Raw genomic sequence first — 46,289 nt, 5'->3', positions numbered from 1 at the left:
GGCGGCGGGGGTGTTCGCGGGTCGCGGCGGGACGGGCGAGGGCCCGGCGGGTGTTCGCGGGTCCGCGGGGCCGGGAGGGGGTCCGGGCGGCGGGGAGGTTCGCGGGGCGCGGCCGGACGGGCGAGGGCCCGGCGGGGAGGCGCAGGCGGGTTGGTCGGGCAGGGCGGGGCCAGGGGCGAGAATCGGCCGCGCCGCGCCGGGCAGGGGGCGGGGGGCAGAGGCGTACGCGGGTCGGCCGAACCCGGTCGGGGTGCTCTCAACGCCGTGAGCGGCCCGCTGGACCGCTACGGCAGGGTCCCGGCCTCGTCCGCGTCCAGCAGGGGAGCCAGTAGGTCGCCGTAGTCCTGGATCCTCGGGGCGATGTCCACCGCGTGGAAGTCCAGCCGGCCCGGTGTGCGGCACTCCTCGATCTCCTCCCAGGTCACCGGCGCCGAGACGGTCGGTTCCGGGCGGGCTCGGAGGGTGTAGGGGGTGGCCGTGGTCTTGCGGGCGGCGTTCTGGCTCCAGTCGACGAAGACCTTCCCCGGGCGCAGGCTCCTGGTCATCCGGTGGAGCGCGAGCCGCGGCATGGTCTTCTCGGCCTCCACGGCGAGCGCCTTGGCGTACTCGGACACCCGCTCGGAAGACGCCCCGCGCACGGCGGCGAGCAGATGCAGCCCCTTGGAGCCGGAGGTCTTGGCGTAGGCCTCGAAGCCGTCCTCCGCGAGCCGTTCACGCAGCCACAGCGCGACCTCGCAGCACTGGACGATGCTCGCCGGAGCCCCCGGATCGAGGTCGAACACGATCCGGTCCGCCTCGTCGGGCGTATCGACGAGCCACTGATGGGTGTGGAACTCGGTCACGAGGTTCGCCGACCACATCAGGCTCGGCAGATCCTGCACCAGCACCATCCGCGAAGGCCCCTCGACCCGGGGCACCTCGGCGGTGGTGACCCACTCGGGCGTACCCGGCGGCACGTTCTTCGTGAAGAACACCTGTCCGTCCGGCCCGTCCGGATACCGCAGGAAGGACACCGCCCTGTCCCGCAGATGGGGCAGCAGAACCTCGGCGACGGTCGCGTAGTAGTGCAGCACCTCGCCCTTGGTGAAGCCGGTGGCGGGATACAGCACCTTCTCCAGATTGCTGAGAGCGAGCCGTCGCCCCTCCACCTGCGTGATAGGCGCCATACGATAAGAATCCCACGCAAACCATGACGAACACTCCCGAGCGTGACCGGAAGGGTGCTGCACGTGAGATCCATCTGGAACGGCGCCATCTCGTTCGGCCTGGTCAGCATTCCGATCAAGCTGGTGAACGCCACCGAGAGCCACTCGATCTCCTTCCGCCAGATCCACACGGAGGACGGCGGCCGCATCCGGTACCGCAAATTCTGCGAACTGGAGGACCGCGAGGTCACCCAGGGGGAGATCGGCAAGGGTTACGAGGACGCGGACGGCACGATCATCCCGATCACCGAGGAGGACCTGTCGAGCCTGCCCCTCCCGACGGCCAAGACGATCGAGATCGTCGCCTTCGTCCCGGCCGACCGGATCGACCCGCTCCAGATGGACGCCGCGTACTACCTCCAGGCCGGCGGCGCCCCGGCGGCGAAGCCGTACACCCTGCTGCGCGAGGCGCTCAAGCGCAGCAACAAGGTGGCCATCGCGAAGTTCGCCCTGCGGGGACGGGAGCGCCTGGGCATGCTCAGGGTCGTCGGCGAGGCCATCGCCATGCACGGCCTGCTGTGGCCGGACGAGGTCCGCGCCCCCGAGGGCCTGGCCCCGGACTCCCCCGTCTCCGTCCGTGAACAGGAACTGGACCTCGCGGACGCGCTGATGGACACCCTGGGCGAGGTCGACCTGGAGGACCTGCACGACGAGTACCGGGAGGCCGTGGAGGAGGTCATCGCCGCGAAGGCCGCCGGCGAGGCCCCGCCCCAGGCCCCGGAACCGGCCGCGGGCGGCAAGGTCCTGGACCTCATGGCGGCACTGGAGAGCAGCGTCCGCGCGGCCCGCGAGTCCCGCGGCGAGGAGGCCGAGCACGCCGAGGTGAAGTCGCTCCCGCAGCGCAAGACGGCCCGGGCGGCCCCCAAGCAGACCGGCGGCAAGAAGTCGACGTCCACCGCGAAGAAGACGGCGGCCAAGAAGACCACGGCGGCGAAGAAGTCGACGGCCAAGTCGGGCCAGGGCCAGGGGCAGGGCACGACGAAGAAGGCGGCGTCGAAGAGCACCGCGAAGAAGACGACGGCGAAGAAGTCGGCGTCCCGCAAGCGCACGGCCTGACGCGCCGCGCGCGCTCGGTACTGGTCGGCGTCCGCCCGGGTACTCCACGTCCGGGCGAGACCGGAGGGTCGGGGGAAATCCGGAGGGGCGAGGGGCCGGGGAAAACCGGAGGGACGGGGGCCGGGAAAACCGGAGGATCGGGGGCCCGGGGGAAAACCGGAGGGTCGGGGGAGAGAGACCGGAGGCAGCATGCCGCAGTCCACGGACCACCACACCGGCGACGCGCTCGACATCCACTTCATCGGCAACGCGACGGTGCTGCTTTCGTACGGCCCGCTGACCCTGCTCACCGACCCGAACTTCCTGCACCGGGGGCAGTACGCCTACCTCGGCTACGGCCTGCTGAGCCGCCGCCTGACGGAACCGGCTCTGGACGTCCACGACCTGCCCCGCCTCGACGCGGTCGTGCTGTCGCATCTGCACGGCGACCACTGGGACCGCCGAACCCGCAGGCACCTGGACCACACCGTGCCGATCCTGACCACACCGCACGCCGCCCGCCGCCTGAGGGCCGTACACGGATTCCACCGCACGGCGGGGCTGCGCACCTGGAAGGCGCTCACCCTCCAGCGCGACGGCGTCCAGGTCACGGTCACCGCCCTGCCCGGCCGGCACGCGGGCCGCGCGATGCTGCGCAGGCTGCTGCCGCCGGTGATGGGAAGCATGCTGGAGTTCGGCCCCGCCGGGGGAGAGACCCGCATGCGGCTCTACATCTCGGGCGACACGCTCGTGTACGACGGCCTGCAGGAGATCGCCGACCGCTTCCCGGCCGCGGACCTCGCCGTCCTCCACCTGGGAGGCACCCGCCTTCCCGGCGGCTTCGTCGTCACGATGGACGGCACCCAGGGTGCCGAACTCGCCCGTCGCCTCGACCCCCGGCTCGTGCTGCCCGTGCACTACGGGGACTACACGGTGATGCGCTCGCCGCTGTCCGCGTTCGTCGCCGAGGCCGACGCCATCGGCCTCGGCGACCGTATCGTCCACTGCGGCCACGGGGAGCACGCCCGCGTGCCGTGCGGTCCGGGGGCGGTCCCGGAGATCTACTGAGACTGAGGCGGTCCCGGCGGGTCAGGCCACCCGCCTGCCCTCCTGCTGCTCGGACTCGTCCTCCTCCTCGTCCGGCAGATGGACGTCGCCGACGGCGATGTTGACCTCCACGACCTCCAGGCCGGTCATCCGCTCCACCGCGTTGACGACGTTGGTCCGTACGTCCGCGGCGGTGTCGGCGATGGCGGCGCCGTACTCGACGACCACATCGAGATCGACGGCGGCCTGACGCTCGCCCACCTCGACCTTCACCCCCTGGGTGACCCCGCCGCCCCCGCCCGGCACCCGCTGACGTACGGCTCCGAAGGCCCTGGTCATGCCTCCGCCGAGGTTGTGCACCTCGGGGATCTCCCGGGCCGCCATGCCCGCGATCTTCGCGACGACCGTGTCCGCGATGGCGGTGTTCCCGCGGGTGCCGGGAGCACCCTTGCCGCCCTGCGATGTCGCCCCGTCCTGCCTGCCCGCTGTGGTACTGCGCTGAGTGGTCTCCGTCATGACCGTCACCTCGATGATCGGTGAGGGGATGAGCAGCGTCGTTCCTCTCCACGGTAGAACAATGGTGCGTATGGGGCGAAAGTGGGCCATCAGGCTGCTCTGAACCTCACCCTTACCGGGTGAAGCCGTCCTGTCTTGCCGTGGGCACGCTGAGAACGGCATGCGTCACCGGCCGGGGTCACCCCGTGCCGGTCGCGCACGGGATGGAGGACGGAAATGACCGCGCAGACGTACCTGGCCTACGACTTTCCGCTGCTGAGCGCCTTCTGGACCGTGTTCTGGGTCTTCCTGTGGATCATGTGGTTCGTCCTGCTCTTCCGGATCGTCGTCGACGTCTTCCGCGACGACTCCATGAGCGGCTGGGCCAAGGCAGGCTGGCTGGTGTTCGTCTGCGTCCTGCCGTTCCTCGGGGTGTTCATCTACGTGATCGCCCGCGGCAAGAATATGGGCCGCCGCGAAGCCGCCCAGGCACGCGCCCAGCAGGAGGCGTTCGAGAGTTACGTGCGGGAGACCGCGAAGAGCGGCGAGAGCCGGTCCGGCAGCGTCGACGAGCTCGCCAGGCTGTCCGAGATCCGCGCCCGCGGCGACATCACGGACGAGGAGTTCCGCAGGGCGAAGGAACTGGTCCTGGCGGGTGGCCACCCCGCACCCGGCGGCTCGAGCCCGAGGTAGCGGCATGACCGCCGCGCACCCGGGGAGCTCCGGCCCGTCCCTGCGGGAATGGGCCACCGGCGTGACCGTGTTCGCGGCCATCATGCTGATGATGGCCGGCATCCTCGACATCATGCGCGGCATCGCGGAGATCGCCGACGACGACATCTTCGTCACGACACGGAACTACGTCTTCGCGTTCGACCTGACCGCCTGGGGCTGGATCCACCTGGCCCTGGGCGTGCTCGCCTTCGTCGTCAGCTTCGGCCTGTTCGTGGCGGCGACCTGGGCCCGCGTCACCGGCGTCTGCATCGCCGGCCTGGTCATCCTCGCCAACTTCCTCTCCCTGCCGTACTACCCGGCGGGGTCGATCGTGATGATCGCCGCAGCGGGGTTCATCGTCTGGGCGCTGTGCGTGATGAGGAAGGACGACGCGGCTGTCCCGGCCGGGAGTTCGGCGGGCGGGTGAAGCAATGGGATCCAAGCGATACCCTGGCCTACAGAGTGCGCCCGACAGACCAGGCTGCGCCTTGCCACTTCTCTTCGAATTGCTCTCGGTCGATGACGAGAGCTGAGAATTCTGGCTGGCCGGCAACATCCTCGATGGATCCGACCGGGATCTCGCTCAGGCCAATCTCGCCGGATTCATGGAGTGCATCGGCCTTCAGTTTGCGTCCGTCCCTGTACTCCTGCACTTTCCGGACCTCATAACCGTCCTCGCCGATCTCGCTGTAAAACCTGATCGGCTCGGACTTGAAGTCGTGCAGCCAGTCCACCTTCCAGTACTCCATGTGATCAGCTCTCGGCTCCTCGCGCTTCCGCCGACCGTCGCGGCCTCGCCGCTCGCGAGTCGGCCGTACGACCTCCGGCGCTCGGCGCCGTCGACGTGTTCATCCAGGGGCCTCGTCGGGGCTCTGTGCCTGTCTCAGCTCGTCGCATAGCCGATCTCGGCAATGTCCTCTGCGAGATCCGCCAGGACGATTTCCGGGTTCAACGCGCGGACGACTGCTTCGGTCAACGGGCTGGAGGAGAAGACGTGACGCACCGCGTCCAGGTCAACCGGGACCTCGTAGTAGTCCTCGGCCCATCGCTGAAACGCTTCGGGCGAGCGATCCACCAATAGTTGGAAGAGGTATCCGGCGCCGTCCGGGTCCTCCGTTGCCGATTCGGGAAAATCGATCGTCCCCGCTTTCCAGCCGTCGTCGCCCGCCTCTTGCCACACACAGGCGGTGACAAGAGGCATCCCGTCCTCGTCGCAGAACGCAGGCTCCTCGACGTACCTCCGGAAGACCTCAGGAACCTCGTCCAGCACTCCGGGCCATGGTCCGTCCTCTGCATAGGGACTCATGGGCGATTCGTGATCGAAGCCCCGCACGTAGACGCCGGCGGGTGAGAAAACAATGGAGTACTCGTCGCCCGATCCGCTCCGCATCGAGGCCATCGACTCCGTCTCGGACCAGTGGTCGTCGAAGGAGTGGCGGCGGCTCTCCCACTCAGGTCTCAGGACTGCCTCAAGCAGGGCCATGGAGCGGCAGTGCTCACGAAGGACTGCTGTCCCAGGCAGGTGTCGAGCAACGTCATGAACGGTCACCCGCTCATCCAACCGCATGCCTCTGACAGTGCAGGTTCCTGCCGACGGGTCCCGTCGCCCCCGACCGGGACGCTGCGGACAGGGCGACTCACCACCTGCACACACACGAAGACCCCGTCCCAGCGAAAGCGCTGATGGCGGGGTCTTTGGGCACCTCATGCAAGGTGCCCCCGGCAGGATTCGAACCTGCGCACACGGCTCCGGAGGCCGTTGCTCTATCCCCTGAGCTACGGGGGCGTGTTCGTCGCGTTGCTCGCGGCGACGGGTAGAACACTACCAGCTCCCTCGGGGTGGTCATGAACGGGTTTTCGCTGCCGGGGGCCCGGATGCGGGTCGCTCGTGCGGGGTGGAAGTGGGGAAAACCCGGACGCGATGGCCGGGGCCGACCTACTCTCGAGTTGTGCCAGGCGCGTCGGGTCGGGTGCTTGTTGTGGACGACAACAAGGTCATCCGGCAGTTGATCAGGGTCAACCTCGAGCTTGAGGGGCTGGAGGTCGTGACCGCGGCCGATGGTGCCGAGTGTCTCGATGTCGTGCATCAGGTGCGGCCCGATGTCGTGACCCTCGACGTCGTCATGCCCCGGCTGGACGGGCTGCGGACCGCCGCTCGCCTCCGTGCCGACCCGCGGACCCGGGACATGCCCCTCGCCATCGTCAGCGCCTGCGGCCACCACGAGATCGAGGCCGGACTCGAAGTGGGCGTCGACGCCTTCCTCGCCAAACCCTTCGAGCCCGCCGAACTGGTCCGCATGGTGCGCCAGTTGATGGAGCGAGCCCGGGGCGGGGGCCGGCAGCGCGGCGGTGGCCCCGACACCGACGGCGGTGGTGCCCTAGGGAAGGAACCGGTGAGGGGCCAGGAGAAGGAAGTGGATCTTCCCGCCGTACCGTAGGCGGGTGGCACCGGCGCAGGCCCCCAAACGCCGGGCAGCGGCCACCGGCGCAGGTTCCGACACAGAGCAGCGTCCACTCCTGAACACAGGGCAGCGTCCACATCCCGGACCGTAGGGAAACCGGCTCGCATACCCACCCCCTTCCTCCCATACGCTTGTCCCGTGACCCCCGCCGAGCTCTCCCGCACCGTGCTGCACGCCGTGCGTCGCGCCGTCGATGCAGGTGAGCTCAGCGTGCCCGTTCCGGAGCGGGTCGTGGTCACTTCGCCGGGGCCCGGCGGGTGTGGCGACTACGCCAGCAACATCGCCCTCCAGCTGGCCCGCGCGGCGGGGCAGCCGCCGCAGCATGTCGCCGAGGTCCTGCGGGCACGGCTCCTCGACGAGCAGCGGTTCACCGACGTCGTCGTCACCGGGCCCGGCTTCCTCAACCTCACCCTGCCCGGCACCGCCTCGGCCGACCTCGTCGAGGAGATCCTGCGCCGCGGACTGCGCTACGGGCACGCCACGGCCGGGTTCAGCGGGACCGCCATCCGGCTCTCGTGCAGGGCGGAGGTTCGTGCCGTGGTGGTCGCGGACGCCGTGATCCGTGTGTTGCGCAGCCAAGGGGACTTCGTCCGGGTCGAGTGCGAGGGGCGGCCCGCCCCGGAGTGGGAGTCCGTCCTCGGGGCCGACGTCACCACCCGGGGGCCGCGCATCGCCGACCGGTACGTCCGTATCGACCCCGTCCCCGCCCCCGCCGACCCCCTGCCCCTCGGCCGGGACGCCGGCCGCTGGGCGCTGCTGCACCCCGCCGCCCACGACCGGCCCAAGATCCCCGGCGACCACCTCGTCCAGCGGGAGAGCAACCCCCTCTTCCGCGTCCGGTACGCCCACGCCCGCACCCGGGCCCTCCTGCGCAACGCCGCCGACCTCGGCTTCCACCCCGAGCCCGGTCCCGTGAGCGAAGCGGAAGCGCTGCTCGCCGCACTCGGCGATCACCCCCGCGTCCTCGCCGCCACCGCCACGCAGCACACCCCCGACCGCCTGGCCCGGCACCTCGTCACCGTCGCCGATGCCGCGATGCCCCTGCTCCCCGCCGTGCTGCCCCGCGGTGAGGAGAAACCCTCGGCCGCCCACCGTGCCCGGCTCGCGCTCGCCGAAGCCGCCGGGACGGTGCTGGCCGGCGGCCTGTCCCTGCTCGGCATCGACGCACCCGACCATCTCTGAGAGACACGAACAGATCATGAGCCGTTCCGCACACCCCGCCGGGCCCCGTCACGCAGATGTCCTCCCCGAGGGGCACTACTCCGCCCCGCCCGCCGACCTCAACGCGCTGGACCCCAAGGTGTGGGCCCAGACGGTGACCCGTGACGCGGACGGGGTCGTGACCGTCGGCGGCATCCCCGTCACCCGGCTCGCCGAGGAGTTCGGCACCCCCGCCTACGTCCTCGACGAGACCGACTTCCGGGCCCGCGCGCGTGCCTGGCGCACCGCCTTCGGGGCCGACGCCGACGTCTTCTACGCCGGCAAGGCGTTCCTCTCCCGTGCCGTCGTGCGCTGGCTGAACGAGGAGGGGCTGAACGTCGACGTCTGCTCCGGCGGCGAGCTGGCCACCGCCCTGTCCGCCGGCATGCCCGCCGAGCGCATCGCCTTCCACGGCAACAACAAGTCCGTCGACGAGATCACCCGGGCGATCGAGGCCGGTGTCGGGCACATCGTCCTCGACTCCTTCCAGGAGATCGTCCGCGTCGCGCACATCGCGCAGAGCCTCGGAAAGCGGCAGAAGGTCCTCATCCGCATCACCGTCGGCGTCGAGGCCCACACCCACGAGTTCATCGCCACGGCCCACGAGGACCAGAAGTTCGGCATCCCGCTGGCCGGCGGGCAGGCCGCCGAGGCCGTACGCCGGGCCCTGCAGCTCGACGGGCTCGAGCTCGTCGGCATCCACAGCCACATCGGGTCGCAGATCTTCGACATGTCCGGGTTCGAGGTCGCCGCCCACCGGGTCGTCTCGCTCCTGAAGTCCGTCCGCGACGAGCACGGCGTCGAGCTGCCGGAGATCGACCTCGGTGGCGGTCTCGGCATCGCGTACACCAGCGACGACGACCCCCGCGAGCCGCACGAGATCGCCAAGGCGCTCACCGAGATCGTCACCAGGGAGTGCGAGGCCGCGAAGCTGCGCACGCCGCGGATCTCCGTCGAGCCGGGGCGCGCCATCGTCGGCCCGACCGCCTTCACGCTCTACGAGGTCGGCACCATCAAGCCCCTCGACGGACTGCGGACCTACGTCTCCGTCGACGGCGGCATGTCGGACAACATCCGCACGGCGCTGTACGACGCCGAGTACAGCGTCGCCCTGGTCTCGCGCACCTCCGAAGCCGAGCCGATGCTCGCCCGCGTCGTCGGCAAGCACTGCGAGAGCGGGGACATCGTGGTCAAGGACGCGTTCCTGCCGTCCGACGTGGCACCGGGTGACCTGCTCGCCGTACCGGCCACCGGCGCGTACTGCCGCTCCATGGCCAGCAACTACAACCACGTGCTCCGCCCGCCGGTCGTCGCCGTCGACGGTGGTGAGGCCCGGGTGATCGTCCGCCGCGAGACCGAGGAGGACCTGCTGCGTCTCGATGTCGGCTGACCGGCACAGGCCGGCATCGGCAGGCGGCGGAAGATCTCCTGTCTTCCGCCTCCGCGAAAATGAAATAGACATCTCACGATCCGGACCGGGGGCAGAAACTCCCGTCCGGTGAGTGAGACTGGTTCCACCGTAGACGGTAAAGAGGAAACGAGGTCGGATGATGCGTACGCGTCCGCTGAAGGTGGCGCTGCTGGGCTGTGGAGTGGTCGGCTCAGAGGTGGCGCGCATCATGACGACGCACGCCGACGACCTCGCGGCCCGCATCGGGGCCCCGGTGGAGCTCGCGGGCGTGGCCGTGCGGCGGCCCGACCGGGTGCGCGAGGGCATCGCCCCCGAGCTCGTCACCACCGACGCCACCGCCCTCGTCAAACGCGGCGACATCGACGTCGTGGTCGAGGTCATCGGCGGCATCGAGCCCGCCCGGACCCTCATCACCACCGCCTTCGAGCACGGCGCCTCCGTCGTTTCCGCCAACAAGGCGCTGCTCGCCCAGGACGGGGCCGCCCTGCACGCCGCCGCCGAGCAGCACGGCAAGGACCTCTACTACGAGGCCGCCGTCGCCGGTGCCATCCCGCTGGTCCGGCCGCTGCGCGAGTCCCTCGCCGGCGACAAGATCAACCGGGTGATGGGCATCGTCAATGGCACGACGAACTTCATCCTCGACAAGATGGACTCCACCGGCGCCGGCTACCAGGAGGCCCTCGACGAGGCCACCGCCCTGGGGTACGCGGAGGCCGACCCGACCGCCGACGTCGAGGGCTTCGACGCCGCAGCCAAGGCCGCGATCCTCGCCGGCATCGCCTTCCACACCCGCGTGCGCCTCGACGACGTCTACCGCGAGGGCATGACCGAGGTGACAGCGGCCGACTTCGCCTCCGCGAAGGAGATGGGCTGCACCATCAAGCTGCTCGCCATCTGCGAGCGGGCCGGCGACGGGGCGTCCGTCACCGCGCGCGTGCACCCGGCCATGATCCCCCTGAGCCACCCGCTGGCCTCGGTCCGCGGCGCCTACAACGCCGTGTTCGTCGAGTCCGACGCCGCCGGGCAGCTCATGTTCTACGGCCCCGGAGCGGGCGGTTCCCCCACCGCCTCCGCCGTGCTCGGCGACCTCGTCGCCGTCTGCCGCAACCGGATCGGCGGCGCGACCGGACCGGGCGAGTCCGCCTACGCCGCGCTGCCGGTGTCCCCGATGGGCGACGTCGTCACGCGGTACCACATCAGCCTCGACGTAGCTGACAAACCGGGTGTTCTCGCCCAGGTCGCGACCGTCTTCGCCGAGCACGGAGTCTCGATCGATACGGTTCGCCAGTCGGGGAAGGACGGCGAGGCCTCCCTCGTCGTCGTCACGCACCGTGCGTCCGACGCCGCCCTCACCGGGACCGTCGAGGCGTTGCGCAAGCTCGACACCGTGCGTGGTGTCGCCAGCATCATGCGGGTTGAAGGAGAGTAACCAGCAATGACCCACCAGTGGCGCGGAATCATCGAGGAGTACCGGGACCGGCTGCCGGTATCCGACAGCACGCCCGTCGTGACGCTCCGTGAGGGCGGCACGCCCCTCGTGCCCGCGCAGGTGCTCTCCGAGCGCACGGGCTGCGAGGTCCACCTCAAGGTCGAGGGCGCGAACCCGACCGGGTCCTTCAAGGACCGCGGCATGACCATGGCCATCACCCGGGCCAAGGAGGAGGGGGCGAAGGCCGTCATCTGCGCCTCCACCGGCAACACGTCGGCCTCCGCCGCCGCGTACGCCGTGCGGGCCGGGATGGTCTGCGCCGTCCTCGTGCCGCAGGGCAAGATCGCGCTCGGCAAGATGGGCCAGGCCCTCGTGCACGGCGCGAAGATCCTCCAGGTCGACGGCAACTTCGACGACTGCCTCACGCTCGCGCGCGGCCTGAGCGACAACTACCCCGTGGCGCTGGTCAATTCGGTCAACCCGGTCCGTATCGAGGGTCAGAAGACGGCCGCCTTCGAGATCGTGGACATGCTCGGCGACGCGCCCGACATCCACGTCCTGCCCGTCGGCAACGCGGGCAACATCACGGCCTATTGGAAGGGCTACACGGAGTACGCCGCCGACAAGGTGGCGACCCGGACCCCGCGGATGTGGGGTTTCCAGGCCTCCGGCAGCGCCCCGATCGTGCGCGGCGAGGTCGTCAAGGACCCCTCCACCATCGCCACGGCCATCCGCATCGGCAACCCGGCCTCCTGGCAGTACGCGCTTGCCGCGCGGGACGAGTCGGGCGGTTTCATCGACGAGGTGACGGACCGTGAGATCCTGCGCGCCTACCGGCTGTTGGCGTCGCAGGAGGGCGTCTTCGTCGAGCCGGCGTCCGCCGCGTCCGTCGCCGGTCTGCTGAAGGCCGCCGAGCAGGGCAAGGTCGACCCGGGGCAGCGGATCGTGTGCACCGTCACCGGCAACGGGCTGAAGGACCCCGACTGGGCCGTCGCCGGCGCCCCGCAGCCGGTCACCGTACCCGTCGACTCGGCGGCCGCGGCGGAGCGCCTCGGTCTGGCCTGACCTGCGGCGGTGCACCGAGCGCCGGTGCACCGCCGGACACGGTCCGGCGTAAGACGGCGCTTGCCCGGGGGAGTTCCCTACGGGGGGTGCATAGGGGGCTTACGACACGCATCGTGCGCCTCCTGTGCGCCCTATGTCGCCACAGAACCTTCCTTCGATAGGCTGTACCGAACCCGCCCGCCGCATATGCCTCCGCATGAGCACGGCGCCGCGCCGTCTCCGCGGCCTGGCAGCGGCCGGCCACCCCGGTCGGCAGCGGCCTCCAGGGTTCTCGTACGCCATCGAATGTCCACTGAACGTCATTCGACAATCACCGCAGCTCAAGGAGAGTCATCGAGCGATGGCCGGTCCAGCGTTCCGCGCCGCCGCCGTCCGGGTGCGCGTCCCCGCCACCAGCGCCAACCTCGGCCCGGGCTTCGACGCCCTCGGCCTCGCGCTGGGTTTGTACGACGACGTGGTCGTCCGGGTGGCCGACTCCGGGCTGCACATCGACATCGCGGGTGAGGGAAGCGAGACGCTCCCGCGGGACGAGAAGCACCTGCTCGTCCGTTCTCTGCGCACGGCCTTCGACCTGCTCGGCGGACAGCCGCGCGGTCTGGAGATCGTCTGCGCCAACCGCATCCCGCACGGCCGGGGACTCGGCTCCTCCTCGGCGGCCATCTGCGCGGGAATCGTCGCCGCCCGCGCCGTGACCATAGGGGCGGACGCGAAGCTCGACGACACCGCGCTGCTCGAACTCGCCACCGAGATCGAGGGCCACCCCGACAACGTCGCGGCGTGCCTGCTGGGCGGCTTCACGCTGTCCTGGATGGAGGGCGGCGCGGCGCGCGCGATCAGGATGGATCCCGCGGATTCCATCGTTCCGGTGGTTTTTGTCCCCGGAAAGCCGGTACTCACGGAAACGGCGCGCGGCCTGCTCCCGCGCACCGTTCCGCACGTCGACGCTGCCGCCAACGCGGGCCGGGCGGCCCTGCTCGTCGAGGCCCTGACGCGCCGTCCCGAACTGCTGCTGCCGGCCACCGAGGACCGCCTGCACCAGGAGTACCGCGCCCCCGCCATGCCCGAGAGCGCGGCACTGGTGGAGCGGCTGCGCGGCGACGGCATCCCCGCGGTCATCTCCGGCGCCGGACCCACGGTCATGGCGCTCGCCGACGCCGAGACCGCCGACAAGGTCGAGGCCCTGGCGGGCGCGGAGTGGGCCGCGAACCGGCTGCCTCTCGATCAGCAGGGCGCGAGCGTGCTGCCGCTCGCGACCTCCGGTGACATCTAAAAGCGCTCGGTTACCGGATTTCGAGAGGGGGAATGTTTGTTGGATCCGGTAGTGTTAATCTCAAGTCTGCACCCGACCCCACCATGGCGAGGTGCCTCGTGTCCCCGTCCGGGACAGACATTCTTCCGGGAGCCCCCCAAGCCGCACTGTGTTCCGTACGTCGGACCGTACGCCGTACGAGGACACTGAGCGGGGCGCAGGGCACGCTCCGGAACCGGTGCGACCACGCCGCGTGACACTGACACTGGGTGCCACGGCTCAAGGAAGTGCCATCACCAGATTCCTCCGCCGCTCAGGCGGACAACCGCCCCGGCACGGTTCACACCACACGAACCGAAGCCGGACAGCACAAACGGTCGCCGAGCCAGACAGGCCGACGTCCGCTCCAGGGAAGGACCCTTCGTGAGCGACACCACCGATCTGATGGGCGCACGTGTCGAGGAGACCGCTGCCGCGCCCGCCACGGACGCCTCCGCGCCTGCCAGCGGTGCCGGCTCCCGGCGGCGCCGCGGTACCGGCCTCGAAGGCATGGTGCTGGCCGAGCTGCAGCAGGTCGCCTCCGGCCTCGGTATCAGGGGCACCGCGCGTATGCGCAAGAGCCAGCTGATCGAGGTCATCAAGGAGGCGCAGGCGTCCGGCGGCGCCGCTCCGGCCGCGAAGGCCGACGCCCCCGCCGAGACCAAGCCCAAGCGCCGCGCCACCTCGCGGACCCGTACGGGCGACAACGCCGAGAAGGCGGACAAGAAGGCGGATGCGAAGGAGGCCTCCCAGGCCCCCGCGGACAAGGCCGACAAGGCCGTGGCCCAGCAGCAGATCGAGATTCCCGGCCAGCCGGCCGGGGGGCCCTCCCGCGACGGGTCCCGCGCGAGCGCGGGCGAGCGTGGGGGAGACGAGGCGCCCGAGCGCCGTCGCCGTCGGGCCACCGCCGAGGCCGGAGCCCCGGCGTCCGCCGCGGAGACCGTCGTCGCCGAGGCGAAGAACGACACCAAGGCCGAGACGCCGGCCCAGTCGCAGCAGCAGTCCCAGAACAATGACGCCAAGTCCGACGCCGGTGACGGCGGCGAGGGCCGTCGTCGCGACCGTCGTGACCGCGGAGAGCGTGGTGACCGCGGCGACCGTGGTGACCGCGGTGGCCGGGACCGCGACCGCCGCGGCGGCAAGGGCGACGACCAGCAGGGCGGCGGCCAGCGCGGCCAGCAGCAGAGCCAGCAGGGCGGCGGCCGTCAGGACCGGGGACAGCAGCAGGATGACGATGACTTCGACGGTGGCCGTCGTGGCCGTCGCGGACGCTACCGCGACCGCCGTGGCCGTCGCGGACGCGACGACATCGCCTCCGAGCCGCAGATCACCGAGGACGACGTCCTGATCCCGGTCGCGGGCATCCTGGACATCCTCGACAACTACGCGTTCATCCGCACGTCCGGCTACCTGCCCGGCCCGAACGACGTGTACGTCTCCCTCGCCCAGGTCCGCAAGAACGGCCTGCGCAAGGGCGATCACGTCACCGGTGCCGTGCGTCAGCCGAAGGACGGGGAGCGGCGCGAGAAGTTCAACGCGCTGGTGCGCCTGGACTCCGTCAACGGCATGGCGCCCGAATCCGGGCGTGGGCGGCCGGAGTTCAACAAGCTGACGCCGCTGTACCCGCAGGACCGCCTCCGTCTGGAGACGGACCCGGGCGTGCTCACCACCCGCATCATCGACCTCGTGTCGCCGATCGGTAAGGGCCAGCGTGGTCTGATCGTGGCCCCGCCGAAGACCGGCAAGACCATGATCATGCAGGCGATCGCCAACGCGATCACGCACAACAACCCCGAGTGCCACCTGATGGTCGTCCTCGTCGACGAGCGTCCGGAAGAGGTCACCGACATGCAGCGGTCGGTGAAGGGCGAGGTCATCTCCTCGACCTTCGACCGCCCGGCCGAGGACCACACCACCGTCGCCGAGCTCGCCATCGAGCGCGCCAAGCGCCTGGTGGAGCTGGGTCACGACGTGGTCGTGCTGCTCGACTCGATCACCCGTCTGGGCCGTGCGTACAACCTCGCCGCCCCGGCCTCCGGCCGCATCCTGTCCGGTGGTGTCGACTCGACTGCCCTGTACCCGCCGAAGCGCTTCTTCGGTGCGGCCCGCAACATCGAGGACGGCGGCTCGCTGACGATCCTCGCCACCGCCCTGGTGGACACCGGGTCCCGCATGGACGAGGTGATCTTCGAGGAGTTCAAGGGCACCGGCAACGCGGAGCTCAAGCTCGACCGGAAGCTCGCCGACAAGCGCATCTTCCCGGCGGTGGACGTCGACGCGTCCGGTACCCGCAAGGAAGAGATCCTGCTCGCGCCCGACGAGCTCGCCATCGTCTGGAAGCTGCGCCGGGTGCTGCACGCCCTCGACCAGCAGCAGGCGGTCGAGCTGCTGCTCGACAAGATGAAGCAGACGAAGTCGAACGCCGAGTTCCTGATGCAGATCCAGAAGACCACCCCGACGCCGGGCAACGGCGACTGAGGTTAGTCGACCGAGGCCAGGCGACTCGGGTAAGGACTGCACAAGAGGGCCGCTCCCCGAACGGGGGCGGCCCTCCGTGCTGTGCGTGTGCGGGTAGGATCACGCTCTCTTCGAACTTGTGATCCCGAGGGGGGACATTCGTGGGTACACCCATGCCCGGGGGCGGTCGGCACAGACGCCGGATACGCATCGGACTGCCTGTCGCCGCGGCCGGTGTCGCCGCCGCCGTGGCCGGCGCCCTGCTGACGACGTCCGCTGACGCGGCCACCCCGCTGCCGAAGCCGACGGTCAAGCCCGCCGTCAGCTCGCCGTCGCTCGCCGAGCTGGAGAAGCGCGTCGCGGGCGCCATGGCCGGTGACGACGTCGCGGGCAAGACGAGCAAGGCCTCGCTCAGCTCCGGCACCACCAGCCGCATCGACCCGAAGATCATCGGCGGCAACGAGACCACCATCAGCACGGCCCCGTGGATGGCGCAGCTCCACTACTACGACGACCGGGGCACCGCCGGCACCGCCGACGACATCGGCTTCTTCTGCGGTGGCGCCGTCGTCGCGCCGACGAAGATCCTCACCGCCGCGCACTGCGTCAAGGGCTACAACTGGAACGCCAACGGCGCCGTCGTCACCGGCACCTCCCAGCTGCCCTCGGCCGACGGCACCGACCTGCACGGCGGCACCGTCACCGGCGTCTGGCGGCAGTGGAACCACCCGTCGTACAACGCCAGCACCATCGACAACGACATCGCGGTGCTGACCCTGCCCGTCCCGGTCAAGGCCACCCCGATCCGGATGACGACCTCCGGCGACACCACGTCGTACAAGGCCGGCACCAGCGCCAAGGTCTACGGCTGGGGCCGCACCAGCTCCACCAGCGACGACATCTCCGAGACGCTGAAGACGGCCACGCTGCCCATGCAGTCCGACACGACGTGCTCCGGCGCGTACGGCGCGGACTTCGTCAAGGGCCACATGGTCTGCGCGGGCAAGCCCGCCTCCGGCAGCGACACCGGTACCGTCTCCGCCTGCAACGGCGACTCCGGCGGCCCCCTGGTCGTCAACAACCGGATCGTCGGTGTCGTGTCCTGGGGCGTGACCGACTGCGTCGCGAAGGGCGCCTACAGCGTCTTCGCCAAGGTCAGCTCCTACGTCGGCGCCGCCTACCCGCGCCTGGACGACACCAACGTCAACGGTGACCACAAGGCCGACCTGTGGGTGCGCAACGCCTCCACCACGACCGGCTACTCCAAGAACTCCAACGGCACGTCCTTCGCCGCCCGTGAGTCCTGGGGCGACTGGAACGGCGTCAACGTCGTCCTGCAGACCGACCTCGACCGTGACGGCTACCAGGACCTGGTCTACCGGGCCAGCTCCACCGGCGACGTCTTCTGGACGCACTACGTCATCTCCAGCGGCACCTGGTCCACCAAGCAGATCGCCGACAACTGGAAGACCCGCACCCGGATCATCACCCCCGGCGACGTCACCGGCGACTACCTGCCCGACCTGCTCTCGGTCGACTCCGCGGGCGTCATGTGGATCTACCCGGGCAAGGGCAACGGCACCTTCGCGCCCCGCGTGAAGGTCGGCTCCGGCTGGAACCAGTACAACTCCGTGCGCGGCAAGGGCGACTTCAACGGGGACGGCAAGACCGACCTGATCGCCCGCAGCAAGTCCGGCAGCGCCATCTACCTCTACAAGGGCACCGGCAAGGCCGGCTCGGGCGCGTTCTCGGCCCGGGTCAAGGTGCGCACCTGGGCCGACTACAACGCCTTCGACGCGCCCGGCGACGTCACCGGCGACGGCAAGGCCGACTTCCTGGCCCGCACCCCCGGCGGCACGCTCTACCTGTACGCGGGCACCGGCAAGGGGACCAGCGAGATCTTCGCCACAAGGAAGTCCGTCGGCACCGATTTCAAGCAGTACGACATCTTCGGCTGAAATTGCAGGTGAGCGGGGTTCGTCCCGCTGAGCCCAACACACACTGTGCCCACCGTCCTACGCGGTGGGCACAGTCCGTTGTGCAACCCTTTCCCGAGTTTCCCCGTCTGACCAGGTGGGGCGACGATAGTGCGGGATGGTTCCTTTTCGGCCACGCCTGGCACTGACCGCAGGGGGTAAGCGACCGTAGAAGAGCTGAGGAGTACATGTCTGCCGAGAGCACGCCGGATCCGGGCATACCGGGAAGCAACGGCATCCACGGAGCGCGTCACCGCGGCAAGGGCCGGCGACGCAAGCCCCACAGACGCCGCAAGGGCTTGATGATCACGGCCTGGACCACCGCGGGCATCGTCGTGCTGGGTGGCGCCGGAGCCGGTTACCTGTACTTCAAGCTCAACGGCAACCTCAAGAGCGTCGACATCGACCAGGCTCTCGGCACGGACCGGCCCGAGAAGGCCGACAACGGCTCGGAGAACATCCTCGTCCTCGGCTCCGACACCCGCGCCGGGGGCAACAAGAAGCTCGGCGGCGGCACCGACGACGGCAGCGCCCGCTCCGACACGGCGATGATCGTGCACATCTACAAGGGCCACAAGAAGGCCAGCGTCGTCTCCATCCCGCGCGACACCCTGATCGACCGCCCGTCGTGCACGGACACCAAGGGCAACGAGTACCCCGCCGCCCGCAGCGTGATGTTCAACTCCGCGTACTCCACCGGCGGGGCCGCATGCGCCGTGAAGACCGTCGAGTCGATCACCGACCTGCGCATGGACCACTACCTGGAGGTCGACTTCGCCGGCTTCCAGAGGCTCATCGACGACCTCGGCGGCGTCGAGATCACCACGACCAAGAGCATCGACGACCCCGACAGCCATCTGAAGCTGAAGGCGGGCACCCACACGCTCGACGGCAAGCAGGCCCTGGGCCTGGTCCGCACCAGGCACGGCGTCGGCGACGGCTCCGACCTGGGCCGCATCCAGCTCCAGCAGGCCTTCATCAAGGCCCTGGTCAACCAGATCAAGGATGTCGGCGTCTTCTCGAACCCCAAGAAGCTGCTCGACCTCGCGGAGACCGCGACCAAGACGGTGACGACCGACTCCGACCTGGGCTCGGTCAACAAGCTCGCCTCCTTCGCGAGCGGCCTCCAGGGCATCAGCCCGTCCCACATGCACATGGTCACGATGCCGGTGGCCTACGACCCGGCCGACCCCAACCGCGTCCTCCTCCGGGAGAAGAAGGCCGACGAGATCTGGAAGGCCCTGCAGAACGACAGGCCGATCCCGAAGAGCGCGACCGAGGGCAACGCCTCCGGCGAAGCCAAGGGCGTCGTCAGCGCACCTTGAGGATCGCGCCCCGTCAGGGGCGGGGGCTGTATCGATGTGCGGCTCCGCCGCGTGGGCGCGAACAACCCGAGACGGCCCGCTGGAATAGATCACCGCAACCCCCGGTTTTGGGAGTAGGCCCCAGTCCTGGCAGACTGGTACGTCGGCTCCGGTTCACGCTCCCGCACCCCGCGGCGGCGACCCGGCGCCCTCCCGAAACTAGGAGACACCTTGAAGCGCGACATCCACCCCGAGTACGTCGAGACGCAGGTCAGCTGCACCTGCGGCGCGTCGTTCACCACCCGCAGCACCATCGAGTCCGGCACCATCCGCGCCGATGTCTGCTCCGAGTGCCACCCGTTCTACACGGGCAAGCAGAAGATCCTCGACACCGGTGGCCGTGTGGCCCGCTTCGAGGCCCGCTTCGGCAAGGCCGCCGGCTCCAAGAAGTAGCGAGCCTCAATTCGCCGGTCCACGGACGCGCCCCCTTCACCGGGCGCTCCGGGACCGGCGTTTTTGGTCGCCCGCCCTTCACCCCCGTCCGTACACAGGAGCCCCAAGATGTTCGAGGCCGTCGAGGAACTCGTCGCCGAGCACGCCGACCTGGAGAAGAAGCTCGCCGATCCGTCGGTCCACGCCGACCAGGCCAACGCGCGCAAGCTGAACAAGCGTTACGCCGAGCTCACCCCCATCGTCGCCACGTACCGCTCCTGGACGCAGACGGGCGACGACATCGAGACCGCGCGTGAACTGGGCGCCGACGACCCGGAGTTCGCCGCCGAGGTCAAGGAGCTGGAGAAGGCGCGCGAAGGGCTCACGGAGAAGCTGCGCCTCCTGCTCGTCCCGCGTGACCCCAGCGACGACAAGGACGTCATCCTCGAGATCAAGGCGGGCGCGGGCGGCGACGAGTCGGCGCTGTTCGCCGGCGACCTGCTGCGCATGTACCTGCGCTACGCCGAGCGCGTCGGCTGGAAGACCGAGATCATCGACGCCACCGAGTCCGAGCTGGGCGGTTACAAGGATGTCCAGGTCGCCGTGAAGACCAAGGGCGGCCAGGGCGCGACCGAGCCGGGCCAGGGCGTCTGGGCGCGGATGAAGTACGAGGGCGGCGTGCACCGTGTGCAGCGCGTGCCCGCCACGGAGTCCCAGGGCCGTATCCACACCTCCGCGGCCGGTGTGCTCGTCACGCCCGAGGCGGAGGAGGTCGACGTCGAGATCAACCCGAACGACCTCCGCATCGACGTCTACCGGTCCTCCGGGCCCGGCGGACAGTCCGTCAACACCACCGACTCCGCCGTGCGCATCACGCATATTCCGACCGGAGTCGTCGCCTCCTGCCAGAACGAGAAGAGCCAGCTGCAGAACAAGGAGCAGGCTCTGCGTATCCTGCGCTCCAGGCTGCTCGCAGCGGCGCAGGAGGAGGCGGAGAGGGAGGCCGCCGACGCCCGTCGCAGCCAGGTCCGCACGGTCGACCGCTCCGAGAAGATCCGCACGTACAACTTCCCGGAGAACCGCATCTCGGACCACCGCGTCGGCTTCAAGGCGTACAACCTGGACCAGGTCCTGGACGGCGACCTCGACGCGGTGATCCAGGCCTGTGTTGACGCGGACTCGGCGGCGAAGCTGGCGGCTGCGTAAGGCAGGCACGAGCACGTACGAGTGATCACGTACGAGTACTACGGAGGACTTGCGTGAACCTGCTGCTCGCGGAGGTGGCCCAGGCCACCCAGCGGCTCGCCGACGCCGGCGTGCCCTCGCCGCGTACCGACGCGGAGGAACTCGCCGCGTTCGTGCACGGCGTCAAGCGCGGCGAGCTGCACTCCGTCAGGGACTCCGACTTCGACGCCCGCTACTGGGAGGTCATCGCCCGCCGCGAGGCCCGCGAACCGCTCCAGCACATCACCGGGCGCGCCTACTTCCGCTACCTGGAACTCCAGGTCGGCCCCGGGGTGTTCGTGCCGCGGCCAGAGACGGAGTCCGTGGTCGGCTGGGCCATAGACGCCGTACGGGCCATGGACGTCGTCGAGCCGTGCATCGTCGACCTGTGCACCGGCTCCGGCGCCATCGCGCTCGCCCTCGCCCAGGAGGTGCCGCGCTCGCGCGTGCACGCCGTGGAGCTGTCCGAGGACGCCCTCAAGTGGACCCGCAAGAACGTCGAGGGGTCCAGGGTCGACCTGCGGCAGGGCAACGCGCTGACGGCCTTCCCGGACCTGGACGGCCAGGTCGACCTGGTCATCACCAACCCGCCGTACATCCCGCTAACCGAGTGGGAGTACGTCGCCCCCGAGGCGCGGGACTACGACCCCGACATGGCCCTCTTCTCCGGCGAGGACGGCCTCGACCTCATCCGCGGCCTGGAGCGCACGGCGCACCGGCTGCTGCGCCCGGGCGGCGTGGTCGTGGTCGAGCACGCCGACACCCAGGGCGGCCAAGTGCCGTGGATCTTCGCCGAGGACCGCGGCTGGACCGACGCGGCCGACCACCCGGACCTGAACAACCGCCCGCGTTTCGCCACGGCCCGCAAGGCACTGCCGTGAGCACACCGGGCACCCCGCGGTCTTCGCGGACTTCGTGGACTTCATCCCAGCAGCACGTGTACGAGGAGGCCAGCTAAAGATGGCACGGCGATACGACACCAACGACGCGACCGACCGTGTGACCGGTCTGCGCGAGGCAGCGTCCGCCGTCCGCCGTGGCGAGCTCGTGGTGCTGCCGACGGACACGGTGTACGGCATCGGCGCCGACGCGTTCTCCTCGGAGGCGGTCGCCGACCTGCTGGAGGCGAAGGGCCGGGGCCGCAACATGCCCACCCCTGTCCTCATCGGCTCCCCGAACACGCTGCACGGCCTCGTCACGGACTTCTCCGAGCTCGCCTGGGAGCTGGTCGACGCCTTCTGGCCGGGTGCCCTGACGCTCGTCGCCCGGCACCAGCCGTCCCTGCAGTGGGACCTGGGGGACACCCGTGGCACAGTCGCCGTGCGCATGCCACTGCACCCGGTCGCCATCGAACTGCTGACCGAGGTCGGCCCCATGGCCGTCTCCTCCGCCAACCTCACCGGCCACCCTGCGCCGGAGGACTGCGACGCCGCGCAGGAGATGCTCGGCGACTCCGTCTCCGTCTACCTCGACGGCGGCCCGACCCCCGGCATCGTGCCCTCGTCGATCGTCGACGTGACCCGTGAGGTGCCGCTGCTGCTGCGCGCGGGCGCCATCTCCGCGGACGAGCTCCGAAAGGTCGTACCCGACCTCGAGGTGGCGAATTGACGGCCCCTGGATCGGGGCGTGGCATAGGCAACGGGGAAAGCGCGGCGGAGATCACGACGACGTTCGTGGGGCTTCCGCGTGACAGCTTCCGGATCCTCCACGTCAGCACCGGCAACGTGTGCCGCTCGCCCATCACCGAGCGGCTGACCCGCCATGCGGTGCGGGAGCGGCTCGGCATCCTGGGCGGCGGGCTGATCGTGGAGAGCGCGGGCACCTGGGGCCACGAGGGCGCGCCCATGGAGTCCCACGCGGAGACCGTCCTGGCCGATTTCGGCGCGGACGCCTCCGGCTTCACCGGGCGCGAGCTCCTCGACGAGCACGTGATCCGCGCCGACCTGGTGCTGACCGCCACCAGGGACCACCGTGCGCAGGTCATCTCCATGGGCCACTCGGCGGGCCTGCGGACCTTCACGCTCAAGGAGTTCACCCGCCTGGTCAAGGCCATCGACCCGGCGACCCTGCCGCCCCTGGAGGAGGGCGTGGTCGTCCGCGCGCGTGCGCTGGTCCGCGCCGCGGCCGCTCTACGCGGGTGGCTGCTGGCGCCGACGGCCGAGGCGGACGAGGTCTACGACCCGTACGGCGCCCCCCTGACGTTCTTCCGGTCCATCGGGGACGAGATACACCAGGCGCTCGACCCGGTGGTCACGGCCCTCACGGGTGTACCCGCAAAGACGTAACAGCCGAGCGCCCCGCGGGCCCCGGGCCTACATTGGTCGTACGTCACCACGGCGAGTGAGCCGACCGACTCAGGCGCCCGGAGGCGAACCGCCCGGAAAAACGTCGCCCGGAGCCCACCATGACGGTCACCCCTGCCATCGAGGCCGACGCCCTGCGCCGCCAGGACCCCGAGCTCGCCGACGTCCTGCTCGGAGAGCGGGAGCGGCAGTCGACCACGCTCCAGCTGATCGCCGCGGAGAACTTCAGCTCACCGGCCGTGCTGGCCGCCCTCGGGTCCCCGCTCGCGAACAAGTACGCCGAGGGCTACCCGGGCGCGCGGCACCACGGCGGCTGCGAGGTCGTCGACGTCGCCGAACGCCTCGCCGTCGAGCGGGCCACGCACCTGTTCGGTGCCGACCACGCCAACGTCCAGGCGCACTCGGGCTCTTCGGCGGTGCTCGCCGCCTACGCCGCCCTGCTCCGCCCCGGCGACACCGTCCTCGCGCTCGGGCTGCCCTACGGCGGCCATCTCACGCACGGTTCACCCGCCAACTTCTCGGGCCGCTGGTTCGACTTCGTCGGATACGGCGTGGACGCCGAGTCGGGGCTCATCGACCACGAGCAGGTGCGCACCCTGGCCCGTACACGACGGCCCAAGGCGATCGTGTGCGGCTCGATCGCCTATCCCCGCCACCTCGACTACGCGTTCTTCCGCGAGGTCGCCGACGAGGTGGGCGCGTACCTCATCGCGGACGCCGCGCACCCCCTCGGACTCGTCGCCGGGGGAGCGGCCCCGAACCCGGTGCCCTACGCGGACATCGTCTGCGGGACCACCCACAAGGTGCTGCGGGGCCCGCGCGGCGGTGTGATCCTGTGCCGCGCGGAGCTGGCCGAGCGGGTCGACCGGGCCGTGTTCCCTTTCACACAGGGCGGTGCGCAGATGCACACCATCGCCGCGAAGGCGGTCGCGTTCGGGGAGGCGGCAACACCGGCGTTCGCCGCGTACGCCCATCAGGTGGTGGCGAATGCGCGGGTTCTGGCGGCCCGGCTGGCCGCGGCCGGCCTGGTCGTCACCACCGGCGGCACGGACACCCACCTGATCACCGCCGACCCGGCGCCGCTCGGCGTCGACGGACGCACCGCCCGGGGCCGTCTCGCCGCGGCCGGCCTGGTCATGGACTGCTGCGCGCTGCCGCACGGTGACGCCCGGGGGCTCAGGCTCGGCACGGCCGCGATCACCACGCAGGGCATGGGCGAGGCGGAGATGGTCCGGATCGCCGGACTGTTCGCCGGGGTGCTCCGGGGCGTGACGGATCCCTCAAGAGCCCGTGAAGAAGTGCGGGAGCTGGCCGGTGGATTTCCGCCGTATCCGGCGTGAGCCGGGGTAAGCGCATCAGGGTGCACAGCCACTCGTGCAACCATCATCGCTACCCGGAAGTCCCCACCCATATGCGCGCATCGCTAGGGTGTGGGGCTGAGATGGCCAGCGAGACCTGTGGGGAAGCCCGTGCGTGAATACCTCCTGACGCTCTGCATCACGGCCGCGGTGACGTATCTGCTGACAGGGCCGGTACGGAAGTTCGCGATCGTGGCCGGAGCGATGCCGGAGATCCGGGCGCGGGACGTGCACCGGGAGCCCACTCCGCGCCTCGGCGGTATCGCCATGTTCTTCGGCCTGTGCGCGGGCCTGCTGGTCGCCGACCACCTGACCAACCTCAACCAGGTCTTCGAGACGTCGAACGAACCCCGGGCGCTGCTGTCCGGGGCGGCGCTGATCTGGCTGATCGGTGTGCTGGACGACAAGTTCGAGATCGACGCCCTGATCAAGCTGGGCGGGCAGATGATCGCCGCGGGCGTGATGGTCGTGCAGGGTCTGACGATCCTGTGGCTGCCGATCCCGGGTGTCGGCTCGGTCGCGCTCACCCAGTGGCAGGGCACCCTGCTCACGGTCGCCCTGGTCGTCATCACCATCAACGCGGTCAACTTCGTCGACGGCCTGGACGGCCTCGCGGCCGGCATGGTCTGCATCGCCGCCACGGCGTTCTTCCTGTACGCCTACCGCATCTGGTACTCGTACGGCATCGAGGCCGCCGCCCCGGCCACCCTCTTCTCGGCGATCCTGATGGGCATGTGCCTGGGCTTCCTGCCGCACAACATGCACCCGGCGCGGATCTTCATGGGCGACTCGGGTTCGATGCTGATCGGCCTGGTCCTTGCCGCCGGCGCGATCTCCATCACGGGGCAGGTCGACCCGGACGCGCTCAACCTGTACGTCGGCTCCGAGAAGGAGGCCGTGCACCAGACGGTCCCCGTCTACATCCCGCTGCTGCTGCCGCTGACGATCATCGCGGTGCCGGCCGCCGACCTGATCCTGGCGATCGTGCGTCGCACCTGGCGCGGCCAGTCCCCGTTCGCCGCCGACCGCGGCCACCTGCACCACCGGCTGCTGGAGATCGGCCACTCGCACAGCCGCGCGGTGCTCATCATGTACTTCTGGTCCGCGCTGATCGCCTTCGGCGCACTCGCCTACTCGGTCAACTCGGCGTCCATGTGGATCGTGCTCGGTGTGGTGTTCCTGAGCGCGATCGGTCTGATCCTGCTTCTGCTGCCGCGCTTCACGCCCCGCGCCCCGCGCTGGATGGAGCGCTTCGTGCCACCGCGCTACCGGCGCCGCGGCTCGGTCGCTGCCCTCTCACCCGAGGCCTCGACGCCGGCGCCCGCGACGGACCAGCACTCCGCCACCGGGGCCGAGACCCGCACCCCCGTGGTGTCCGGGGTCGCCGGTGTCAACGGTGCGACCGCCATCGGCCCCCGTTCGCGCCTGGCCGACCGGCGCAAGGCGGGGACAAGGTAAGAATCTGACTAGAGCATTGCCAAGTCGTGGGGATGCGATGGGGGTGCGAAGCGCCCCAATACCAGACATCTCGGCGCGGTTCCCGCTCAGACGCGCAGGTTCACTCTCATGTGTGACAGTCCGCACACCTCCAGGTAAAGACTGCATCAAATAGTTTGTGATACGGTTCACGAGAACCCCCCGGATAGAGCCGAAGGACCGCAGTGCGACGGTCCATTGGCGTGAGGTCTCCACTCAGCCCGGGACTACGCTCGTCCATGACGACACCCTGCCCCCTGCGAAAGCGGAGTTGCCGCCATGCCGTCCAATGACGCCCGGATCCTGGCCCAGGCTGCCGTGCCCACGGCTGCCGTCGGTGCTGTCGCCGCCGTCGTCAGTGGTGTGGTCGTCGGCGGCAAGGGTGCGATCGGGGCGGTCGTCGCGACGCTCATCGTGATCCTCTTCATGGGGATCGGCCTCTATGTTTTGCAGCGCACTGCCAAATCGCTTCCGCACCTGTTCCAGGCGATGGGCCTGATGCTCTACGCGGCACAGATTCTCCTGCTGTTCATCTTCGTCGCCGCGTTCAAGAACACGACGCTGTTCAACCCCAGGGCCTTCGCGATCACGCTCGTTGTCGGCACCCTCGCTTGGATCGCCGCGCAGACGCGTGCCCACATGAAGGCCAAGATCCTTTATGTCGAGCCCGACTCGATGAAGGGCGAGAAGCCCGAAAAGTCGGGGCACTCGTCGTGAGGGATAGGGCCGGGATAAAGAGGCATGAGATCTCCTGCTATCGTCCGGTGCCAACTGCGGCATCGCGGGCGCGGGCATCTGAGCTGACGCCTGCTCCATCGCGAGGCGAGATGCCCCACAGCCGCCCCCACATCCGTAACACCAGTCCCGTGCCGAACCGCGGCCCTGTGCCGCGCCGACACAACGAGGTTGCCGTACCCATGCGTCACGCCGAAGGAGCCCGCGGTGAGTGCTGACCAGACCCAGCTCGCCTTTGACTGGAGCTGTCGGATCATGTCCGACAACGGGTGTGGTTTTCCGGCTCCGGGCCTGCACTCGTTCCTCTTCAAGCCGATTGCCACGGTTGGAGGGTTCGAGTTCAACAAGGTGATGCTGCTTGCCATCGTCACCACGCTTCTGGTCATCACCTTCTTCACCCTCGCCTTCGGCAAGGCGAAGGTGGTGCCGGGCAAGCTTCAGATGATCGGCGAGGCCGGCTACGACTTCGTGCGCCGCGGCATCGTCTACGAGACCCTCGGCAAGAAGGAGGGCGAGAAGTTCGTCCCCCTCATGGTCTCGCTCTTCTTCTTCATCTGGATCATGAACATCTGGTCCGTGATCCCGCTGGCGCAGTTCCCGGTGTCGTCGATCATCGCCTACCCGGCGGTCCTGGCCGCGGTCGTCTACGTGACCTGGGTGTCACTCACCTTCAAGCGGCACGGATTCGTCGGGTTCTTCAAGAACGTCACTGGCTACGACAAGTCACTCGGCCCGGTGCTGCCGCTCGTCATGGTCATCGAGTTCTTCTCGAACCTGCTCGTCAGGCCGTTCACGCACGCCGTGCGACTGTTCGCGAACATGTTCGCCGGCCACCTCATGCTGGTCATGTTCACCGTTGCCTCGTGGTACCTGCTGAACAGCTGGATGATCCCCGCAGCCGGTATCTCCTTCGTCATGACCATCGCGATGATCGGCTTCGAACTCTTCGTGCAGGCTGTCCAGGCGTACGTCTTCGTACTCCTCGCCTGCACGTACGTCCAGGGCGCTCTCGCCGAGCACCACTGACACAACCACTCTCAGCCCCCAGAACGTCCGGTGGCCAACCCCCATCGGTCCTGAAAGAGAAGGAAGATCCAGCATGGCTGCCCTTGAGACCCTCGCCGCCGTCGAAGGCAACCTCGGCTCCATCGGCTACGGCCTTGCCGCCATCGGCCCCGGCGTCGGCGTCGGCATCATCTTCGGTAACGGCACCCAGGCCCTGGCCCGCCAGCCCGAGGCGGCCGGTCTGATCCGTGCCAACCAGATCCTCGGTTTCGCGTTCTGTGAGGCGCTCGCCCTCATCGGCATCGTCATGCCGTTCGTCTACTAAAGACGACCGGACGATCGAAACCTTTTAACGGAAGGCACTGATGTGATCGCCAACCTGGTGCAGCTGGCGGCCGAGGAGAAGCAGAACCCGCTCATTCCTCCCGGCCCCGAGCTGCTCGTCGGCACCATCGCCTTCGCCATCGTGTTCTTCTTCTTCTGGAAGAAGCTGCTTCCGAACATCAACAAGGTTCTGGAGGAGCGCCGCGCGGCGATCGAAGGCGGTATCGAAGAGGCCGAGACCATGAAGGTCGAGGCCCAGAGCGTCCTTGAGCAGTACAAGGCACAGCTCGCCGAGGCCCGGCACGAGGCCGCGCGCCTGCGCCAGGAGGCGCAGGAGCAGGGTGCCACGCTCATCGCCGAGATGCGGGCCGAGGGCCAGCGTCAGCGCGAGGAGATCGTCGCCGCCGGTCACTCCCAGATCGAGGCCGACCGCAAGGCCGCCGCGTCCGCGCTCCGCCAGGACGTCGGCAAGCTCGCCACCGACCTGGCCGGCAAGCTCGTCGGGGAGTCCCTCGAGGACCACGCCCGCCAGAGCCGCGTGATCGACCGGTTCCTCGACGAGCTCGAGGAGAAGGCCGAGGCCGGGCGATGAACGGAGCGAGCCGCGAGGCCCTGGCAGCCGCACGTGAGCGTCTCGACGCGCTGACGGACTCGACGTCCGTGAACGCGGCTTCGCTCGCCGACGAGCTGGCCGCCGTCACCGCGCTGCTCGACCGCGAGGTGTCGCTGCGTCGGGTCCTCACCGACCCGGCGCAGGCCGCAGAGGCGAAGGCCGAGCTGGCCCAGCGTCTGCTCGGCACCCAGGTCAGCGGCCCCGCCGCCGACCTGGTGGCCGGCATGGTGCGCTCCCGCTGGTCGCAGTCGCGCGACCTGGTGGACGCCCTGGAGGTGCTGGCCAACACCGCCGACCTCACCGCCGCGCAGCAGGCCGGCAAGCTCGACGACGTCGAGGACGAGCTGTTCCGGTTCGGCCGGATCGTCTCCGGCAGCACCGAGCTGCGGGCCGCGCTGACCGACCGCAAGGCCACCACCTCGGCCAAGGGCGAGCTGCTGCGCAGCCTGCTCGGCGGCCGGGCCCAGTCGGCCACCGAGCGTCTGGTCACGCGCCTTGTGACCGCGCCGCGGGGACGTAGCCTGGAGGCGGGACTCGAGTCCCTGTCCAAGCTGGCCGCCGACCGCCGGGACCGCATGGTGGCGATCGTCACCTCGGCGGTACCGCTGAGCGACCCGCAGAAGCAGCGCCTGGGCGATGCCCTCGCGAAGCTCTACGGCCGCCGGATGCACCTCAACCTGGACGTGGACCCCGAGGTCCTCGGCGGAATCCGGGTGCAGGTCGGCGACGAGGTCATCAACGGCTCCCTCGCGGACCGCATCGAGGACGCCAGCCGCCGGCTCGCCGGCTGAGCAGCAACTCAATAGGCACAACGTACTTACGACGGCCCTGGTTGGGCCGTGCAGAAGAATCCTGGGGGTCGCCCCCAGACCCCCAAAGTGAAACTTCGGGCCCAACAAGGAGAGCAGGGAACCCAGATGGCGGAGCTCACGATCCGGCCGGAGGAGATCCGGGACGCGCTGGAGAACTTCGTCCAGGCGTACAAGCCGGACGCGGCCTCGCGCGAGGAGGTCGGTACGGTCACCTTCGCCGGTGACGGCATCGCGAAGGTCGAGGGCCTGCCCTCGACCATGGCCAACGAGCTGCTGAAGTTCGAGGACGGCACCCTCGGCCTCGCCCTCAACCTCGAGGAGCGCGAGATCGGTGCCATCGTCCTCGGCGAGTTCAGCGGCGTCGAGGAGGGCCAGCCGGTCTCCCGTACCGGTGAGGTTCTCTCCGTTGCGGTGGGCGAGGGCTACCTCGGCCGCGTGGTGGACCCCCTCGGCAACCCGATCGACGGCCTCGGCGAGATCGAGACCGAAGACCGTCGCGCCCTGGAGCTGCAGGCCCCGGGCGTCATGGTCCGCAAGTCGGTGCACGAGCCGATGGAGACGGGCTACAAGGCCGTCGACGCGATGACCCCCGTCGGCCGTGGCCAGCGTCAGCTGATCATCGGTGACCGCCAGACCGGCAAGACCGCCCTGGCCGTCGACACGATCATCAACCAGCGCGACAACTGGCGTTCGGGCGACCCGAGCAAGCAGGTCCGCTGCATCTACGTCGCCATCGGCCAGAAGGGCTCCACGATCGCCGGTGTGCGCGGCGCTCTGGAGGAGGCCGGCGCGCTGGAGTACACGACCATCGTCGCCGCCCCGGCGTCCGACCCGGCCGGCTTCAAGTACCTTGCGCCGTACACCGGTTCGGCCATCGGCCAGCACTGGATGTACCAGGGCAAGCACGTCCTGATCATCTTCGACGACCTGTCGAAGCAGGCCGACGCCTACCGCGCCGTGTCGCTGCTGCTGCGCCGCCCGCCGGGCCGTGAGGCCTACCCGGGTGACGTCTTCTACCTGCACTCCCGTCTGCTGGAGCGCTGCGCGAAGCTCTCCGACGAGATGGGTGCCGGCTCGATGACCGGTCTGCCGATCGTCGAGACCAAGGCCAACGACGTCTCGGCGTTCATCCCGACCAACGTCATCTCCATCACCGACGGCCAGTGCTTCCTGGAGTCGGACCTGTTCAACGCCGGTCAGCGCCCCGCGCTGAACGTCGGTATCTCCGTCTCCCGAGTCGGTGGTTCCGCGCAGCACAAGGCGATGAAGCAGGTCTCCGGCCGTCTGCGCGTGGACCTCGCCCAGTTCCGTGAGCTGGAGGCGTTCGCCGCCTTCGGTTCGGACCTGGACGCCGCGTCCAAGGCGCAGCTGGAGCGCGGTCAGCGCATGGTCGAGCTGCTGAAGCAGCCCCAGTACCAGCCGATGGCCACCGAGGACCAGGTCGTCTCCGTCTGGGCCGGCACCACCGGCAAGATGGACGACGTCCCCGTCGCCGACATCCGCCGCTTCGAGAAGGAGCTGCTGGACTACCTGCACCGCAAGGAGCAGGGTCTGATGACCTCCATCCGCGAGGGCGGCAAGATGTCCGACGACACCCTTCAGGCTGTCGCCGAGGCCATCGCGGAGTTCAAGAAGCAGTTCGAGACCTCCGACGGCAAGCTGCTCGGCGAGGACACCCCGGCTGCCGGCAAGTGACGACGGAAGGGACCTGACTCATGGGAGCCCAGCTCCGGGTCTACAAGCGTCGCATCCGATCCGTCTCCGCGACCAAGAAGATCACCAAGGCGATGGAGATGATCGCCGCCTCGCGCGTCGTCAAGGCGCAGCGCAAGGTGGCGGCCTCCACCCCGTACGCGACCGAGCTCACCCGCGCGGTCACGGCGGTGGCGACCGGATCCAACACCAAGCACCCGCTGACGACGGAGGCCGAGAACCCGACCCGCGCCGCGGTCCTGCTCCTCACGAGCGACCGCGGTCTGGCCGGCGCCTTCAACTCCAACGCCATCAAGGCGGCGGAGAAGCTCACGGCGAAGCTCGAGGCCGAGGGCAAGGAAGTCGTCAACTACATCGTCGGCCGCCGTGGTGTCGCCCACTACAACTTCCGCGAGCGCAAGATCGCGGAGTCGTTCACGGGCTTCACCGACGACCCGACGTACGCGGACGCCAAGAAGGTCGCGGCCCCGCTGATCGAGGCCATTGAGACGGAGACGGCCGAGGGCGGCGTGGACGAGCTCCACATCGTCTACACCGAGTTCGTGTCGATGATGACGCAGACGGCGATCGAGGCCCGGCTGCTGCCGCTCAGCCTCGACGAGGTGGCGGCGGAGGCGGCGCCCAAGGGCGAGATCCTCCCGCTGTTCGACTTCGAGCCCTCGGCGGAGGACGTCCTCGACGCCCTGCTGCCGCGTTACGTCGAGAGCCGCATCTACAACGCGCTGCTCCAGTCGGCCGCCTCCAAGCACGCCGCCACGCGGCGCGCGATGAAGTCGGCCACCGACAACGCCGGAGAGCTCATCGAGACGCTCACCCGGCTTGCCAACCAGGCCCGCCAGGCCGAAATCACCCAGGAAATCAGCGAGATCGTCGGTGGCGCGAGCGCCCTGGCCGACGCGACCGCGGGGAGTGACCGATAAATGACCACCACTGTTGAGACGGCCACGGCGACGGGCCGCGTCGCGCGGGTCATCGGCCCGGTCGTCGACGTGGAGTTCCCCGTCGACGCGATGCCGGAGATCTACAACGCCCTTCACGTCGAGGTCGCCGACCCGGCGCTGGCGGGCGAGAAGAAGACGCTGACCCTGGAGGTCGCCCAGCACCTGGGTGACGGCCTGGTCCGCGCCATCTCCATGCAGCCCACCGACGGTCTGGTCCGCCAGGCCCCGGTGACCGACACGGGCGCGGGCATCACCGTCCCGGTCGGCGACTTCACCAAGGGCAAGGTGTTCAACACCCTCGGTGAGGTGCTGAACACCGACGAGGTCCACGAGGGCGAGCGCTGGTCCATCCACCGCAAGGCCCCCGCGTTCGACCAGCTCGAGTCGAAGACCGAGATGTTCGAGACGGGCCTGAAGGTCGTCGACCTGCTCACCCCGTACGTCAAGGGCGGCAAGATCGGTCTGTTCGGTGGTGCCGGTGTCGGCAAGACCGTGCTGATCCAGGAAATGATCATGCGTGTCGCCAACCTCCACGAGGGCGTCTCCGTCTTCGCGGGCGTCGGCGAGCGCACCCGTGAGGGCAACGACCTCATCGCGGAGATGGAAGAGTCCGGCGTTCTGGACAAGACCGCCCTGGTCTTCGGCCAGATGGACGAGCCCCCGGGCACCCGTCTGCGCGTGGCCCTGGCCGGCCTGACGATGGCGGAGTACTTCCGCGACGTCCAGAAGCAGGACGTGCTGTTCTTCATCGACAACATCTTCCGCTTCACCCAGGCCGGTTCCGAGGTGTCGACCCTGCTCGGCCGTATGCCCTCCGCGGTGGGCTACCAGCCGAACCTGGCCGACGAGATGGGCACCCTCCAGGAGCGCATCACCTCGACCCGTGGTCACTCGATCACCTCGATGCAGGCGATCTACGTCCCCGCGGACGACCTGACCGACCCGGCCCCGGCCACCACCTTCGCCCACCTCGACGCGACGACGGTTCTGTCCCGTCCGATCTCCGAGAAGGGCATCTACCCGGCCGTGGACCCGCTGGACTCGACGTCCCGCATCCTCGACCCGCGGTACATCTCGGCGGACCACTACAACGCCGCGATGCGCGTGAAGAACATCCTGCAGAAGTACAAGGACCTGCAGGACATCATCGCGATCCTCGGTATCGACGAGCTCGGCGAGGAGGACAAGCTCGTCGTCCACCGTGCCCGTCGCGTGGAGCGCTTCCTGTCCCAGAACACCCACGCCGCCAAGCAGTTCACCGGTGTGGACGGTTCGGACGTGCCGCTGGACGAGTCGATCGCCGCGTTCAACGCGATCTGCGACGGCGAGTACGACCACTTCCCGGAGCAGGCGTTCTTCATGTGCGGTGGTCTCGAGGACCTGAAGAACAACGCGAAGGAGCTGGGCGTCTCCTGACCCGGGCAGTGCTCGAGTCATGAGGGGGCGGGGTTCGTCCCGCCCCCTCATTCACGCCTACTAGACTTGTAACCAACACCCGGCACTCCCGCCGGGTGGTGACCCGAGGAGCCACCTTGGCTGCTGAGCTGCACGTCGCGCTGGTCGCGGCCGACCGTGAGGTCTGGTCCGGCCAGGCCACCCTGGTCGTCGCGCGCACCACGTCCGGCGACATCGGCGTCATGCCCGGTCACCAGCCGCTGCTCGGTGTGCTGGAGTCGGGCCCGGTGACCATCCGCACGAGTGAGGGCGGGACGGTCGTCGCCGCGGTCCACGGCGGATTCATCTCGTTCGCGGACGACAAGCTCTCGCTGCTGGCGGAAGTCGCCGAGCTGTCGGACGAGATCGATGTCCAGCGCGCGGAGCAGGAGCTCGAGCGCGCGAAGGCGGAGGACGACGCGGAGGCCCAGCGCCGCGCTGACGTCCGTCTGCGAGCCGCGACGGCGGCACGCTGACCCTGTCCGCCGCGTGATGATGTCACTCAGCCGCGGCTGGGTACCGGAGAGATCCGGACCCAGCCGCGGCTGAGGCGGATGTGGGTGATTTTTACGTTCCGTTACCTAGGAGACGAGGAGGTCGGTGTCGATGGTCCTCGCTCTGACTGTGTGCGGAATCGTGGTGGCCCTCGTGGTGGTGGGCCTGTTCGTCTTCGGCCTGCGCCGCCGGCTGATCCAGCGGTCGGGCGGCACCTTCGACGCCAGCATGCGCTGGGACGCCCCGGCCGAGGGAGACACCAACGGCAAGGGCTGGGCGTACGGAGTGGCCCGGTACAACGGTGACCGCGTCGAGTGGTACCGCGTCTTCTCGTACTCGCCGCGTCCTCGCCGCGTCCTGGAGCGTTCCGCGATCGAGGTGGCCGGCCGCCGGGTCCCGGAGGGCGAGGAGGAGCTGGCGCTCCTGTCCGACCATGTGATCCTGGCCTGTCTGCACCGGGGCACGCGTCTCGAACTCGCGATGAGCGAAGACGCGCTGACCGGTTTCCTCGCGTGGCTGGAGGCAGCCCCGCCTGGTCAGCGCGTCAATGTCGCCTAGGGTCTACGACCCTTCGAACGTCTCTGTGATCCGGCCTACTTCAGGCCGCTGTCGATGGCGGTCGCCAGCTCTCCGTTCGCGGTGTCACCGCTGAACTCCCAGAAGAACGCGCCGCCGAGGCCCTGGTTCTTGGCCCAGCTCATCTTTCCGGCGATCGTCGACGGGGTGTCGTACGACCACCAGTTGCCGCCGCAGTGCGCGTACGCCGTGCCGGCGATGGTGCCGGTGGCCGGGCAGGAGTTCTTCAGGATCTTGTAGTCCTCGATGCCCGCCTCGTACGTGCCCGGAGCCGCGCCGGTGGCCGATCCGCCCGGGGCGGACTGGGTGACGCCGGTCCAGCCGCGGCCGTAGAAGCCGATGCCGAGGAGCAGCTTCTTCGCGGGGACGCCCTTGGCCTTGAGCTTGGCGATGGCGTCGGCCGAGTTGAAGCCCGCCTGCGGGATCCCCGGGTACGACGTGAGCGGGGAGTGCGGGGCGGTCGGGCCGTCCTTGTCGAAGGCGCCGAAGTAGTCGTAGGTCATCACGTTGTACCAGTCGAGGTACTGGGCGGCGCCGCCGTAGTCGGCTGCGTCGATCTTGCCGCCGGAGGAGCCGTCGGCGGTGATGGCCGCGGTGACCAGGTAGTTCGGGCCGAACTCGGCACGCAGGGCCTGGGAAAGGTTCTTGAAGGCCGCGGGACCGGAGGTGTCGCAGGTCAGGCCACAGGCGTTCGGGTACTCCCAGTCGATGTCGATGCCGTCGAAGACGTCGGCCCAGCGCGGGTCCTCCACGACGGCCTTGCAGGACTTGGCGAAGGCGGCCGCGTTCTGCGCCGCCTGGCCGAAGCCGCCGGAGTAGGTCCAGCCGCCGAACGAGTACAGCACCTTGATGTGCGGGTACTTGGCCTTCAGCTGCCGGAGCTGGTTGAAGTTGCCGCGCAGCGGCTGGTCCCAGGTGTCGGCGGTGCCGCTGACGGACTGGTCGGCGGTGTAGGCCTTGTCGTAGGCGGCGTAGGTGTCGTCGACGGTGCACTGACCGTTCTTGACGTTGCCGAAGGCGTAGTTGATGTGGGTGATCTTCGACGCCGAGCCCGAGGTCACCAGGTTCTTCACGTGGTAGTTGCGGCCGTAGACCCCCCACTCGGTGAAGTAGCCGAGCTTGACCTTGTCGCCGGTGGGCGGCTCGGTGGTGCCCCCGGTGGTGCGGACCCGGACGGCTCCGCTGACCGGGCCCGTCTGGTCGGCGGTGTCACGGGCCTGGACGGAGTAGGAGTAGTCGGTGCCGGCGGTGAGGCCGGTGCCGGTGTACGACGTGCCCGTCACGGTGGCGACCTTGGAGCCGTCGCGCAGGACGTCGTAGTTCTTGACGCCCTTGTCGTCGGTGGCGGCGGACCAGGACAGCTTCACCGAGGTGTTGGTGATGTCCGAGGCGGTCGGGGTGCCAGGAGCGCTGGGCGCGCTGTCGCCGGGCTCGGTGGTGCCGCCGTCGCAACTGCCGCCGTTGAGCTTGCAGTTCGCGGGGGAGCCGGTGCCGCTGCCGTTGAAGCCGAACGAGACGGAGGCACCGGGGGCGAGGCTGCCGTTCCAGGACTTGTTCTTCGCGGTCCAGTGGGTGCCGGAGGAGGTGACGTCGGCGTCCCAGGAGGAGGTGACGGACGTGCCGGAGGGGAAGTCCCACTCGACGGTCCAGGAGCTGAGGGTCGTGGTGCCGGTGTTCTTCACCGTCCACTTGCCCTCGAAGCCGGAGCCCCAGTCCTGGGTCTTGGCGTAGGTCGCGGTGGCGGACGTGGATGCCTGGGCCGGGCTCGCCAGGCCGACGAGGCCGGCGAAGGGGAGCAACAGGGTCGCGAACCCTGCCGCGGCTCTGTGTCTGAAGCGCATGCTGCGCCTCCTTGATGGAGTTGTGGGGGCGTGACTGAGCCTCACGCCCACTCATGGTGCGGTGAGAATAGAAAGGTCTGGACCACCGGTCAATAGGTCTGGACCACCAGCACCGAACGCGGTTCAGACACCCAACTCCTGGGCGAGCACGGCGGCTTGCACCCGGCTGCGCAGCTCCAGCTTCCCCAGCAGTCTGCTGACATGGGTCTTCACGGTCGCCTCGGCCATGTCGAGCCGCTCCGCGATGCCCGCGTTGGACAGCCCCTGGCCGAGGCAGGACAGCACCTCGCGCTCCCGGCGGGTCAGCTGTTCGAGCACCGCCGGATCAGCCGCGGGCTCCCGGGCGGGCTTCGCGGCGAACTCCGCGATCAGCCGCCGCGTGACCGCCGGGGCGATCAGCCCCTCCCCGCGCGCGACCGTCCGCACGGCCTCCAGCAGCTCCACCGCCTCGGTGTTCTTCAGCAGGAACCCGGACGCGCCCGCTCGCAGTGCCCCGAAGACGTACTCGTCGAGGTCGAAGGTGGTCAGCACCAGCACGTCGGCGAGCCGCTCCGCGACGACCTGCCGGGTCGCCGACACCCCGTCCAGACGCGGCATCTGAACGTCCATCAGCACCAGGTCCGGCCGCAGCTCGCGGGCCAGCGCCACCGCCTGCTCACCGTCCGCCGCCTCACCGACCACCTCGATGTCGGGCGCGCTGCGCAGGATGAGGACGAGCCCGGCGCGGACGGCGGACTGGTCCTCGGCGACCAGGACGCGGATCATGCGGTGTCTCCTTCGAGGCTGTGGCTGACGGGGAGGGTGGCGCGTACCACCCAGATCTTGCCCTCGGGCGAGTCCTCGGGGGCGGCTTCGAAGGTGCCGTCCAGCAGGGCCACGCGCTCTCTCATGCCGACCAGACCCGCGCCGGAGCCGGGGGCGCGCGGGGCGTCCCGGTCCCCGTAGGGGCTGGTCACGCTGACGACGAGGGAGCCGTCCCGCCGGGCGAGGGACACGGTGACCCGCCCCGGGGCGGCGTGCTTGAGCGCGTTGGTCAGCGACTCCTGCACGATGCGGTAGGCGGCGAGCTCGACGGGTGCGGGCACCTCGCTCCGTTCGGCGTCGAGGGTGACGTCGAGGCCGTTGGTGCGGGCGCCGTCCACCAGCGAACCGAGACCGTCGAGCGTTGGAGCGGCGGACGGTTCCACGTCGCCGCTGCTGTCGCGCAGGATGCCGATCAGCCGTCGCATCTCGGCGAGCCCCTCCACGCTGTTCTCGCGGATGACCACGAGGGCGTCCTGAGAGGTCTTCGGATCGTCGAGGGACAGCGCGGCGGTGGAGTGGATGGCGATCGCGGACAGGTGGTTGGCGACCATGTCGTGCAGCTCGCGGGCCATCCGGGCACGTTCGGCGGTGACCGCCTGGGTGCGGTCCATCTCGGCGAGCAGCGCGGTCTGTTCGGCGCGCAGCCGGGCCGCCTCGGCCGCGTCGCGGTGGTTGCGGACGATCAGGCCGGTGGCGGCGGGGCCGAAGGACACGAGGCCGGTGACCACGCCGATCAGCAGCGCCTCGGGCTCCCGCCAGACCGCGAACGGCACCACTGCGGCGGCCACCGAGAGCAGCCCGGTGATCCGCGGGATCCGGTGGGCCGACGCGGGCGGGCCGTACAGCACGGCCGCGTACATCAGGTCGGTGTACATCAGGATCGTGACCAGGTTGCCCTGGGTGACGGTGTCCAGGACGATCGCGGGCGTGCCGATCAGCAGAGCGGCGCGGGGGGCGCTCCGGCGCAGCAGCTCGCAGCCCGCCATGACGACGAGCGGCAGCAGCACCGGCCAGCGCCCGGGCAGGAGCACGTACGCCTCGGTGTGCGGCCGGGTGGCCAGGCCGACGCCCCACAGCAGCAGCCCGCCGAGCAGGCCGCCCAGCGCGACGTGGACGTCGAAACGGCGGGGACGGGGGAGTCGTACGGCCATGCCACCATCCAACACGGCTGTCGCGCCCCGCGCGTGAGCCCCGCGGAGGGTCCCCGGCTGCATCCTTCGATGTACTGCGGGTTCGTCAGTCGCGACGACGATTCCGGGCGCGCCGCACGGGAGCCTGAAGAGGTGACCGAGAGGAGCGAATCGTGATCGTCGCCTTGATCGCCGCCTGTGAGATCGGCTTCTGGGTGCTGCTGGCGGCCGGCCTGGGCGCCCGCTACCTGCTGCGCATGCCACGGCTGGGACTGGGCCTGCTGCTGTGCGAGCCGCTGCTGGAGGTCGTCCTGCTGGTGGCCACCGCGCTGGACCTGAAGAACGGCGCCGAGCCCAACTGGACGCACGGCCTGGCCGCGCTGTACATCGGCTACACCGTGGGGCACGGCCACCGCACGGTGAAGTGGCTCGACGGCCACGCCGCCCACCGGCTGGGCGGCGCCCCGAAGCCGGCCGGCCCACCGCGGTACGGCATGGCCCGGGCCCGGCACGAGGGCAAGGTCTGGCTGGGCACGCTGGTGGGCGCCGCCGTCGCGACAGTGCTCCTCCAGCTGGCGATCTGGTACGTGGACGACCCGAGCCGAGTGACCTCCCTGGAGAGCTGGCGCTACGTGGCCTGGCGTGCGGCCGGGATCCACGGGCTGATCGCGCTGAGCTATCTGATCTGGCCGCGGAAGGCTCCCGCGGAGGAGGCCGGGGTGACGGTGGAGAAGGAGAGGGCGCAGCGTTAGGGCCGGTACCTCGACCGCGGGCCAGTGGTGGCTGGTCGCGCAGTTCCCCGCGCCCCTGAAGGGCGCTTCACCACGCCTCTTGCTGGGCGCTTCAGCGCTCCCCGCCCGGCACCCACAGCACGTCTCCGACCTCCTTGTTCGCCGTCCTCGCGAGGATGAACAGCAGGTCGGAGAGGCGGTTGAGGTAGGTGGCCGTCAGGGGGTTCATCGTCTCGGCGTGGACCTCCAGGGCGGACCAGGTCGAGCGCTCCGCCCGGCGGACCACCGTGCAGGCCTGGTGGAGCAGGGCCGCGCCCGGGGTGCCGCCGGGGAGGATGAAGGAGCGGAGCTTCTCCAGCTGCTCGTTGAAGCGGTCGCAGTCCGCCTCCAGCTTGTCGATGTAGAACTGCTCGACCCGCAGGGGCGGGAACTCCGGGTTGTCCACCACCGGCGTCGACAGGTCCGCACCCACGTCGAACAGGTCGTTCTGGACGCGGGTGAGGACCTTGACGACCTCCTCGTCCAGACCGCCCAGCGCGATCGCCGTGCCGATCACCGCGTTCGCCTCGTTGGCGTCGGCGTACGCGGAGATCCGCAGGTCGGTCTTGGCGACCCGGCTCATGTCGCCGAGGGCGGTGGTGCCCTGGTCGCCGGTCCTGGTGTAGATGCGCGTCAGATTGACCATGCGGCCAGCGTAGTTAGGGTCAGGCGGTTCGGAACACGCGTGTGCCCACTGTCACGGACAGCGCCGTGAGGGCGACGGCCACCAGCGTGCCGTAGAGCATGTGGGGTGACGTGTAGCTGCCGACGTAGGCGTCCCGCACCGCGTCCACCAGGTAGCGGAACGGCATGAGGTGGGACAGGGCGTCCAGCCAGGCCGGGCCCAGGGTCATCGGCAGCATCAGGCCCGACAGCAGCATGGACGGCATGGTCAGCGCGTTGATCGCCGGGCCGAAGCTCTGCGGGGTGTCCATCCTCATCGCCAGCGCGTACGACAGCGCGGCCAGCGAGAGCGTGAGCAGGGCTACGAAGGCGAAGCCGATGAGCACGCCGGCCAGCGGCGCCCGCAGGCCCATCGCCACCGCCGCCAGCACCAGCAGCACGGCCTGGAAGACGAACACCGTGGCGTCCCGCAGCACCCGGCCGAGCAGCAGGGCCAGCCGGCTGACCGGGGTGACGCGCATGCGCTCGACCACTCCGTGACCCTTCTCGATGATGATCGAGAAGCCCGCGAACGACGCCCCGAACAGGCCGAGTTGGAGCAACAGCCCGGGGACCAGCACCTGCCAGGAGCTGCCTTGCTCGCCGAGCGGCAGATCCGTGAGCAGGGGGCCGAAGAACAGCAGGTACAGCAGCGGCATGAGTACGCCGAAGAGCAGTGCGAAGCGGGAGCGCAGTGACTGGCGGAGGTAGCGCCCGTAGACGAGGGCGGTGTCGTGCAGCAGCATCGGGATTCCTCCGCTTCTCATACGGCGACGGGGGTCTGCTCGGCCGGGGCGGCGCTGCGGCCGGTGATGGCCAGGAACGTGTCCTGCAGCGAGGCGTCGAGCGATCCGCCGTACCGCAGCTTCAGTGCGCTCGGGGTGCCCTCGGCGGCGACGACGCCGTGGTCGACGACGACGAGCCGGTCGGAGAGGGCGTCGGCCTCGTCGAGGTAGTGCGTGGTCAGGAACACCGTCGTGCCGTGCTCGTCGCGCAGCCGGCGCACCAGGTCCCACAGGTCGGCGCGGCTGCCGGGGTCGAGGCCGGTCGTCGGCTCGTCGAGGAACAGCACCTTCGGGCGGTGGGTGAGCGCCATCGCGATGTCCAGCCGCCGGCGCTGACCGCCGGAGAGCGCGCCGCACTTTCGGTCGAGGAGCCCGGTGAGGTCCAGGTCGCGGGCCAGCTCCTCGGCGCGCTCGGTCGCCTGTGCCCTGGTCAGCCGGTACAGACGCCCCTGGGTGACCAGCTCCTCGCGCACGCTGATCTGCGGATCGACCCCGCCGGACTGGGCCACGTAGCCGCAGGCCCGCCGCACCCCGGCCGGGTCCGTGGCCAGGTCGTGGCCCGCGACGGTGGCGGCGCCGCCGGTCGGCTGCAGCAGGGTCGTCAGCATGCGCAGGGTCGTCGTCTTGCCGGCGCCGTTCGGGCCGAGGAAGCCGAGGATCTCGCCCTCGCGGACGGTCAGGTCGATGGAGCGCACGGCCTCCACGGGACCGCTCTTGGTCAGGAAGGTACGGGCCAGCCCGGCCGTACTGATGATGGTCATGCCCCCAGAAAAACAGAGTCTCTTAAAGTTTGCAATGACCCCAAGTTTTCAGAGACTCCAGAGAAGCTAGGATTCGGACATGGCTGAGGGGCTCAGGGAACGGAAGAAGCGCGAGACCAGACAGCGCATCTCGGACATCGCCACCGGGCTCTTCCTGGAGCACGGGTTCGTGACGGTGACGATCGCGGAGGTGGCGGAGGCCGCCGACGTCTCCGTGAACACCGTCTACAACTACTTCCCCGCCAAGGAGGACCTCTTCTTCGACCGCTCCCAGGGTGTCGTCGACCGGCTCTCCCGCTGGGTGCGCGGCCGGGACGAGGGGGAGTCGGCCGCCCGGGCGGTGCTGCGCGAACTGCGCGCGGAGATCGAGGCCGTCTCGCCCCGGATGGGCCTCATCGAGGGCTACGACCGTTTCATGCGCTGCATCGACGAGGCGCCGCCGCTGCGCTCCCGGCTGTGGAGCATTCAGCAGGAGGTCCAGGACAACCTGGAGACGACCCTCCGGGAGGAGACGGGGACGGAGGGCGGCGACCCGCTGCCGAGGCTGATCTCCGGTCAGATCTGCTGGGTCCACGGCACCGTCTTCGTCGCGATCGGCCGTGAGATGGCCAAGGGGCGCAACCCGGACGAAGTGTCCCGGGAGATGCTCGTCCTCCTCGACGGCATCGAGGAGCTGTTGAGCGAGAAAGTGCTCAACTACGCCGTCCGAGGCGCCCCGTGACCCTCGGCGGTGTGATGTCCGTCATGTGAGACGTGACGCGCATTACTTACTGGTCACACAGCCCCTCACGAGCGCTAGTGTCCGCCCGAGAGGCAGACATAAGCAGCGCGTCAGGGGAGTCGCACAGTGGCACGGAAGCTCGCCGTCATCGGAGCCGGCCTCATGGGATCCGGCATCGCCCAGGTCTCCGCACAGGCGGGCTGGGAGGTGGTCCTGCGTGACGTCACCGACGAGGCACTGACGCGGGGCACCGACGGCATCAAGGCGTCGTACGACAAGTTCGTCGCCAAGGGCAAGCTGGAGGCGCACGACGCCGACGCCGCCCTGGCCCGCATCACCGCGACCACCGACCTGGACGCCGTGGCGGACGCGGACGTGGTCGTCGAGGCCGTGTTCGAGAAGCTCGAGATCAAGCACGAGATCTTCCGCGCGCTCGACAAGATCGTGAAGGACGAGGCGGTCCTGGCCTCCAACACCTCCGCCATCCCGATCACCAAGATCGCGGCGGCCACGGAGCGCCCGGAAAGGGTCGTCGGCACGCACTTCTTCTCGCCGGTCCCGATGATGCAGCTGTGCGAACTCGTCCGCGGCTACAAGACCAGCGATGAAACCCTCGCCACGGCCCGGGAGTTCGCCGAGTCGGTCGGCAAGACCTGCATCGTCGTCAACCGCGACGTCGCCGGCTTCGTGACGACCCGTCTCATCTGCGCCCTGGTCGTCGAGGCCGCGAAGCTGCAGGAGTCGGGCGTGGCGAGCGCCGAGGATATCGACCTGGCCTGCAAGCTGGGCTTCGGTCACGCCATGGGCCCACTGGCGACGGCGGACCTGACCGGCGTCGACATCCTGCTGCACGCCACGAACAACATCTACACCGAGTCCCAGGACGAGAAGTTCGCGGCTCCCGAGTCGATGCGCCGGATGGTTGACGCCGGTGACATCGGACGCAAGAGCGGGCAGGGCTTCTACAAGCACTGAAACCGCACATGCCCCGGGGCCCATCACACCCCAGGGTGAATTCGGTATCGGTTCGCTTACAAGAAGCAACCTCTGACTCCTCCACACAGTCAGAGGTTGCATCACCCACATCCAGAACGCGGAGCACGATTCGCACGCACGGGGAGCGCATATGTACATCAGGGGCGACCACGCCGAGCTGGTCGTCGGGGGCCGCCTCGACGTCCGGAGCGCGGCGGACGCCCGTACGGTCCTGCACTCGGCCGTCGACGACGGAGTCGGGGACCTCGTGCTGGACCTGTCCGAACTGGACTCCTGGGACGCCACCGGACTCGGCGTGATCATGGGAGCCCACCGACGGGCCGGCCGCTGCGGCCGGCGCCTGGTGCTGCGCGACGTACCGCCGCAGATGCAGCGCCTGCTGGTGGCCACCCGCCTGCACCGGATCCTGGCGATCGAGGGAGGCATCGGGGTGGAGACGCTTCCCCGCGTGTGACGCCTCGTACGGGTGTGAGCCGGGCGACCGGGGAGACCCGGACGCACGTCGCCGCATCGTGCGACGCGCACAATCCTCACGAGACCGTGACGTTACGGACGGAGCGGTACCCCGGACTGTCGTAGATACTGTGCGAAGGTTTAGGGTTCGGCTGCCCGCTGCCTTGACACCCTTCGGCGGGACCGGACCAGAAGCGACAGCGCGGTGTGCAGCAAGGCCGGGAGGGGCTTTTCCAAGCACACACACGCTTTTGGGGGGCTTGACCTATGGATCCTGACAACCAGGGACCCGAGGAGTACGGCCACGACGGCGACGGCCCTGCGCCGCGCCAGCGCCCGCCCAGGGAATCCCTCACACCGGACTTCGCCCAGCACGCGCCGGCGCTCGCCCGCACGGTGCAGCTCGTCGCCGGCGATTTCCTGCTGACGGTCAACCCCGTCGACGGCAGCGAGATCGAGGCCTGCCCGCCGACCGAACGGCCCGCCCGGCCCGTGAAGCTCACCGCGGCCGAACGAGCCGAGGCCGAGCGCGTGGCCCGCCCGCCCGTCCCGCCCGGCCCCGCGCTGCCCGCCCTGCCGCTGCTGGCCCGCCAGGACGAACGCGAGCGCCTGGTGCGCCTGCTCGCCCGCGGCCGCTCCACCCGCCTCACCGGTGCGGCCGGCTCCGGCCGCACCCGCCTCCTCGACCTCGTCGCCGAGGACTGCTCCGACCTCGCCCCCGACGGCGTCGTCCGCCTCAACGGCTTCGGACGCACCTCCGAGGACCTGCTGTACGGCCTGTTCCACGCGGTGTACAGCGCCCCCCTGCACCGCCCGGACCGGGATGAACTGCTCACCCATGTCCGTGAGATCGGCGCGGTCGTCGTCGTCGACGACCTGGAGTTCGGCGGCGCCGCGCTGGACGAGCTGCTGGAGGCGACCCCCGAGTGCGCCTTCCTGCTCGGCGCCACCCCGGACGTGCCGGCCCCCTCCGCCGACGCCGCCGTCGAAGAGGTCGTCCTCGGCGGACTGGAGCGCGCGGCCGGGCTCGACCTGCTGGAACACGCCGTGGGCCGGACCCTCACCGAGGACGAGTCCAACTGGGCCGGCGACCTCTGGTTCGAGTCCGAAGGCCTGCCGCTGCGCTTCGTCCAGGCCGGCGCCCTGCTGCGGCAGCGCGACCGGCTGCGCGCCGGCACCAGTGCCGTCGACGAGTTCGGCGTGTTCGAGGACGCGCCCCCGGCCGACAGCGCCGAGATCTACGGCCTCGGCGACGACGTGCCGCTGCCCGCGCTCGGCGAGGCCGCCGCGCCCGCGCCGCTGCTCGCCTCCCGGCTCAGCGCCTCCGCCCGCGCCACCCTGCGGTTCGCCGTCGCCCTCGGCGGCGAGGTCCCGCACCAGGCGCATCTGCCCGCCCTGGTCGGCGACACCCACGCGGACGCCGCACTCGGCGAACTGGCCGCCTGCGGTCTGGTCTCCCCGGTCGGCTCCCGCTACCGCCTCGCGGCCGGCGTGCCGGCCCAGCTGGAGGCCGCCGGGTACGCCGACGAGGCCGAGGCCGGGGCCCGCAGCGCCGCCCAGCACTACTCCTGGTGGGCCGGGCACCCCTCGGTCACCCCGGAGCGCGTGTGCGCCGAGGCCGACGCGATCCTCGCCGCCCTGGCCGTCCTCGGGCCGGTCACCCGCCCGCCCGCCGAGGGCGAGGAGAGCGCGGCCGTGCACCTGGCCCGCACCGCCGCTCCCGCGTTCGCCGCCGGGCTGCACTGGAGCGCCTGGGAGCGGGCGTTGCGCTCCGGCGCCGAGGCCGCCCGGCTCGCCGGGGACGTCGCCGAAGAGGCCTACTTCCACCACGAGCTCGGCGTCCTCGCCCTGTGCGCGGGGCAGCTCGACCGGGCCCGCGCCGAACTGGAGGCCTCCATCGGCCTGCGCGGTGCCCTCGCCGACAAGCGCGGCACCGTCGCCGGCCGCCGTGCCCTCGCCCTGGTCGCCGACCGCTCGGGCACGCCGATCGGGCTCGGGCCGACCGCGGGGGAGGAGGTGCCCGACGCCCGTGACGAGGAGTCGGCGTCCCCGCCCGGCGGTGTTCCGGCGCCCTTCCCGAGGCTCCAGCAGCCGCCCGCCGCGACCCTGGTGACCCACCGCAGCTCGCCCGCGCCCTCACGGGCGGCCCGGGGCGGCCTCAAGGGCCTGGCCCGGCGCAACCTCGTGGCCGCCGGTGCCGGTGCCCTGCTCGTCGCCGTCCTGGGCACGGTGGTGACGCTCGGCGCCACCTCCGACCAGGACAAGAACCCGCCCTCCGGTCAGGTCGGCGTCAACCCGTCCGCCAGCCAGGGGGTCAGCGACGACAGCCTCGGCGCCGACCGGCCGGAGAACGACGGCGGCGGCGACACCGGCGCGGTGCCCGCCCGCCCGACGGACCCGGGCCCCGACGGCACCCTCGGCACGTCGGACGACCCGACGCCGACGGCCTCCCCGAGCGGTTCGCAGGACCCGAGTGACTCCGCGTCGCCGTCGAAGCCGCCGTCGTCCTCGAAGCCGCCGTCCTCGCCCAAGCCGCCGAGCTCGCCGAAGCCGCCGTCGTCGACCAAGCCGCCGACGAACCCGTCGACGCCCTCCTCGCCGACGCCCACGCCGACGGACACCGGGTCGCCCACGCCGACGACCACCCCGCCGACGACCAGCCCGTCGACCTCCGACTCGGCCAGCGGCCCGGCGTCCAGCGCTCCCGCGAGCACCACGGCGAGCGCGCCGCAGAGCAGCACGGGCACGCCGAGCAGCCCGGACACGGTGATCTGACACCCGCACCGACGACAGGGCCGGGTCCGTTCCACGGACCCGGCCCTGTCGTCGTCGGGCT

45 protein-coding genes and 1 tRNA gene are annotated in these 46,289 nt (G+C 70.0%); 35 read left to right on the top strand and 11 right to left on the bottom strand.

Annotated elements, in window-relative coordinates; all coding sequences use genetic code 11:
- Window positions 1–284: 284 nt before the first annotated feature.
- On the bottom strand, window positions 285–1,166 hold the full coding sequence (gene ligD, locus ABT116_RS09145; RefSeq protein ID WP_351629968.1) for a non-homologous end-joining DNA ligase: 882 nt from the start codon (window positions 1,164–1,166) through the stop codon (window positions 285–287).
- A gap of 63 nt (window positions 1,167–1,229) precedes the next feature.
- Here ligD and ku point away from each other — a divergent pair, with 63 nt between their 5' ends.
- Window positions 1,230–2,261: a non-homologous end joining protein Ku gene (gene ku, locus ABT116_RS09140; protein WP_502983844.1), complete on the top strand. Its 1,032-nt coding sequence runs from the start codon at window positions 1,230–1,232 to the stop codon at window positions 2,259–2,261.
- 189 nt (window positions 2,262–2,450) lie between these two features.
- Window positions 2,451–3,308, top strand: a complete 858-nt coding sequence (locus ABT116_RS09135; protein WP_351629965.1) for an MBL fold metallo-hydrolase — start codon at window positions 2,451–2,453, stop codon at window positions 3,306–3,308.
- Between the two features lie 21 nt (window positions 3,309–3,329).
- On the opposite strand, the gene ABT116_RS09130 is transcribed toward ABT116_RS09135, so the two are convergent.
- Entirely contained in the window at window positions 3,330–3,803 is a 474-nt protein-coding gene (locus ABT116_RS09130) for an Asp23/Gls24 family envelope stress response protein (RefSeq protein WP_351629963.1), read from the bottom strand.
- A 216-nt stretch (window positions 3,804–4,019) separates the two neighbouring features.
- On the opposite strand from ABT116_RS09130, the gene ABT116_RS09125 reads away from it, so the two are divergent.
- Both ABT116_RS09125 and ABT116_RS09120 read left to right on the top strand, forming a co-directional pair.
- Window positions 4,020–4,475 carry an SHOCT domain-containing protein gene (locus ABT116_RS09125; RefSeq protein WP_351629960.1) on the top strand — a complete coding sequence of 152 codons (456 nt, stop codon included), beginning with the start codon at window positions 4,020–4,022 and terminating at the stop codon, window positions 4,473–4,475.
- A gap of 4 nt (window positions 4,476–4,479) precedes the next feature.
- Window positions 4,480–4,923: a DUF7144 family membrane protein gene (locus tag ABT116_RS09120; RefSeq protein WP_351629957.1), complete on the top strand. Its 444-nt coding sequence runs from the start codon at window positions 4,480–4,482 to the stop codon at window positions 4,921–4,923.
- Window positions 4,924–4,951: 28 nt separating this feature from the next.
- Here the strand turns inward: ABT116_RS09120 and ABT116_RS09115 are convergent, their stop codons facing one another.
- The 3 genes from ABT116_RS09115 to ABT116_RS09105 form a co-directional block, all read right to left on the bottom strand.
- A complete protein-coding gene (locus ABT116_RS09115) occupies window positions 4,952–5,230 on the bottom strand; it encodes a DUF6881 domain-containing protein (RefSeq protein ID WP_351629955.1) in 279 nt (92 codons plus the stop codon).
- A gap of 149 nt (window positions 5,231–5,379) precedes the next feature.
- The gene (locus ABT116_RS09110) at window positions 5,380–5,979 is read right to left on the bottom strand and encodes a hypothetical protein (RefSeq protein ID WP_351629952.1); all 600 of its coding nucleotides are present in this window, start codon (window positions 5,977–5,979) and stop codon (window positions 5,380–5,382) included.
- A gap of 231 nt (window positions 5,980–6,210) precedes the next feature.
- Window positions 6,211–6,282 (bottom strand) — tRNA-Arg (locus ABT116_RS09105).
- A gap of 115 nt (window positions 6,283–6,397) precedes the next feature.
- On the opposite strand from ABT116_RS09105, the gene ABT116_RS09100 reads away from it, so the two are divergent.
- The 26 genes from ABT116_RS09100 to ABT116_RS08975 all read left to right on the top strand — a co-directional run bounded on the left by ABT116_RS09100 (window position 6,398) and on the right by ABT116_RS08975 (window position 34,511).
- Window positions 6,398–6,934, top strand: coding sequence for a response regulator (locus tag ABT116_RS09100; protein WP_351629949.1), 537 nt, complete (start codon window positions 6,398–6,400; stop codon window positions 6,932–6,934).
- A 162-nt stretch (window positions 6,935–7,096) separates the two neighbouring features.
- Complete coding sequence (gene nrtL / locus ABT116_RS09095) at window positions 7,097–8,140, top strand: ArgS-related anticodon-binding protein NrtL (RefSeq protein ID WP_351629946.1); 1,044 nt, start codon at window positions 7,097–7,099, stop codon at window positions 8,138–8,140.
- A 16-nt stretch (window positions 8,141–8,156) separates the two neighbouring features.
- Entirely contained in the window at window positions 8,157–9,548 is a 1,392-nt protein-coding gene (gene lysA, locus ABT116_RS09090; RefSeq protein WP_351629944.1) for a diaminopimelate decarboxylase, read from the top strand.
- Window positions 9,549–9,705: 157 nt separating this feature from the next.
- Entirely contained in the window at window positions 9,706–10,998 is a 1,293-nt protein-coding gene (locus ABT116_RS09085; RefSeq protein WP_351629941.1) for a homoserine dehydrogenase, read from the top strand.
- A gap of 6 nt (window positions 10,999–11,004) precedes the next feature.
- Window positions 11,005–12,063, top strand: coding sequence for a threonine synthase (thrC, locus tag ABT116_RS09080; RefSeq protein WP_351629938.1), 1,059 nt, complete (start codon window positions 11,005–11,007; stop codon window positions 12,061–12,063).
- A 340-nt stretch (window positions 12,064–12,403) separates the two neighbouring features.
- The gene (gene thrB / locus ABT116_RS09075; protein WP_351629936.1) at window positions 12,404–13,333 is read left to right on the top strand and encodes a homoserine kinase; all 930 of its coding nucleotides are present in this window, start codon (window positions 12,404–12,406) and stop codon (window positions 13,331–13,333) included.
- Window positions 13,334–13,735: 402 nt separating this feature from the next.
- Complete coding sequence (rho, locus tag ABT116_RS09070; protein WP_351629933.1) at window positions 13,736–15,829, top strand: transcription termination factor Rho; 2,094 nt, start codon at window positions 13,736–13,738, stop codon at window positions 15,827–15,829.
- Between the two features lie 152 nt (window positions 15,830–15,981).
- Entirely contained in the window at window positions 15,982–17,766 is a 1,785-nt protein-coding gene (locus ABT116_RS09065) for a trypsin-like serine protease (protein ID WP_351629974.1), read from the top strand.
- 206 nt (window positions 17,767–17,972) lie between these two features.
- On the top strand, window positions 17,973–19,109 hold the full coding sequence (locus tag ABT116_RS09060; protein WP_351629931.1) for an LCP family protein: 1,137 nt from the start codon (window positions 17,973–17,975) through the stop codon (window positions 19,107–19,109).
- A gap of 210 nt (window positions 19,110–19,319) precedes the next feature.
- The gene (gene rpmE, locus ABT116_RS09055; protein ID WP_003992975.1) at window positions 19,320–19,541 is read left to right on the top strand and encodes a 50S ribosomal protein L31; all 222 of its coding nucleotides are present in this window, start codon (window positions 19,320–19,322) and stop codon (window positions 19,539–19,541) included.
- A gap of 108 nt (window positions 19,542–19,649) precedes the next feature.
- Window positions 19,650–20,726 carry a peptide chain release factor 1 gene (gene prfA / locus ABT116_RS09050; protein WP_351629928.1) on the top strand — a complete coding sequence of 359 codons (1,077 nt, stop codon included), beginning with the start codon at window positions 19,650–19,652 and terminating at the stop codon, window positions 20,724–20,726.
- Window positions 20,727–20,779: 53 nt separating this feature from the next.
- Window positions 20,780–21,625, top strand: coding sequence for a peptide chain release factor N(5)-glutamine methyltransferase (gene prmC / locus ABT116_RS09045; RefSeq protein ID WP_351629926.1), 846 nt, complete (start codon window positions 20,780–20,782; stop codon window positions 21,623–21,625).
- 79 nt (window positions 21,626–21,704) lie between these two features.
- A complete protein-coding gene (locus ABT116_RS09040) occupies window positions 21,705–22,352 on the top strand; it encodes an L-threonylcarbamoyladenylate synthase (RefSeq protein WP_062929085.1) in 648 nt (215 codons plus the stop codon).
- Window positions 22,349–23,029 (top strand): arsenate reductase/protein-tyrosine-phosphatase family protein, encoded by a 681-nt coding sequence (locus ABT116_RS09035; protein ID WP_030854960.1) that lies wholly within the window; start codon window positions 22,349–22,351, stop codon window positions 23,027–23,029. The genes ABT116_RS09040 and ABT116_RS09035 overlap by 4 nt, the downstream gene beginning before the upstream one ends.
- A gap of 119 nt (window positions 23,030–23,148) precedes the next feature.
- Window positions 23,149–24,387, top strand: a complete 1,239-nt coding sequence (gene glyA, locus ABT116_RS09030) for a serine hydroxymethyltransferase (RefSeq protein WP_351629922.1) — start codon at window positions 23,149–23,151, stop codon at window positions 24,385–24,387.
- A 129-nt stretch (window positions 24,388–24,516) separates the two neighbouring features.
- Window positions 24,517–25,863 carry an MraY family glycosyltransferase gene (locus tag ABT116_RS09025; protein ID WP_351629919.1) on the top strand — a complete coding sequence of 449 codons (1,347 nt, stop codon included), beginning with the start codon at window positions 24,517–24,519 and terminating at the stop codon, window positions 25,861–25,863.
- 297 nt (window positions 25,864–26,160) lie between these two features.
- The gene (locus tag ABT116_RS09020) at window positions 26,161–26,598 is read left to right on the top strand and encodes a Cg1360 family ATP-synthase-associated protein (RefSeq protein ID WP_351629916.1); all 438 of its coding nucleotides are present in this window, start codon (window positions 26,161–26,163) and stop codon (window positions 26,596–26,598) included.
- Between the two features lie 225 nt (window positions 26,599–26,823).
- Window positions 26,824–27,642: a F0F1 ATP synthase subunit A gene (gene atpB / locus ABT116_RS09015; protein WP_502983843.1), complete on the top strand. Its 819-nt coding sequence runs from the start codon at window positions 26,824–26,826 to the stop codon at window positions 27,640–27,642.
- A gap of 73 nt (window positions 27,643–27,715) precedes the next feature.
- Window positions 27,716–27,946 carry an ATP synthase F0 subunit C gene (gene atpE / locus ABT116_RS09010; RefSeq protein ID WP_030049631.1) on the top strand — a complete coding sequence of 77 codons (231 nt, stop codon included), beginning with the start codon at window positions 27,716–27,718 and terminating at the stop codon, window positions 27,944–27,946.
- Window positions 27,947–27,988: 42 nt separating this feature from the next.
- Window positions 27,989–28,537: a F0F1 ATP synthase subunit B gene (locus ABT116_RS09005; protein ID WP_306929906.1), complete on the top strand. Its 549-nt coding sequence runs from the start codon at window positions 27,989–27,991 to the stop codon at window positions 28,535–28,537.
- On the top strand, window positions 28,534–29,349 hold the full coding sequence (locus ABT116_RS09000) for a F0F1 ATP synthase subunit delta (protein ID WP_351629913.1): 816 nt from the start codon (window positions 28,534–28,536) through the stop codon (window positions 29,347–29,349). The genes ABT116_RS09005 and ABT116_RS09000 overlap by 4 nt, the downstream gene beginning before the upstream one ends.
- A 126-nt stretch (window positions 29,350–29,475) precedes the next feature.
- Window positions 29,476–31,065: a F0F1 ATP synthase subunit alpha gene (gene atpA / locus ABT116_RS08995; RefSeq protein ID WP_351629910.1), complete on the top strand. Its 1,590-nt coding sequence runs from the start codon at window positions 29,476–29,478 to the stop codon at window positions 31,063–31,065.
- Between the two features lie 20 nt (window positions 31,066–31,085).
- The gene (locus ABT116_RS08990) at window positions 31,086–32,003 is read left to right on the top strand and encodes a F0F1 ATP synthase subunit gamma (RefSeq protein ID WP_351629907.1); all 918 of its coding nucleotides are present in this window, start codon (window positions 31,086–31,088) and stop codon (window positions 32,001–32,003) included.
- Window positions 32,004–33,440, top strand: coding sequence for a F0F1 ATP synthase subunit beta (gene atpD, locus ABT116_RS08985; protein WP_351629904.1), 1,437 nt, complete (start codon window positions 32,004–32,006; stop codon window positions 33,438–33,440). It begins immediately after the preceding gene.
- A 116-nt stretch (window positions 33,441–33,556) separates the two neighbouring features.
- Window positions 33,557–33,934 (top strand): F0F1 ATP synthase subunit epsilon, encoded by a 378-nt coding sequence (locus ABT116_RS08980; protein ID WP_033312984.1) that lies wholly within the window; start codon window positions 33,557–33,559, stop codon window positions 33,932–33,934.
- A gap of 130 nt (window positions 33,935–34,064) precedes the next feature.
- Window positions 34,065–34,511 (top strand): DUF2550 domain-containing protein, encoded by a 447-nt coding sequence (locus ABT116_RS08975; RefSeq protein WP_351629901.1) that lies wholly within the window; start codon window positions 34,065–34,067, stop codon window positions 34,509–34,511.
- 35 nt (window positions 34,512–34,546) lie between these two features.
- Here ABT116_RS08975 and ABT116_RS08970 read toward each other — a convergent pair whose 3' ends face one another.
- The 3 genes from ABT116_RS08970 to ABT116_RS08960 form a co-directional block, all read right to left on the bottom strand.
- Entirely contained in the window at window positions 34,547–36,370 is a 1,824-nt protein-coding gene (locus tag ABT116_RS08970; protein ID WP_351629898.1) for a glycosyl hydrolase family 18 protein, read from the bottom strand.
- Between the two features lie 123 nt (window positions 36,371–36,493).
- Entirely contained in the window at window positions 36,494–37,135 is a 642-nt protein-coding gene (locus ABT116_RS08965; RefSeq protein WP_351629895.1) for a response regulator, read from the bottom strand.
- Complete coding sequence (locus ABT116_RS08960; protein WP_351629892.1) at window positions 37,132–38,325, bottom strand: sensor histidine kinase; 1,194 nt, start codon at window positions 38,323–38,325, stop codon at window positions 37,132–37,134. The genes ABT116_RS08965 and ABT116_RS08960 overlap by 4 nt, the downstream gene beginning before the upstream one ends.
- A gap of 152 nt (window positions 38,326–38,477) precedes the next feature.
- On the opposite strand from ABT116_RS08960, the gene ABT116_RS08955 reads away from it, so the two are divergent.
- On the top strand, window positions 38,478–39,056 hold the full coding sequence (locus tag ABT116_RS08955; protein WP_351629889.1) for a hypothetical protein: 579 nt from the start codon (window positions 38,478–38,480) through the stop codon (window positions 39,054–39,056).
- A 91-nt stretch (window positions 39,057–39,147) separates the two neighbouring features.
- On the opposite strand, the gene ABT116_RS08950 is transcribed toward ABT116_RS08955, so the two are convergent.
- The 3 genes from ABT116_RS08950 to ABT116_RS08940 are packed head-to-tail and all read right to left on the bottom strand — an operon-like array spanning window position 39,148 to window position 41,283.
- Window positions 39,148–39,720 (bottom strand): cob(I)yrinic acid a,c-diamide adenosyltransferase, encoded by a 573-nt coding sequence (locus ABT116_RS08950; protein WP_351629887.1) that lies wholly within the window; start codon window positions 39,718–39,720, stop codon window positions 39,148–39,150.
- 19 nt (window positions 39,721–39,739) lie between these two features.
- Complete coding sequence (locus tag ABT116_RS08945) at window positions 39,740–40,483, bottom strand: ABC transporter permease (RefSeq protein WP_351629884.1); 744 nt, start codon at window positions 40,481–40,483, stop codon at window positions 39,740–39,742.
- A gap of 17 nt (window positions 40,484–40,500) precedes the next feature.
- Complete coding sequence (locus ABT116_RS08940) at window positions 40,501–41,283, bottom strand: ABC transporter ATP-binding protein (protein WP_351629881.1); 783 nt, start codon at window positions 41,281–41,283, stop codon at window positions 40,501–40,503.
- 79 nt (window positions 41,284–41,362) lie between these two features.
- Between ABT116_RS08940 and ABT116_RS08935 the strand changes: the two genes are divergently transcribed.
- The 4 genes from ABT116_RS08935 (at window position 41,363) to ABT116_RS08920 (ending at window position 46,228) form a co-directional block, all read left to right on the top strand.
- Window positions 41,363–42,004 carry a TetR/AcrR family transcriptional regulator gene (locus tag ABT116_RS08935; protein ID WP_351629878.1) on the top strand — a complete coding sequence of 214 codons (642 nt, stop codon included), beginning with the start codon at window positions 41,363–41,365 and terminating at the stop codon, window positions 42,002–42,004.
- A gap of 126 nt (window positions 42,005–42,130) precedes the next feature.
- Window positions 42,131–42,979 (top strand): 3-hydroxyacyl-CoA dehydrogenase family protein, encoded by an 849-nt coding sequence (locus tag ABT116_RS08930; protein WP_053670570.1) that lies wholly within the window; start codon window positions 42,131–42,133, stop codon window positions 42,977–42,979.
- Window positions 42,980–43,130: 151 nt separating this feature from the next.
- The gene (locus tag ABT116_RS08925; protein ID WP_344458811.1) at window positions 43,131–43,454 is read left to right on the top strand and encodes an STAS domain-containing protein; all 324 of its coding nucleotides are present in this window, start codon (window positions 43,131–43,133) and stop codon (window positions 43,452–43,454) included.
- A gap of 266 nt (window positions 43,455–43,720) precedes the next feature.
- Window positions 43,721–46,228 carry an ATP-binding protein gene (locus tag ABT116_RS08920; RefSeq protein ID WP_351629874.1) on the top strand — a complete coding sequence of 836 codons (2,508 nt, stop codon included), beginning with the start codon at window positions 43,721–43,723 and terminating at the stop codon, window positions 46,226–46,228.
- The last annotated feature ends 61 nt before the right edge of the window (window positions 46,229–46,289 follow it).

The organism is Streptomyces sp. NPDC002130, assembly GCF_040296465.1.
Classification (GTDB): domain Bacteria; phylum Actinomycetota; class Actinomycetes; order Streptomycetales; family Streptomycetaceae; genus Streptomyces.
This window is presented reverse-complemented; position numbering and strand designations above follow the sequence as displayed.

Bases quoted from the DNA above. Each gene is read 5' to 3' on its own strand.
- thrB (WP_351629936.1), top strand. From the start codon at position 12,404: ATGGCCGGTCCAGCGTTCCGCGCCGCCGCCGTCCGGGTGCGCGTCCCC.
- glyA (WP_351629922.1), top strand. From the start codon at position 23,149: ATGACGGTCACCCCTGCCATCGAGGCCGACGCCCTGCGCCGCCAGGAC.
- ABT116_RS08965 (WP_351629895.1), bottom strand. From the start codon at position 37,135: ATGATCCGCGTCCTGGTCGCCGAGGACCAGTCCGCCGTCCGCGCCGGG.
- atpE (WP_030049631.1), top strand. From the start codon at position 27,716: ATGGCTGCCCTTGAGACCCTCGCCGCCGTCGAAGGCAACCTCGGCTCC.
- ABT116_RS08975 (WP_351629901.1), top strand. From the start codon at position 34,065: ATGGTCCTCGCTCTGACTGTGTGCGGAATCGTGGTGGCCCTCGTGGTG.
- ABT116_RS09120 (WP_351629957.1), top strand. From the start codon at position 4,480: ATGACCGCCGCGCACCCGGGGAGCTCCGGCCCGTCCCTGCGGGAATGG.
- ABT116_RS08925 (WP_344458811.1), top strand. From the start codon at position 43,131: ATGTACATCAGGGGCGACCACGCCGAGCTGGTCGTCGGGGGCCGCCTC.
- ABT116_RS09130 (WP_351629963.1), bottom strand. From the start codon at position 3,803: ATGACGGAGACCACTCAGCGCAGTACCACAGCGGGCAGGCAGGACGGG.
- atpD (WP_351629904.1), top strand. From the start codon at position 32,004: ATGACCACCACTGTTGAGACGGCCACGGCGACGGGCCGCGTCGCGCGG.
- prfA (WP_351629928.1), top strand. From the start codon at position 19,650: ATGTTCGAGGCCGTCGAGGAACTCGTCGCCGAGCACGCCGACCTGGAG.
- ABT116_RS08990 (WP_351629907.1), top strand. From the start codon at position 31,086: ATGGGAGCCCAGCTCCGGGTCTACAAGCGTCGCATCCGATCCGTCTCC.
- ABT116_RS08935 (WP_351629878.1), top strand. From the start codon at position 41,363: ATGGCTGAGGGGCTCAGGGAACGGAAGAAGCGCGAGACCAGACAGCGC.
- thrC (WP_351629938.1), top strand. From the start codon at position 11,005: ATGACCCACCAGTGGCGCGGAATCATCGAGGAGTACCGGGACCGGCTG.
- ABT116_RS08950 (WP_351629887.1), bottom strand. From the start codon at position 39,720: ATGGTCAATCTGACGCGCATCTACACCAGGACCGGCGACCAGGGCACC.
- ABT116_RS09135 (WP_351629965.1), top strand. From the start codon at position 2,451: ATGCCGCAGTCCACGGACCACCACACCGGCGACGCGCTCGACATCCAC.
- ABT116_RS08940 (WP_351629881.1), bottom strand. From the start codon at position 41,283: ATGACCATCATCAGTACGGCCGGGCTGGCCCGTACCTTCCTGACCAAG.
- ABT116_RS09060 (WP_351629931.1), top strand. From the start codon at position 17,973: ATGTCTGCCGAGAGCACGCCGGATCCGGGCATACCGGGAAGCAACGGC.
- ABT116_RS09040 (WP_062929085.1), top strand. From the start codon at position 21,705: ATGGCACGGCGATACGACACCAACGACGCGACCGACCGTGTGACCGGT.
- ABT116_RS09000 (WP_351629913.1), top strand. From the start codon at position 28,534: ATGAACGGAGCGAGCCGCGAGGCCCTGGCAGCCGCACGTGAGCGTCTC.
- ABT116_RS09085 (WP_351629941.1), top strand. From the start codon at position 9,706: ATGATGCGTACGCGTCCGCTGAAGGTGGCGCTGCTGGGCTGTGGAGTG.
- ABT116_RS09110 (WP_351629952.1), bottom strand. From the start codon at position 5,979: ATGGCCCTGCTTGAGGCAGTCCTGAGACCTGAGTGGGAGAGCCGCCGC.
- ABT116_RS09065 (WP_351629974.1), top strand. From the start codon at position 15,982: ATGCCCGGGGGCGGTCGGCACAGACGCCGGATACGCATCGGACTGCCT.
- ABT116_RS08920 (WP_351629874.1), top strand. From the start codon at position 43,721: ATGGATCCTGACAACCAGGGACCCGAGGAGTACGGCCACGACGGCGAC.
- ligD (WP_351629968.1), bottom strand. From the start codon at position 1,166: ATGGCGCCTATCACGCAGGTGGAGGGGCGACGGCTCGCTCTCAGCAAT.
- ABT116_RS09020 (WP_351629916.1), top strand. From the start codon at position 26,161: ATGCCGTCCAATGACGCCCGGATCCTGGCCCAGGCTGCCGTGCCCACG.
- ABT116_RS08970 (WP_351629898.1), bottom strand. From the start codon at position 36,370: ATGCGCTTCAGACACAGAGCCGCGGCAGGGTTCGCGACCCTGTTGCTC.
- ABT116_RS09125 (WP_351629960.1), top strand. From the start codon at position 4,020: ATGACCGCGCAGACGTACCTGGCCTACGACTTTCCGCTGCTGAGCGCC.
- lysA (WP_351629944.1), top strand. From the start codon at position 8,157: ATGAGCCGTTCCGCACACCCCGCCGGGCCCCGTCACGCAGATGTCCTC.
- ABT116_RS08960 (WP_351629892.1), bottom strand. From the start codon at position 38,325: ATGGCCGTACGACTCCCCCGTCCCCGCCGTTTCGACGTCCACGTCGCG.
- atpA (WP_351629910.1), top strand. From the start codon at position 29,476: ATGGCGGAGCTCACGATCCGGCCGGAGGAGATCCGGGACGCGCTGGAG.
- ABT116_RS08945 (WP_351629884.1), bottom strand. From the start codon at position 40,483: ATGCTGCTGCACGACACCGCCCTCGTCTACGGGCGCTACCTCCGCCAG.